The organism is Duncaniella freteri, from assembly GCF_004766125.1.
In the GTDB taxonomy this organism is placed as follows: Bacteria; Bacteroidota; Bacteroidia; order Bacteroidales; family Muribaculaceae; genus Duncaniella; species Duncaniella freteri.
This window is the reverse complement of sequence record NZ_SJSA01000001.1, coordinates 399462-457132: the sequence shown is the minus strand read 5'-3', so window position 1 is coordinate 457132 and position 57671 is coordinate 399462. Positions and strand designations below refer to the sequence as shown.

Below are 57671 nucleotides of genomic sequence, written 5' to 3'. Positions count from 1 at the left end.
CGTATCCATAATTGAACAGGTTCTCTTCTCAACTCTTCCGTGCCCCTTTTCCTCGGTTGTGTATACCGATATTGGAGTAGTGCTACTAAAGATACTCTCCGTCAAGCCCTTGAGTATCGGCTGATTGTCTTTAAGCGCCATCAGATAGTCGCCGCCCTGGAGCATGATCTGTTCTGCGATATTACGGTGGGTCCCCATTGCGTCGACTGAAACCAATGCCCCTGTAAGCCATAAAGAGGACAATACGGACGGCAGAACCGTAAGTTCGTTGGTCTTGCCATCCACCGGCTTTTCGGCAACGCAGATTTCTGTTTCAGATACCCACGCATTGAGGATATACAGTCCGTGGCATCCGGGACTCCTGGGATTTTCACCCCGCAGTTTCTTACCGTCAATGATGACCTGATTGCCGCACAGGGATTCGATTATGTGGCCTCGGCAGCAATCAAGACTTGCCCGGAGCTGAGCGGGATTGACAGACTCTACAACACGAAGTATCGTGTCACCACACGGGACACCGTTGCCAAGCTTCAGCAATCCAGTGGCCTTGAATTCTTCCTCTCGGTCTGTAACCATATCCGATATGTCGTCACAGTCCTCACAATCACACAACACGCCGATGAGTGCCATTCGGAGCACATCCTCAAGCTCATGTTTAACCTTGCCCAAGTCGCGCGGGTCTTTTACTTTGCTGAAAATTTCTATTTGCATACCTCTAATATAACCATTTTCAGCAATATATGCAATATATGAAAGTTTATTTCACATAATCAGGTGAATTTTTGACTGAATTTGAGTTAAATCTCATGCGCCAGCCCTGAGAAAAAACAGCCTGTCGTTGTTAGTGTAAGATTTTGTATGTAACTTTGTGGGCATTTAATTTGTTATTTGTCACTAAGTTACAAAAACTTTCTGACATGACAAAGCCCCGGCTTGTGAAAGTCAGGGCTTTGTTTTATGTTTTTCAACAGGTTATAAAAAAGAGGCTGCGCCTATTTTGACACAGCCTCTTGCTTTTATAGGGATTTGCAAGAAACTAATGGGATGGGGATGTGTCATCCCAACGTAGTATTTGAAGAATCTGTCCCTGCTACAGATAGCTGTAGCAGGGACAGATCTTTATGATTGGGCATTATGACGCGGTCGTTGAGATTTTGGCTTTAGATTTCAAATGTGAGTGTGACGATGGATTTTGCCGGGAGTTTTACTTTGATGGAGCCTTTGGCGGCTTTTGCCCCGGAGAAAGGCTTGAGGGTTACTTTTTCGGGCTTATCGAAGTCATTGTAGTCGTCAATCGAGCCGGCAGTCAGGATATTTCCGGAGATGTTCTTCGCCTTGGATTCGTTGCCGAGAGCAATCGTCACTTCCATCTCTTTGTCGAGGTCGACATTTGAGAGGGATACGGTGATCTTTCCGTCCTTGCGTGAGGCTGTTGCCTGAAGCATGTCGACGGACCGTCCGTCGCGGACATCCTTGCGTACTGTGGTGACATCCAGAGGTATCGGTGTGGCACCCTGATGAGGGATGTACATTTTGAAGACATAATAGGTGGGTGTAAGCACCATTTTGTCGCCACGTGTGAGCACCATGGACTGAAGCACGTTGGCTACCTGGGCTATATTGGTCATCTTTACACGGTCGGTGTGACGCTGGAATACGTTGAGCGACAGGGCTGCGACCATCGCGTCGCGCATGGTGTTCTGCTGGTACAGGTGTCCGGGATTGGTGCCTGGTTCAACGTCCCACCATGTGCCCCATTCGTCTACAAGAAGTCCGATGCGTTTCTTTTCGTCGTATTTGTCCATGATCGCGGCGTGCTTTTCGATCACAGGCTCGATCTCAAGGCATTTTCCGAGGGTCCAGTAATAGTCCTCGGGGGTGAATACTGTAGCAGAGCCTTTGGAGCCGTTCCATCCTGTCACGGTGTAGTAGTGGAGCGATATGCCGTGCATGTGGGAGTGGGCTTTCTTCATAACTATATCGGTCCAGTTGTAGTCGTAATCACTTGCGCCGGATGCAATCTTGTAGAGCTTGTTGCCTGAAAATTCGCGGCAGTAGGTCTGATAGCGGCGATATACGTCGGAGTAATATTCGGGAGTGAAGTTGCCGCCGCAGCCCCAGCTTTCGTTTCCGACGCCGAGATATTTGAGCTTCCATGGCTTCTCGCGTCCGTTCTCTTTGCGCAGGCGTGCCATAGGGCCGTCCTCTGCGGTGATGTATTCCACCCATTGGGCAAGCTCTTCAACTGATCCGCTCCCGACGTTGCCGCTTAGGTATGGTTCGCATCCGAGGAGCTCACAGAGGTTGAAGAACTCGTTTGTGCCGAATGAATTGTCCTCGATTGTGCCTCCCCAGTTGTTGTTGACCTGTGTGGGACGATCCTTAGCCGGACCGATGCCGTCGCGCCAATGGTATTCATCGGCAAAGCATCCTCCCGGCCATCGCATCACAGGGACTTTGAGGTCGCGCAGTGCCTGGAGCACATCATTGCGGTAGCCTTGTGTGTTTGGAATGGGTGATTCCGGACCTACCCACAGACCGCCGTATATACAGGCTCCGAGATGTTCGGCGAATTGTCCGTATATTTCCGGCATTATCACTTCTTCAGGGTTGATTTGGTCCATTCTGAGCGTCACTGTGTCGGCTGACGCAACCACAGGGCAAAATAGACCTGCGGCAAGTAGCATAGATGAGATTTTTCGGTTCATATTATATATATTAATGTGTCACACAAATGTACGCAGAATCAGTGAGAATACCGCATAAATTATGGAATAAAAAGTAATCTTTCTGTTCAGTTATTTGGCATTTGTCAGATCGATATTTTATAATTGACACGTCATTTGGCTTTCAGTGTCGAATCGCTATTTTTTCATTTTATAGAACACCAAGGCTATGCCACTGCCATCTTTCAGGAGCTGCGATACGTTGTCGGGTGCTTTCGCAAAGCCCTGTTCAATCATGTATGAGTAAGTCTCATAATCGTCAACCATCCCGATGAGGCATCCGTCGTAAGTACCGACTATAGGAATGAGAGCTTTGCTAAGGTCGTCACTTGAATTCTGTAGGATGCCGTTGTATCGGGAGTTCCATAATACACTTTCACCATAACCCTTGTCGGATGTGTAGGATATATAGATATTATCTCCACAAACATACGGCACGGATGACAAATGCTGATAACCTGATATTTCATCAGGAACTACATCCCATTTCCCTTCAAGCCCATTGGTGAAAGGCAGCCGGATCAAAGTCTGCTTTGACGGGTCTTTGGGGTCTATTATAAAGAATCCGTCTATCGATGCCGTGCTGAATACTATGCCTTGATCGCATCGTGAGAATATTGTCCGCTGGCCGATTGCATCATAAATTCCATCCTTAACCTCTTGATATGAGTCATGTATTTTGAGGTCTTTGTCGACTACAAACAGTCGGCTTTCCGGCTGGTCGATTGCGAGCTTAACCCCTTTCATCGGAATATATGCAAATATAAATCCACCATCGTCGAGTGTCTCCACATCATCTGCTATCACAGGCATTTTCATGGTTCTGATATAGCTGCCGTCATTACTGTCGTAGACCATCATGCGTTGTGTGTAATTATCCACAATGTATATAGCTGCTGTATCGATAGCGATGCTTCTTATTTCGAGATATTCCTCAGGTCCGGATCCTCTGCTGTCAAGCACAAATTTCGGCACTCCTGATTTCCGGTCGTATGCGAATACCTTACTACGCCAGCAGTCACCGATGTATATGGTGCCGTTGACCACATACAGCTTGTTAACATTGACCGGTATGTTGCCGTTTATATCAGGCAATCCAAGATAGCTGATCGAGTCAACCACATCATTAGTAATGGCATCGGTCACTTTGTTGAGATTAATATACTCCTCTGTATAATTATAATCGCCATTATGATTGTGTGTACAGGATGTCATGCATGTCAGCATAATTAATGCTTTGACAATTCTATTTTTCATTATATTAGTTGTTAGCATATAATAGAGAGATTATTATAATTGAAAGAGCAAGTAAATGAATTAGAATCGAATACATGTTAAGTAAATTCATTTATATTATGTATAATTAATGTTGCATATGATATGCTCTCTCTAATTTATCTACTTGCTATAATAGAGTCAAATATTAAATACTTGTTGGTTGAATTAAATTTATAAATATCGATAAATAAAAAGTTCTATAACCTTGCAGATTATTAGTAAATCAGAGGTAACCATATCGTTAACTACTATTCCTCGGTTTATGCGCGACTTCATGGTAAGTTTTGTCAGAATACTTGGAGTCTGAAAGGATTTAGCCGGAAATCGTGCCAATGAACTTGAAAATGTGTCAAGAAGTGGTATTGTTTCGAAGTTTTCTGACTTCAAAGTTGTTGCTGTGATGGTTACAAAGGTGTGTTCTGCATAAACTCAATGCTTGTCAAAGTTTGTCAAAACGACAGAGCCAAACGCTGTATCATGGGAAGAGACAATGCCGATGCTTGGAGACAAAGGATGTCTAAATGCCATAGTTTAGAAAAATCTATATGAGATCGCAAACATAACTCTTGAGATTCTATATGGATTGAATCAGAAGAACTAGCGTTCTCCAACATGGGACTACAAGAAATTCTGCAAACGCATCGAAACTATATTTTTTCTCAGATCAGCGACAATCTTATGATGACACGAAACAATGAAAAACAGTTCTAAGGTCTTTTTACTAGTATGGCAGGTAAAATTGCAGCTTGGCTTTCATGCAATATGTCAATTTCGTTAATCATCGTCCAATTGGGCAGATAAATATTCATGAATTTAATTCAACCAACATGTATTAAATATATATAATTACTTGATTATCCGTGCTCAGGACATCTTCTTTCATTACATCCAGATCCTCCGCCTTGGCACATGACCACTTGAAATCCACATTCTTTAGATATGCCAAAAATATATTCTCCAATTTTAGCGTTACAATCAAAAAGCATTGGCTTGCCATCTGAATATTCCCATGAAAATCCTGGAGACACATTTTCTCCATCAGCAAGAGCCTCTATATTAATTAAGGCAAGATCGCTAAGTGATTCAATATTATTGATTTGGGAGTGATATCCCATAATTCCGCTTGTTGTAGCTAATGCTAATAATGCGGGAATGAAGATTTTTTTCATACGATTTTTATTTTGTGATGATTTAAACTGTTTTTCCGTATGTATCATTTCAACGGAAGCCTTATGTTAAGACGAGATAATAGATTATGAGTATTACATATTTTATAGGATTATTTAAGATTACTTTATTACGTTTCCTGTGATTTCAAGTTTTGTCGGATTTGTGAATTGATCGTAAAAAACGTGAACAGTGCGGTTAAACCGTCCTGTTATAGAGTCTTCTTTGAACGAGACATATATGGTAGCACTGTCTCCAGGAACAATCAAAGTATTTTCAACTTCCGCAACCGTGCAATCGCAGGATGATATCATTTTGCGTATGTTTACTGTGTCACCACTCACATTCTTTAACACAAAGTTATGATTTGCAGTCTCTCCGAGATGTATATCTCCGATATCAAGTGACCTTACGTTGACCATAATACCGATGGAGCCTGCTTGAGTAACTATTTTCCCTCCAGATATGATATCTCTATAAAGATTGGCTATTCTATTGTTGTATACCGGATTCCCGACGGCAATCACGTGATGAGAGGAGTCGAGGAGAAACGTCTGAAGCATCAGTTCGGAAGGGAATGCGTTGTGCTTGTTTATTATGTCGGTACTATCAATGTATGAAGGATATTCATAGCCGTCAATTTTAAGTTGATATCTGATGCCACGAGAATCGGAGGTGTGTATCACCATGAGCGCGACTACATCGGATTCAGTTATAGAATCCAACGAGCCGAGAAATTCATTCCATAGATGTAGTTTCATCTTACATCTCGTACATCCAAGGCTGTCGATGTATGTAAGTATTGTGAACTCTGAATCAGACATACTGATAGTGTCGCCTGTTAAGGCATCAATGATATGTGTAGGCAGATGTAAATGTCGACCAAACCACTGTCCGACATGCTCCATTACTCTTGCTTTATCATTTTGAGCACATGATGTGACAATGATAGTAAGTATTAGAATAGATAAATATATTAGATGTTTCATATATTGAGTATTAATTAAGATTTACCACCATATTTGCTTTCCATTACGGTACTCGAATATGCGTTCCTGGTTACCTTCTGTATGATTTTTCAGGAAGAGCAGAGAACCTCTTGGTACATCGTATAACAGTGAATCACTTTTCGCCGTGTATGATCCAACACTTGCCCATCCCTCATTATTGCAATAGAACAGTTCATATCTGTTGCCAGGTTGTATATAGTTTTTGCGATTTCGAGGGGTGAATATTATTGACGAAATGATGCATGGCTCATCAAATTCAAGTCCTATCCAAGCATCTTTCTCTACAGTATGAAATGATGTGTAGGGATCTCCGTCAAATGCGTTCACTAGTGTCAGTTCATTTATATTGCATATAGGTTTCCCTTTTATGGGAAGATCTTTATCATTAATGAATGTCAGTTCCGAAATGTCAGATGAGCCGCTTTTGATTCCTCTGTATCGGGCATATCGATATTTGCTCGAATGTGTGATATGTGCTAGGTTATAAAGTCTATCAGGAAATTTATTTATAATGTGCAGTGTGTCACTTAAATGGAAATCAGCATTATTACTACCCTCGAAAATGCCTCCAATCATATTTTGTCCAAATGGCTCGGTACGAAGATTAAATTTATGAAGAAGGCATACCTGTTCTTTATCTGAAGAGGACGTTTCATACCAATGTAATTCGCCAGTCCTGCGATCGACAAGAAATGGTGGTGCAATGAAATTCAATCGGTCGCCTGAAGACGTGGCTATACGAAATACCACATCTCCCTCAACATCTTTGATTCTGACAGTACTATCTTTTGCTGCAAATTCAATCACATCAACAGGTATCCACTTGTCGGAACTCGACATGCATAGATACAAAGGCTCGTCATTGACGGGTAATCTATATAAACGATCTGCATGAATATTAAAACTTAAACATTTGGGATTGGCATATAAAGCAGTAACATCCTGTATGGTAGGATAGCGAAATGCAGGATGTATATTTCTACTGTTAGTCATGGCATGCATTTTCCTGCTCAATCCTCTGTTGAGAGCGTAACATTCTCTCCATACTTTCCCTTTGGGATCCAATATGTGTTAGGTGCTTTGTATTCACTTTCGGCATAGCCTATTGAGCCATACCATGACTGACCATCGTTATCAATGATATAATTCCAGTAATGAGGCACATTGTTATCGCCACGTACCGGCATCATGTCGCATCCGCAAGGTATGGCAAGCGAACGAAGCACCCATGTAAGGATATCTGTAAATTCCTTGCAGTCTCCGATCTTCCAATCCACATTCTTGATGCCAACATTAACACCTTGAGGTATTGCGTGAGTGAATATAATGCGCTGGTGTTGAAGATATCGCAATATAACTGTTGCGGCTGCACGAATATCAGTGGAGTCTGGGCTTTTTCTGATGCTGTCGAGTATTGGATTGTATTGTTCGTACAGTTGTCTTGCCCATGGCATAAGTGGTTCGTCCCGCAGACGGTAAGGAAGAATATGATTACAGAACATGTCAAAATCAATTTTATCACCCCAAGGTTGAGATGCCCACGCATCAAACATAGCATCAATATGGTCAATAAGGAATGATGAGGAGATCTCGCAGATATCGTTCTGGACTATCTTCAACTGAGCATTGAATTGCCCATCAGCTTCTCTTATGGAGTCACATAATATCCATGGGTCTGTATGAGAGGATGATATTGCCTTGTAATAGGTGTACAGACGTATTGTATCCTCATATGCTATGCCTCGTTGGTAGGGCATGTGCTCTATGAGGAATACCGCGGCTTGATATTTTAACGAATCAGTCCTATAATGATTAAGTACAGTCTCAAGTTCGTGACGGTTATTTCCAGCCATGTCAAGAGCACGCTCAAGTTCTGAGCTTCCATGGCATCCATTTAGGATGGTCAAATAGATTGTTGCTATTGTTATGCTGACGATGTGTTTTATTGGTGTGTTTGTCATCGGTGTTTTATAGCAATAATTATTAGAAGAATGATTAAGAAAATTGTGTGTCCTTAAGTTGATTTATCAAGTGCAAATATATGAAATTTATTAATTATTAGGAAACAATTTTTTATAATTATATGTTATTAATGTAAATAATGTATGTTTTTATTGAATTATGAAATCCTTAGTATCGTTCGTTCCGATGTTGGAGTTGTTGGCTATCGGCTCATTGCTGGTGGCTTGTAGTAATAGTGAAGCACGGTTTGCCAAGGAGATTCCCGGTGTGTGGCAAGGGACTCCCGAGGCGATCTCGGACAATTCTGCCATTTCGGCATCCATAATTGACACTTATGAGTTTTCACCTGCATCAATGACAGCCAATGAGACTCTCACCGGGGCTGTCACTGTGTCAGGGATGGTCAATGTCTCTACCCAGGTGGTGGACAGTGCTTTTGCGGAGCCGATTCAGCTTTCGGCGGCTGCGCATACCACTATCTCGGGCACCTGGACGGTGGTGGATGATGATGAGATGGCACTGAGCATGGATGTGGCATCGCTTGTTGTGGATGTTGATCCCAAGGCTGTTGCTGCCAACGGCAGTCCTATGGTGATGGGGAATCCCGCCACTGATGCTCTGAACCCTGAAGTTAGGGCTCGTATTGCCGAGGGTATAAAGCAGGCTCTCTCCGTTAGGTATGCATCGCTTCGACATATGGATGACGTGAAGATAAAGGGTGCTTTGCTGAAATATGAGGTGGGCGAAGAGGATTTTGTGCTCACCAGGCAGAGTGAATAACTGTAGGGAAGTGGTGTTTTATCGGAAAATATCATTAACTTTGTCCTGAAATACAATCATTCATCAGGATGAATAGAAAAGGTAAACTGTACTTCCGTTACGGCACCATGGGTTCAGCCAAGACAGCGTTGCTGCTCACCACGGCTTACAATTTTGAGGAGAGGGGCATGCGTTACGTGTGCCTCAAACCTATTGTCGACACTCGTGAGAAAACCAATGTGATACATTCGCGCATCGGCATTCAGCGTGAATGCCGATGGATATATCACGAAAGTGATCTCTATGAGATGGCTCAGCAGATGTTTGAGGAGACAATGGCTGTGATAGATTGGTTTCTGGTTGATGAGGCACAGTTCCTGACCGCATCTCAAGTGGACCAGTTGGCGCGCATAGTGGATGATTTCGGCAGCAATGTGATATGCTACGGACTCCGCACCGATTTCCGCAGCTGCCTGTTTGAAGGTTCCCGCCGGCTTTTCGAGATTGCCGACACTATCGATGAGATCAAGTCGACATGCACTTGCGGACGCAAGACCATCATCAATGCCAGGATGGATAGCAATGGAGACTTTGTGGAGGAGGGTCAGCAGGTTGAGATCGGCGGGGATGACCGCTATATAGCGGTGTGCCGCAAGTGCTGGCGCAACAAGCGGATCGAGCAGAGCTATAGGTCGGTGCTTCCGTTCCGTGAGCTTGAATAAACTATTTGCCTCCGGGGAGGTCTTATATAAAAAGACATGTGATTATGAAACATCAGTTGATCCGTGTGATATTAGGCTGTCTGCTCTCGCTGCCTGTCCTGAGAGCCGGAGGCGAACCGGTGGTGTCGCTCGTTGACGAGACCCTCACATATGATGTGATATACAAGTGGGGCTTTATTAACAAGGTGGCAGGTTATGCAACGATGAGTCTGCGTAATGACGGTGACCTGTACAGGGCATCGGTGTATGCCCAGAATGCGCCTTGGGCCAACAGTATATACATGCTACGTGACACCCTTTACACGACAATGACCAAGAGCGGTCTTTATCCTGTGAAGTATGTGTATATAGCCCATGAGCAGGGGAAGTACAAGAAAGATATTCTCAACTTCAAGCGTCAGGGCAACATCTTTACAGCCGAGGCTGTGCGTTACAAGCGTGCGACGGCTGACGCGCCCATGACTTCGAGCACAATAAGCCTTGAGGCGCAGGGGATGACCGTGGATATGTTGAGTTCGTTTTTCTATCTCAGGACTCTTGATTTCGATAATATGAAGATCGGTCAGAATACGACAGTAAACATTTTCTCCGGGTCGAAGAAGGAGTTGCTTACCATAACTTATCTCGGCAAGCAGAAGGTGGCACTTAACGGATCGAACCTTCAGACGTTTCACATTAATTTCACTTTCACGCGTCGCGGAAAGCAGTCGTCCGACCCGATAGACGGATGGATCACAGCCGACTCGCGCCGTATACCTGTCAAGGTGGAGGGGCAGTTGCCGGTAGGTAAGGTGAGGGCTCTGTACACCGGACCGAATCCTTAAGGATGAAGTAAAGGAATATGAAGAAAGTTTTTAAGATAATATCTACAGGGGATGTCCACGGAATGTTGTTCCCCTATGATTTCACCACTCTGTCACCCGCGCCCGGCTCATTGGCGCGGGTGTCGGCTTATGTTGAGTCGCAACGCGCTGTAATGGGGGAGGATAGTGTGCTGCTTCTTGACAATGGCGATATATTGCAGGGGCAGCCTGCCGTGTATCTCTATAATTTTATAGAGACTGGGACAGCTCATCCTGTGGCGAGGGTGATGAAGCGTATGAGATATGATGCGATGACAATAGGGAATCATGATATAGAGACCGGCCATCCGGTCTATGACCGTTTCCGTGCCGACCTTGCGCCCATCCCTCTTCTCGGTGCAAATGTCACTGATATATCCACCGGGGAGCCTTATTTCAAGCCTTATACAGTTGTGGAGCGTAATGGTGTGCGTTTTGCTGTGCTCGGGCTTCTTACATCTGCTATTCCGGCATGGCTGCCTGAAAAGTTGTGGGAAGGGCTTGATGTCGAGCCTATGGTGGAGAGTGCCCGCAGATGGATGAGGCATATACGGGAGAGGGAGAGTCCGGATGTCGTCATAGGGCTGTTCCATTCCGGTTATCATAGCACTCATCCCACCTGGAAATGGATGGAGAACGCATCGGATATTGTGGCCCGCGAGGTGGATGGCTTTGATCTGATAATCATGGGACATGACCATTCCAGAGCTGTAATCAGGGAGGAGAACGGCACTCTGCTCATCAATCCTGGAGCTTATGCGACACATGTAGCAGAGACTGTTGTTACGGTGGAACAGGATGATTATGGCAGGGTGGTGGACTGTAATGTGGACGGCAGGGTGGTCTCTGTCGCCGATCATGAACCCGATGAGGGTTTTCTTGAAGAATTTGCTCCGGAACGGAAGCTGACGCAGGAGTTTGTGGAGAAGGTGATAGGTGAGGCTACAGGTGATTTCGGTGTAAGGGATGCTTATTTCGGTCCGTCGGCATTCATGGAGCTTATCCATACGCTTCAGCTTGAGATATCTGGGGCTGACATATCGCTTGCAGCACCGTTGTCGTTTGATGCTGTGATAAGAAAAGGCACATTGCGCATGAGCGATATGTTTGCCCTCTATAAATATGAGAATCAGCTTTGCACGCTTGCCATGACCGGGGAGGAAGTGAAGAATCATCTTGAGATGAGCTATAATCTATGGACAGCCGTGATGGGGTCGCCTTGTGACCCTTTACTGAAATTCGCTTCGGGCAATCCTGTGAAGGGTGATTATTCACGTCTGATAAACCCTTCATATAATTTTGATTCGGCATTCGGTGTGAATTATACGGTTGACGTCACTTGTCCCAAGGGTCAAAAAATATGTATATCCTCCATGGCAGACGGCACTCCGTTTGACTTGAAGCGCACTTACCGCGTGGCGGTCAATGCATACAGGGCCAATGGCGGAGGGGAGCTGATAACGCGTGGTGCAGGGATCTCGCATGATGAACTTAAGAGCCGCGTGCTTGATGCCACTGAGCTTGATCTGAGATACTATCTCATGAAGGCAATAGAGCGAAAGGGGATGATATCTCCTGTTGTGACACGGAACTGGCGATTTGTTCCGGAAGAGATTGTCGATGCCGCCATTCCCCGGGACCGTCACAGGCTGTTTGCATGAGAGGCGGTGTTGACGTTTTTTAAGATCACTGAGCCGTGAAGTTGCCCATCAGGTGGGTTAAATTTGTGCCGTAACCTTAAAATACTTATCCTATGGCAACTCCATTTGTCATCTCGTCACGAGTGATTGACACGGTAAACTCTCTTCCGCCAGAGGACCGCATATCCATAAGCAATGCCTTAAGTGCGGAATTCATTCTCGGCAACGATCCTTCGGAGTCCCTGACCCCGATGCAGAACATGCTTTATGCGATGATACGTTTCTATGTGGTACATGACACGGAGCGAAGCGTTGATTCCATGGCGTCGGGCGGATCGCCTGGGGTTTCAATCGAGCCAGGCAGGTGTGCCCTCGGTTGAGAATCCGGAGTATGCGCATACGGCATAACGGTATCCCTTTTCGGTACCGACTTCATATCGAGGTTCGTAGGTCACTCCTATTAGGAAGGCCCCATCTATGCCGTCGCCATTTTCGTCCATGGCTTCCAGGATTGAAACCTCGTCGGGCACTGCGTATACGGTGTAGCGTCTGACACCGTTTATGGGGTGCCATGAGAGGGAGCCATGTCTCAGTTTCAGATTGCGTGGCGGCTCTGTTGTCTCTTCGGCGGACTTGATTGCCGGAGTGAGTGACGGGTATGCGAACAGTTCGCCGGACAGAGTGTGTGACACTTTCGGAAGAAATTTCGCGCTGTATATCATTATGCCCTGATTGCCGTCGATATTTGACCGGCGGTTGCAGTCGATCTGCCGTTCGAGGTCGCGCCTGTGCTCGGCAAGGCTTCCGGTGTTGATGCGCTCAAGGGTCACGCTTGTGTAAAGATGTGAGCCATACATGTTGGCCGTGGAGTACCACCATTTGGCAAGCGGTATGTAAGGGGCGGTGTCGTGGGTTGTTGGCCAGTAGATCTGAGGCGACACGAAGTCGACTGTGCCCTGATACATCATGCCCAACGGGTCGGAGTATATCTCTTTGTATTGCCAGTCGGAGGCTTTGACGTTTACACATTCGGCACCCCATTTTGCTGCGGATGTCTCGTCTTTTCCTGCAACTCCGGCAGGGGATATGCCAAATCGCACATAAGGCTTGGTGTCGCTTATCATGCTTTTAACGTCGGCTATTGCCTTGTGGATGTTTGCTCTGCGCCAGTCACCGAATGTCATCCATGGAGATTCGTTCCGGTATAGGTGATAGTCAGGGGCATCGGAGGTTTCAGGTATGCGGTTAGGGTAGAAATAGTCGTCGAAAATGAGTCCGTCGATGTCATATCCTTCTACAATCTCACGGCATATATCGACTATGTGTTGTCGGGCTTCCTCAAGGCCAGGATTGAACACCGTGTATTTCCCATGGCTCAGGAGCCAGCCATTGTCTTTCCATTTTTTGTCCTGCGGGGAACTGTAGTCGGTACCGGATGACCATCTGAACGGGTTGACCCAGGCGTAGCATTCAAGTCCTCGTCGGTGGCATTCGGCAGTGACCCATTCCAGCGGGTCCCATCCGGGATCGGTGCCGCGTTTGCCGCTGACAAAAGAGCTCCATGGCTCTAATTCGGAGCGGAACATGACGTCTGCCATCCCTCTTACCTGGAAACAGACTGTGGTGAGATTCATCTGCTTGCATCGGTCGAGAATGTCGCTGAGCTGCTGCTGTTGCTGGTGTCGGATATTCTCGGAGACCCCTTGTTTTGATGGCCAGTCTATGCCCCATACTGTGGCTATCCACACGCCTCGCATCTCTCTCTTCGGGGATGCGGCGACGGATGCCGCCATTGACATAAACAACAGGGATAGAACTATATTTTTCAGGCTGAATAGCGGTGCGATTGATTTCATGTCGGTATAATTAGCGCAAAATTAACACAATTTTCAACAATTATCACTCTCGGGCTTGGACTTTTTCGTAAAAATGACTAATTTTGCAAGTTGAAACGCTAACGCTCTCGTAGCCTACCTTGATAAATATGTACAAATACCTCTTAGTGCTGCTCGCAACCGTCGCCCTGGCTTCCTGTGGCGAGTATCAGCGTGTACTCAAAAGCAATGATGCTGACTATCGCTTGGATTTCGCGAAACGAGCATTTGAAGAGAAACGATATACTCAGGCGGCGACAGCCCTTGAGAATGTGCCGCAGGTGTTCAAAGGCTCTGAAAAGGCTGAGGACGCTCTGTATCTTCTTGCTCTGTCGAATTATGAGAACAAGGATTATGAGACCGCCGGCACATACTTCAAGCAGTATTATCAGCGTTACCCGAAAGGGAAGCACACCGAGCTTTCAAGGTTCTATGCCGGATACGGTTATTACCTCGATTCTCCCGACTCCCAGCTTGACCAGTCGGGGACTATAAAGGCCATTCAGGAGTTGCAGGGGTTCCTTGACTATTTCCCAAGGAGCGACAAGGTGTCTATCGCGCAGAATGCTATATTCGAGCTTCAGGACAAGCTCACCCTTAAGCAGCTTGAGAATGCCCAGCTTTATTACAATCTCGGGACTTATCTCGGCAATAACTATGAGAGTGCTGTGATAGTGGCGCGCAATGCCATAAAGGATTATCCCTATTCCAAGTATAAGGAGGATCTGGAGCTGCTTATATTGAAAGCCAGATATCAGGAGGCTCGTGAGAGTGTTGATGAAAAGAAGGCCGAACGCTATTCGGTGGTCATTGACGAGTACTATTCATTCATCAATAACTATCCTGACACCCCCAACCGTGAGGAGGCTGACAATATATTCAAGATAGCCAGCCGATATGTAAAGGAGTGATGCCGGTCTATAGCCGACTGCTCGCCGCATGTTCTCACTCATTAACATTCAAGAAGAAAACAATCGTATATACCAAACAATGGACTACAAAAAGACCAACGCCCCTCTCAACACTCAGACCCGCGACCTCATCACAATGAGCGAGGACACCGGCAACGTATACGAAACCGTCTGCATCATCGCAAAACGAGCTAATCAGATCGCTTCGGAGATGAAGCATGACCTTGAGAAGAAGCTTCAGGAATTTGCCTCCCTCAATGATAACCTTGAGGAGGTTTCCGAGAACCGCGAGCAGATTGAGATCTCTCGTTTCTATGAGCGGTTGCCAAAGCCTACCCTTATAGCCACTCAGGAGTATCTTGAGCATAAGGTCCATTTCCGCAATCCTTCCAAGGATATAGATCAGGATTGACCGGAGGTCGGGTCCCCGCTTTGTGGCTTCACGAAAAAAGTGAATGCAAATGTTGCATAGTTCGGGATTAATTACTAAATTTGCACGCTCTTTTGAGCATAATATCAATATTCATCCACTTTAAACATCTGTATCAATGCACTTGAATTCTGATGAAAAAGTAGAAATCTTTGAGAAGTACGGTAAGGGCAAGACTGACACTGGCTCACCCGAAGCACAGATTGCATTATTCTCTGTCCGTATTGCTCATTTGACCGAACACCTTCGGGCAAATCACAAAGATTATACGACTGCACGAGCTCTTAAGGCTTTGGTAGGTAAGCGTCGTCGTCTTCTCGACTATCTGATCCGCAAGGATATCAACCGCTACCGTGCCATAATCGCACAGAAGGAGCTCGGTATCAGAAAGTAATTTCATCCTGGGTTTATCCAGGGGTATTACTTGAAGATTACCACACATGCCACCGAAACTCAGTTTCGGTGGCATGTGACGTTTATGGGTATGCCGATTTCTGTTGAGGCTGCTGATGGGCTTAGCTTTGAGTATATAAAGCAACTCGGGCTGCTGAATTTATATCCAGCAGCCCGAAGCAATAAGTTTATCAAGCTGTAATTATAAGAATTACTTGCCTGCTATAGAGCTTGATACTGTGAGGCGGAGACGACCTTTGGCACGACGACGCGCAAGTACCTTGCGTCCATCGGGTGTAGCCATGCGGGCACGGAATCCGTGCTTGTTAACTCTCTTTCTGTTAGAAGGTTGAAATGTTCTTTTCATTGCCGTATATGGTTTATTTTTTGTTATTCCACATTTTGAGGTGCAAATTTAAACAAAAAATCCCATAAAGGCAAGTGTATTTCATGTTTCTTAACAAATTTCCTGTTTTATGTCGGCGCACCATTCCTTGATTCTGACCTCGGTATCCTCGGGATGGTTCACATTGTCGATGCACAGCCCGACGGTCATGCCCTTTATGTCGCTTTCAGAATTGTTGTATGTGTAGCCGTCGTTGTTGAATGGAGCGAAGAATTCTGCGTGGGTGTCATGGAGGCGATGGTATATCTCGCCTACTGAATTGCAGAATGTGTCGCTCATGGAATCGTCACCGCATCCGAATATTGCGACCATCTTGCCGCTGAGATCGATGACTTGCAGCCCGTCAAGGAATGTGTCCATGTCGTCCTGAAGGTCACCTGCGTCCCATGTGCTTGCCCCGAGTATAAGCACGTCATATCCGGCGGTTGCGGAGGGTGGTGTCGATGCGGTGTTGTGTACATCGGATTGCTCCACTCCGAGACATTTTGCTATCATGTGTGCCACATTTTCGGTGGTGCCGGTGGTTGAACCGTAGAAAATTCCTATCTTTTTCATGTCAAATGATGTATGTGTCGTACCATACAAACATCTATGTGTGTCATGATGTTCAGAGTAGGGATATTTCATAGTTATGGGCTGTCCCTTTTAGGAAAATAATATTCTCCAAAAGTTTGAATTTGCAAATCTAAATTACTAATTTTGTTTTTCAAAACACCACAGACTAAAATATGCCTACATCCTATTCGCCCATAGATGAATCGTCCTACTCCGATAGTGGCTCATTTGATCCGGAAGAGATGCTTAATGCGCATGTTTCCGGAGATGTGAACATTGCGCCACAGCAGCCTGTAGCATCAGTCGCACAGGAGCGGCCTTCCCCATCGCCAAATACCGGACAGCCGGTGTCGGCAGCCTCTGCATCCCCGATTGACAATAGTGCCGGGGTAGGTGACGGACGGTCGACACATGTATCTGCGATGAATCATGTGGCGTCATCTTCGTCGTTTATGGCTATTCTGGATAAGATACATAGCCTAAGGCTATTTAAGTTTCTTGGTATAATCCTGTTCTTCTTTGCTGCGTATGCATTTGTGGTGAGTTGCTCCTATTTTTTCACCATAGGATCGGACCAGAGTGCGGTGCTCAATGGTGAGGCAGCTCTTGAAATGTATGAGAACGCAGGACGTAAATTTGGCGCAATGCTTGCTCATACGCTTGTGTATGAGTGGCTTGGCATTGGCGCGTTCATCCTGATATTTTATATCGGGGCCTGCGGACTGTCAATGATAGGTATCTATCGTCCAGGATTTTGGGGGATGACTATGAGGTGTCTGCTATTTACGGTTACATTGTCTGTGATTCTCGGTCTTGTAAACTGTGAGGTGGCTACGCCTGTTTATCTCGGCGGTATGCATGGTCAGGTGCTCAATCAGCGTCTTATAGCATATTCAGGGATATGGGGAGCTTTGGCTGTGAGTCTCATACTTGGTTCGATGGTGGCATTGCTCTACCTGAATGAGCTGAAGCGGGCAGCATCTGTGGCTTCAGCCGGAATAGAGGGCTATCGTAGGCGACAGGCAGAGCGAAAAGCGAGGCGTGAGGCTCGAAAAGCAGAGGCAGAACGAGCAAAAGCTATTGAAATGGAGCGTCTTGCTCAGGAGCGGGCCGAAAAAGAACGCATCGAGCAGGAGCGCATAGCTCAGGAACGAGCTGAGAAAGAAAGATTTGCCCAGGAACGGCTTGAGAAATTGAAAGCTGAAAACGAGAAGGCTGACAAGGTGCCTGTAGCAGCTGTTGCTTCGGCTAAACCAGCAATGACTGCGGGGAATGAACAGGTAGCATCTGATGAGAATACGGTTGATAAAAACGTATCAGACATTATTGTGGGGTCAGCGGTACAAGAGCCTGCTGCAAAGCCTGCCGCTGTGTCAGCGGACATCAATGAGATGCCGCCACTCTTTTCCACTCCGGCTGTTGCAGTTGTTGATAAAAAAGAAGAGATTGTACCGGAAGCCGATTACGATTCTGATGATGAGATATGTGAGAGCTCAGAGGAGGAAGAGGTGTCAGAGCCTCTTGCCCCGCTTTTCCATGACTCGCCGGCTGTTGCTGTTGTCGCTGATCGAGATCCGGCAGCCATTGATCCGCGTGACAGACCGTTGTATGATCCTCGTGCCGACTTGTCGCGATTTGAATTCCCGACCCTTGATCTCCTCAACAATGTGGAATCCCGCCAGAGCGTTGATGCCGAGGAGATGGAGGAGAACAACGCCCGCATCACCAAGACACTTAGCGACTATGGCATTGCCATTTCCAATATAAAAGCTACGGTAGGACCTACTGTAACCCTATATGAGATAATTCCTGCCGAGGGTGTCAGGATTGCCAAGATCAAGAATCTTGAGGATGATATCGCGCTCAGTCTTGCAGCTTTGGGTATACGTATCATAGCACCTATCCCCGGCAAGGGCACTATCGGTATCGAGGTTCCTAACAAGGACCCGCAGACGGTGTCGATGCGTTCGGTGTTTGAGAGCGACAAGTTCCGAAACAGCACAATGGAGCTGCCTATGGCAATAGGCCGTACAGTCTCCAATGACGTGTATATGGCAGACCTTACCAAGATGCCTCACTTACTTGTGGCAGGAGCTACCGGTATGGGTAAATCAGTTGGGCTTAACGCTATAATCACATCTCTTCTGTATAAGAAACATCCTTCGGAACTCAAGTTTGTGATGGTCGACCCTAAGAAGGTGGAGTTCAGCCTGTATGCTAAACTTGAACGCCATTACCTCGCCAAGCTTCCCGATGAGGAGGACGCCATCATCACCGACCCACAGAAAGTGGTGGCTACGCTTAATTCGCTGTGTATAGAGATGGAGAACCGTTATGCTCTCCTTAAGGATGCGCAGATGAGGAATGTAAAGGAGTATAATGACCGTTTCGTGCATCATGCTCTCAATCCGGAGCGAGGTCACCGTTACCTGCCGTATATAGTGGTGATAGTCGATGAGTTCGCTGACCTTATAATCACCGCAGGAAAAGAGGTGGAGACTCCGATTGCACGTATAGCCCAGATGGCACGTGCGGTGGGTATCCATATGATTCTTGCTACCCAACGACCGTCCACCAACGTGATAACAGGTGTCATCAAAGCTAACTTCCCGGGACGTATAGCCTTCCGAGTGTTCCAGATGGTGGACTCCCGTACAATCATAGACCGTCCGGGTGCGAATCAGCTTATAGGACGAGGAGACCTGCTGTTCAGCAATAACGGTAAGATCGACCGTGTGCAGTGTGCATTCATCGATACTCCAGAGGTTACGGCTGTGTGTGACTTCATAGACCGTCAGGTGGGCTATGCCAGCGCGTACGAGCTTCCTGAATACACTCCTGAGAGCAGTGACAGCGGATCGGTGGCTTCACTTGGGGACCGTGACCCTCTATTTGACGAGTGTGCCCGACTGGTTGTGTCGACTGACACGGCATCAACGTCATCGTTGCAGCGTCGCTACTCCATAGGCTATAACCGTGCAGGTAAAATCATGGACCAGATGGAAGCCGCAGGTATAGTGGGGCCATCTCAGGGTGGAAAGCCGCGCCAGGTGCTGGTAGATCCCATGACCCTTGAACGTATACTTGAAAATAAAGCGTCATGAGAAGATTGTTTTCAATAGTATCATTGCTAATGGTTGCATTGTGTGTCGGTGCAGCCTCATCCGGTGGAGCTCTGTTGCAGCGTTGTGCCGCCAAGATCAAGAGTGCGCCGAGCCTTAGCGTGACTTATACTGTATCGGCTGACGGTAATACTGCCGAAGGGCTTTTGGTGCTCCAGGGGGAGATGTTCACTATATCGACACCTGGAATGGTGTCGTGGTATGACGGCAAGTCGCAATGGACGTATTCCGACCAGATAGGGGAGGTGAATGTGATCAGTCCGACAGCAGAAGAAGTACAGCAGATAAATCCGTTTGCAATTGTGAAATCGTTCTCATCCTCATATTCATCCGAGCAGGTGAAGTCATCGTCGGCCGGCGTGACAACGCTACGCCTCACAGCAAATAACCGGAAGAGCGATATCTCATCGGCTGATGTCACAATCAATGACAAGACGCTTTATCCGACACGCATTGTCCTTACGATGTCCAACCGTCAGAAAGTGACAATCAATATAAAGAATGTGAAAGCGGGAGGCAAGCTGCCGGTGAGCAATTTCCGGTTTGATGCCAAGCGTTATCCCAATGTCCAGGTGATCGATCTGAGATAGAACATATAAGTAAGTCAACCAATTTAATATCATAAAATTCACCCTAAATTTCAAATCATCAATTACGCTGTAATATGTCAGAAATCAAGACTCGCTGCCTCATTGTAGGTTCAGGCCCTGCCGGCTACACAGCCGCCATCTACACATCACGTGCCAACATCTCTCCTCTCGTAATCGAGGGCATACAGCCCGGCGGACAGCTCACACAGACCACAGAGGTCGAGAATTTCCCCGGTTATCCCCAGGGAGTCCAGGGTCCGCAACTCATGGAGGATCTGCGCAACCAGGCTCTCCGGTTCGGAGCGGACATACGTCCGGGACTTGTCGTTGAGGCTGACCTCAGCAAGCGTCCGTTCGTAGCCAAGCTTGACAACGGTGACACTGTGATAGCTGAAACAATGATTATCGCGACAGGTGCATCGGCCAAGTATCTCGGTCTGACCGACGAGAAGAAGTACAACGGTCTGGGCGTATCGGCCTGCGCCACATGTGACGGTTTCTTCTACCGCAAGCGCAAGGTGGCTGTGGTAGGCGGAGGTGACACAGCCTGTGAAGAAGCTATTTATCTGAGCAATCTCGCATCGGAGGTCTATCTGATTGTGCGCAAGCCTTATCTGCGTGCCTCCAAGGTGATGGCTGAACGTGTCATGAACAAGGAGAATATAAAGGTGCTTTTCAATACCAACACCGTGGGTCTCTATGGTGAAGAGTATGTGGAGGGAGCACACCTTGTAGAGCATGTGGGAACTGAGCAGGAGCGTCGTTATGATCTTCCCATCGACGGTTTCTTCCTTGCCATAGGTCACAAGCCCAATACTGATGTGTTCCGTCCCATGGTGGAATGTGACGAGCAGGGTTATGTCAAAGTCAAGGGCAATGGCACGGCAACCAATGTAGAGGGTGTGTTCGCTGCCGGCGATGTTGCCGATCCGGTATACCGTCAGGCTATTGCCGCAGCGGGATCGGGCTGCAAGGCTGCTCTTGATGTGGAGCGTTTCCTCTCAGAACACGCTCAATGATTGATTTTCGAGCACTCGAACCAATAGATGTCGACACTCTGTACCGTTGGGAGAATGATCCTGCGGTGTGGGGTGTCGGCTCTACTATGGCTCCTTATTCGCGAAAGCAGTTGTGGGATTATGTGGATTCCTATGACGGAGATATTTTCACAGCCAGGCAACTCAGGCTTATGATAACAATACCCTCAGGGAAAGATGGCGAGGTGAAGGAGACCGTAGGGACTGTTGACCTCTATGATTTCGACCCTGTGAACTCAAGGTGTGCGGTGGGGATATTGATAGCTCCTGAGTATCGCCGCAGGGGGTATGCATATGACGCATTGATCCGTGTTGCGGATTATTGTCATAAAAGGCTTTCACTCCATCAGCTTTATTGTGTGGTAGGTGCCGAAAATGAGCCGAGCAGATCATTGTTTGAGAAGGCGGGATACAAGGTGTCCGGACGCCTGCGCTCATGGCTCCGCTCCGGTGGTGCATATTCGGATGCGTTTATTTATCAGATGATGCTACCTTTTGATCGAGTCGGCAAACAGGGTGCGGTTGAGCAGTGAGCGTCCCAAAGTGATTTCGTCGGTGTGTTCTATCTCATTTCCCACGGATACCCCTCGGGCAAGCTGTGTGATCCTGACATCGGTATATGGCGCAAGGCGTCGGTATATGTAATAGTTGGTTGTCTCCCCTTCCATAGTCGCGCTTAAGGCAAGGATCACTTCCTTGACTTCGCCTGCCGCCACACGTTCCACAAGTGAATTGATCTCAAGCACGTCAGGGCCTATGCCGTCCATTGGGGATATCACACCTCCGAGCACATGGTAGACACCGGTGTATTGTCCGGTGTTCTCGAAGCTCATCACGTCTTTGACATTCTCTACGACACACACACAGCTGCGGTCGCGGCGGGAGTCTGCGCATATCGGGCATACATCGGTCTCGGATATGTTGTGGCACACTCCGCAATATCTCACACCTTTGCGCATGTTTATTATTGCCTGCCCGAGAGCTGTGCCCGCAGACTCGTCGGCGCGCAATATATGCAGGGCGAGGCGCAGGGCGGTCTTGCGTCCGATACCAGGGAGTCGGGAGAGCTCAGTCACAGCTTCTTCCAATAATCTTGAGGCAAATTCCTGTTGCATAATTACAAAATTACGCATTTTCTGCCTAACAAACATCTCCGAGCATAGAAAAGATTTGCGATAATTGATAATTATACCTAATTTTGCACTCTGAATTGGAAACCATATCCATGAAATTTCAGTAACCAACAGAAATGGAAATAATTCGCACTGTCGCTGAATTACAAGCCAAGCTCGGTGAAGCACGTTCACGTGGCACCATAGGTCTTGTACCCACAATGGGTGCTCTCCATGCCGGACACCTCTCGCTCATCGAAAGAGCTCGTGAAGAGAACGATACCGTAGTGGTCAGCGTCTTTGTCAACCCAACACAGTTCAATAATCCTACCGACCTCGCAACCTATCCGCGCACCGAGGAGGCCGATGCCGCTCTTATGGAGGGTGCAGGTGTGGATTATGCTTTCATGCCTTCGGTTGAGGAGGTGTATCCCGAGCCGGACAACAGACAGTTTGACCTCGGTCCTGTAGCTGAAGTGATGGAGGGTGCTATGCGTCCCGGCCACTTCAACGGTGTGGCACAGGTGGTAAGCAAGCTGTTCCGCTTCACGGAGCCTACACGCGCATATTTTGGAGAAAAGGACTTCCAGCAGATAGCGGTGATACGCCGTATGGTCGAGCTTGAAGGATTCGAGGGGCTTGAGATAGTGGATTGCCCTATAAAGCGAGAGACAGACGGACTGGCGTTGAGCTCGCGTAACGTGCGTCTTTCGGCGGAGCAGCGTTCGGTGGCACCTGTGATAGCTCAAGTGCTCCGTTCAAGTCTTATCAAGGCAAGAGAAATGTCACTTGCCGACACCAAGAAATGGGTGACAGACACAATAAACGTGTTTCCGTTTATGAATGTGGAATATTATGAGATAGTCGACGCTCTCACTATGCAGCCTATAGCCGAGTGGAGCGAATCGGAGCAACCGGTGGGATGCATCACAGTGTTCTGTGGCGATGTGCGGCTTATTGACAATATTAAATACGTGCGATAATGACACTCGAAATTCTCAAGTCCAAGATACACCGCGTATCTGTCACCGAGGCCCGTCTCGACTACATCGGCAGTATCACCATAGACCGTGACCTGATGGATGCCGCCGGCATATTCCCAGGTGAGCGTGTATACATAGTCGACAACAACAATGGTGAGCGTTTCGATACTTACGCCATCGAAGGTCCAAGAGGATCGGGTGTGATATGCCTGAACGGAGCGGCTGCCCGCAAGGTGCAGGTTGGCGATGTGGTAATAATAATGAGTTATGCGCAAATGACTCCTGAAGAGGCCGCCACATTCACTCCTAAGGTGATATTTCCCGACACTTTGACCAACCGTCTTGTCGAGCTGTAGTCTCCTCGTTGCTTGAACCCCCTGAAAGAGAACCCCTCCTATACCATAATATATGTTTGAAAATCTAAGCGAAAGGCTCGAAAGGAGCTTCAAGATACTGAAAGGTGAAGGTAAGATCACCGAAATCAATGTAGCCGAAACCCTTAAGGATGTGCGTCGTGCCCTGTTGGAAGCCGACGTTAACTTCAAGGTTGCCAAGCAGTTTACCGATGAGGTGAAGAGCAAGGCCATGGGGCAGAATGTAATCAATGCCATCAAGCCTGGTGAACTCATGGTGAAGATTGTACATGACGAGCTTGCCAGGCTTATGGGTGGCGAGACAGCTCAGGTCAATCTCTCCGGCAATCCGACGGTGATACTTATGTCGGGATTGCAGGGTTCGGGCAAGACTACTTTTTCGGGTAAGCTTGCCAGGAAGCTCAAGTCGGAGCAAGGCAAGCGTCCTTTGCTTGTGGCATGTGACGTGTACCGTCCGGCAGCGATTGACCAGCTGAAAGTACTTGCAGAGCAGATCAATGTCCCTGTCTATACTGAGGACGGCAATAAGAATCCGGTAGAGATTGCCGAGAATGCCATACGTCATGCCAAGGCCAATCATCTTGACCTTGTGATCATCGATACCGCAGGCCGCCTTGCTGTCGATGAGCAGATGATGCAGGAGATTGCTGCGATAAAGAAGGCCGTGAAGCCGCAGGAGACACTTTTCGTGGTGGACTCAATGACTGGTCAGGATGCTGTGAACACAGCCAAGGAGTTCAATGACCGTCTTGATTTTGATGGAGTGGTGCTCACGAAGCTTGACGGTGACACCCGTGGCGGTGCCGCGCTGTCGATACGTACAGTGGTGACCAAGCCTATTAAGTTTGTGGGTACAGGGGAGAAGCTTGATGCGCTTGACCTTTTCCATCCATCACGTATGGCTGACCGTATCCTCGGCATGGGTGACATCGTATCGCTCGTGGAGAAGGCACAGAACGCTTATGACGAGAAACAGGCCCGCGAACTTCAGCGTAAGATAGCCAAGAATCAGTTCAATTTCAATGATTTCCTCCAGCAGATACAGCAGATACAGAAGATGGGCAACCTCAAGGAGCTCGCTTCAATGATCCCCGGTGTGGGTAAGGCTATCAAGGATGTAGATATTGACGACAATGCTTTCAAGGGTATTGAGGCCATAATCCGTTCGATGACCGAGCAGGAGCGTCAGCATCCAGAGATAATAAACGGTTCACGCCGCAAGCGTATCGCGAAGGGCTCCGGAACAGATATACAGGAGGTGAACCGTCTCATCAAGCAGTTTGAGGAGGCACGCAAAATGATGAAGGCTGTCACCGGCATCAAGAATCCTATGGCACTTATGCGTGGCATGAAGGGAATGCGCCGGTAATGTACCGAAAAATAGAATCACAATTCAATACTTTCAACTCTATACCTGAGAAATATGACTCTTATCGACGGAAAGAAAGTGGCCGATGACATCAAACGCGAGATAGCGGCCGAAGTTGACAACATGGTTGCCGCAGGAATGCGTCGCCCTCATCTTGCCGCCATTCTTGTAGGACATGACGGCGGTTCGGAAACTTATGTGGCAAACAAGGTCAAGGCTTGCGAAATGTGCGGGTTCAAGTCCACTCTTATCCGTTATGAGGAGGATGTGACCGAGCAGGAGCTGCTTGACACGATAGCACGTTTCAATGCCGATCCGGATGTGGATGGGTTCATAGTGCAGCTGCCTCTCCCGCGACATATCTCTGAGCAGCGTATCATCGAGGCGATAGATTACCGAAAGGATGTAGATGGTTTCCATCCTGTCAATGTGGGGCGTATGTCAATAGGACTTCCCTGCTTTGTGTCAGCCACACCCGCAGGAATCATTGAACTTCTACGCCGCTATAATGTGCCTACACGCGGTGCCAATTGTGTGGTGCTTGGCAGAAGTAATATAGTGGGTAAGCCTGTCGCCAGCCTGATGATGCAGAAAGCTGATCCGGGAAATGCCACGGTGACTGTGCTTCACAGCGCATCACGTGATATCAAAGAGAAGTGTGCTGAAGCTGACATAATAATAGCGGCCCTCGGAAGTCCGGGATTTGTGACTGAGGATATGGTAAAACCAGGCGCGACAATTATTGATGTGGGTACCACACGAGTGCCTGACGCTTCGCGGAAGAGCGGTTTCCGTCTTAGCGGGGATGTAGATTTCGATAATGTGGCTCCTAAGTGTGCTTTTATAACTCCGGTGCCTGGAGGTGTTGGTCCTATGACAATCTGTTCGCTGATGAAGAATACTCTTCTTGCTGCCAAGAAAGAGATCTATTCGTAATCGCGAAATAATATAGAAAGACAGAAGAACAGGAGAATTTTTTTGAGAGAACAAAACTATGGTTCTTTGATCAAAAAAGTTCTCCTGATCTTTTTTAGACCATAGAGCCATAGGGATAAGACAGTAGAACAGGAGAACATTTTGTGGAGAGAACGAGATGTTGGAAAACTATAGTTCTTTGGTCTAAAGAGTCATACTGTTCCTGAGGACTTAAATTAAGAAGTTGATAGATGTTTGCGATATTGATAGCACTGTGCGCGCTACTGTTGCCTGGCGGCGACAGTGCCGAACTGGTTTTTGCGGGGGATGCTATGCAGCATCAGCGGCAGATTGATGCTGCCCGACAGCCTGACGGCTCGCTTGACTATTCAGGATATTTCACGGCATTGCAGCCTTATATAAGTTCAGCCGACTATGCTGTTGTAAATATTGAAGCACCGCTTGGTGGCGCACCTTATTCGGGGTATCCTATGTTCTGTGCCCACGACAATTATGTCACGGCATTGACTGATGCCGGTTTTGACCTCATGCTTTCGGCAAACAATCATATACTTGACCGCAGAGACAAGGGAGTGTTGCGAACAATTTCGGCATTTGAATCAAAGGGGGTGTCCTGGATAGGGGTGTACCGTGATGCCGCCCACCGTGAGCAGCATCTTCCTTTCATTCGGGATATCAATGGATTCAAGATAGCATTCCTGAATTATACTTATGGTACTAACGGAATCGAGAAGCGTACTCCGATAGTGATTGACTATATCAACAGGGATACGATCGCCAGCGATGTAAGCAGGGCTCGTGAGAACGGTGCCGATCTTATAGCTGTGTGCATACATTGGGGTGATGAGTACAAACTGTTGCCAAATTCCACCCAACGGTCGCTTGCACGTTATCTTGAGACACTAGGTGTGGATATGATTATAGGTGGCCATCCTCATGTGATACAGCCTATGGAGCTACGCAAAAGTGAAATCAATAACAGATCTGTGCTTACGGTATATTCGCTTGGGAACTTTATTTCGGCTATGCGCACAACCGATACGCGCGGCGGAGCTATGGTAAGAGTCACGCTCGGACGTGATGCCGATGGGAATGCCATGGTGACAGGTGCGTCATACAGGATGGTGTTTGTGCAACCTCCTGTCAAAAAAGGTGATAATTTCCGATTGTTGCCGGCAGAATCGGAGGATGTCCATCCGTCAATGGAGCTTCGCAGGAAGGGATTTATACGTAATGCCCGCACAATATTCGACCGTCATAATATAAACGTGCCGATGGATACGACTGCTATTGTTTCACAGGATGCTGTGTCGTGCCCTTCCGATACCTTAAAGGGCATCTGACACTGATATTTTTGATATATACAAAAAAATAGCGAAGGACAACCTCGCGGCCCCCCTTCGCAGCTTACACATAGTACTTAACGTCAGTGGATTTTCTTGTTATATTGTATATTCTTTTATTATTATAATCTTGCATATGCAAAGGTATAATAATTATTTCAAATAACCTAATGTCAATATTTTTTTATTTTGTTGGAATTCCGTATTGTATTGATTGTGTGCTTTCAAATGTTAATTTTTAAGTCGAAATAATCGGGTTTTATTTAATAAATGGATGAAAAATGCAGGGTAATATTTATAGGTTTTTATTAATACAAAATATGTTAAAAATGAGCAGCTGTTTAAATTTTGTTTTTAGAGGAATATCTCGCTATATTTGCATAGTATAAATCCTTTACATCAACGTTGGAAACACATGAATCTGAAAATTTTAATCGCAGCCCTTTCATTGTGCATCGCTCCTGGTATCAGTGCGGATGTGGTATCTCCTAATAGAAAAATCTCACTATCCGTATCTGAAGACTCTTTGCTTTCAGTTGCTGTAATTAATGGTAAAGATAGGGTACTGATGAGGATTGATTGCGGGAAGATAACACAAGAGGTGCCAGGGAGCATCAGCAACCATACTGTAGACTATTATATGATATGCGGTAAACGCCGGCATTGCCATAATGAATTTTCGGAAGTCAAGTATCTGCTTGAGAATTCGGATACTCTGAGTGTGAGAGTCTATGACGATGGTATTGCCTGGTCAGGGTGCAGGGGTTGTGAAGTGGATCTTTCAGGAGCTTCCCATAGCTGGCTACAGGACTGGAGTGATTGTTATGAAGGGTTTTATAATAAGGACAGAGTGGTGAAGCCAGGAAGCCGTTACGGTTATCCTGCATTGTTTGAATACGGTGACCGAGATGTGTTTCTTCTTTTGTCAGAATCAGCGGTAGGAGCTGATAATGCCGCTGCGAGCCTGTATGATTCCGGCAGACAGGGGGTATATGAGATCAAACCTGACGGTGAAGAGTATCCTGGATGGCAGACTGCTGTCATTGGTTCATTGAGCGATGTGGTGGAGTCGACATTGATTAATGATAATTCACCGGTGAACAGGTTGGAGGATGTTGGCTGGATCAAGCCTGGAGTGGCATCCTGGATATATTGGGCGTACAATCATGGCTCCAATGATTTTGATATCATACGTAGATATGTTGATATGGCTTGTGAGCTGTCTCTTCCTTATGTGCTTATAGATGCCGAGTGGGATGAGATGAAGAATGGTTATTCAATACTGGATGCCGTATCGTATGCCTTGAGGAAAGGTGTAAAGCCTATGATATGGTACAATTCATCCGTAGGTTGGATAAATGGTGCCCCTGGACCTAAGTTTAGGCTGAACGATCCGGAGAATAGGGAGAAGGAGTTTGCCTGGTGTGAGGAAAACGGTATAGCCGGTGTGAAGATTGATTTCTTTTCAGGGGACACCAATCTGAACATAAAGTATATGCTGGATCTTCTCGAATGTGCTGCCAGGCATCGTCTGCTCGTGAATTTCCATGGTGTAACGATTCCTCGCGGATGGCAGAGGACCTATCCAAATCTTGTGAGCATGGAGGCTGTGTATGGTGCCGAGTGGTATAATAATGTCCCGACTTTTACCGACAAGGCTGCACGTCATAATGCCACGCTCCCTTTCACCCGAAATGTGATAGGCTCTATGGATTACACACCATGTGCCTTTACTGATTCACAGCATCCACACATCACTACTGATGCTCATGAACTTGCTTTGACGGTGCTTTTTGAGTCAGGCATACAGCATCTTGCCGACCGCCCTGAGAGCTTCCTTGCACAGCCGGATGTGATAAGAGGATTCCTGTCGGAACTGCCTGCTGCGTGGGACGACACTCTGCTGCTTGGCGGATATCCGGGGGACTATGTGGTCATGGCAAGAAAGAACGGTAATGAATGGTACATTTGCGGTATCAACGGTAATGATACTCCGCGGAAGATAACGATTGACACTGACCGTGTGCCGGAGGTTAAGAATGGCAGAGAAATGACGTTGATTACCGATGGTCCAGGCATGGACAAGTCATGGAGGATAAGTGAAATCGAAAAGGTGCCGTCAAGTATAATAATGAAGCCGAGAGGCGGATTCATTATTAGGGTGAAGTGACGGCAGGGGGCATGCCGGGCGAATAATGTCGGGTAATACCGGTGTGTGTCACTTGTGTGAGGCGCGGATGTTACATATATGAATGAAATGAGTACATGCATGGATACAGGCATGTACAAATATGCATTTTATTGTTACGGTTTCGGAATCCGTATAAGGATAAAAACTTGTAAATTTGTGATAACCATCATGTCACTTAAATCAAGTTTATGAAATCAAGATTAATTACAGCCGTAATGATGCTGTCAGGCATAGGTTGCCTGCATGCTGTCAACCCGATAATCCAGACTAACTTCACTCCTGATCCTGCGCCCTATGTGCATGGCGATACTGTGTATCTGTTCGTGGATCATGACGAGAATGATGCCCAGTATTTTTTGATGGAGGATTGGCAGTTGTATTCAACTGACGATATGGTCAACTGGACCTACAGAGGTACCCCTATATCCACAGGCACATTCTCCTGGGCTACACAGGGGGATAAGGCCTGGGCGTCGCAGGCCATTGAGCGCGATGGCAAATGGTATTGGTATATATGTGCTCAGGATGCCGAATCCGGGCTGGATGCTATAGGGGTGGCTGTGGCTGATGCGCCTGAAGGTCCTTACAGGGATGCGCTTGGATGTCCTCTCACCAAGCCTGGATTCGGGTTCATTGACCCATCGGTGTTCATAGATGATGACGGACAGGCTTATCTGTTCTGGGGCAACAACGGATTGTGGATGGCTAAGCTCAACAGGGATATGATATCTTTTGACGGTGAAATAAGGTACATAGATGAGCTTGACGATGAGAAGGCGTTCGGTCCTAAAGTGATGAAACGCGACTATGCGCTGAACAAGCGGATGCTGAAGAGTAATTTTGAAGAGGCTCCCTGGGTAAGCAAAAGAAACGGTATATACTATCTTGTGTATGCCGCAGGTGGTGTGCCTGAGTTTATGGCGTATTCGACTGCCGAGAATATCAATGGTCCGTGGACGTATCGAGGGCGTATCATGAATGAGGCTGAAAACAGTTTTACAATACATGGAGGGCTCATAGAGATCGGAGGAAGAAACTTCATGTTCTATCATAACGGCAAGTTGCCCAACGGTGGAGGTTTCCGCAGGTCATCGTGTGTTGAGGAGTTCTCATATGGTGATGACGGTTCCATACCGTTTATGCCGTTCACTAATGAAGGTGTGAAGACACCGTTGAAAAATCTGAATCCTTATGTAAGGGTGGAGGCCGAGACTATGGCCGACAGTTATGGTGTAAGGACTGACCGTAATAAGGGGACCGAACGTCATTATCTGAAATCGGTTGATAACGGAGACTGGATAATGTTGAGGTCAGTAGATTTTGGAAAAGGTGGTGCCGGCAGGAGGTTTGTAGCGAATGTATCGGCTCTTCGTCCGGGCTCATCGATTGAAGTGCGTATAGACGCTCTTGGCAATAAGCCTGTGTCACAGCTTGAGGTAAAGCCTACCGGAAGTTTCGACAAATGGCAGGAACAGTCAACGGAAATCGGTGATGTTGAAGGTGTGCATGATGTATATCTGCTGTTCCGTGGCGATGATGAGTCAGAGGTGCTAAGGTGTGACTACTGGATATTGAAGTAATCTCATAAAAAGAAGGCTTTCATGTACAGATGTAAAGGCATTGTCGCAGGGATATTGTCAGTATTTATGGCTGTAGTATCTGTGGGCGACAGTTTCGCCCGTTCACAAGGATCATTACTGGAGGTCTGTTTCGGAGATGTTGCCGAGCCGGAGAAGGCTGGTGTGAAGCCTTTTGATCCTGCGGGGTGTGATGTTCTGATCGATGAGGGTGATTCTCCTGTCGTAAAGAAAGTGGCAGGAATGTTTGCTGCAGACGTGTCACGTGTCACCGGTGTAGAGACCGGAGTTGTGTATGCTCCCGGGAGAAATTCAAAGGCTGTGATAATAGGCACCATAGGACAGAGCTGTTACATTGATGCTCTTGTGAGGAAAGGGGTGCTTGATGTGAGTCCCATAACAGGCGAATGGGAGCGTTACAGGATAATAAACATTGAAAATCCGTTGCCAGGAATCTCAGATGCTCTCGTCATAGCCGGAAGCGACCGCCGCGGAGCAGCCTATGGGTCGTTTTCAGTGAGTGAGTCTATGGGGGTATCTCCATGGGAATGGTGGGCCGATGTGCCTGTGAAGAGAAGAGATAACGTGAGGATATATGCTGATTATCTTTCTGAGGCTCCATCAGTGAAATACCGCGGAATATTCATAAACGATGAGGACTGGGGGCTGCTGCCATGGGCTGCAGGCAACTATGAAAAAGTGCTTGGCGACATCGGTCCGCGCACATATGAGCGTGTGTGTGAGCTGTTGCTGAGGCTTAAGGGTAATATGCTTGCTCCTGCTATGCATGCGTGTACCGGGGCGTTTTATTCTCATCCTGAGAGTAAAGCGGTGGTTGACAGTTGCGGCATAATCATAACCACTTCCCATTGCGAACCTATGCTGTTCAATAATGCAGCAAAGTCAGAGTGGGATACAGGACGTGACGGAGAGTGGAATTATGTAACCAATAAGGCGGTCATATACTCAAAAATGGATGCGCGCGTCAAGGAATCAGCTTCATATGAGAATATTTACACCATGGCTATGCGTGGAGTGCATGACGAGGGTATGCGCGGAGATCTTTCTATGGAGAGGCGTATCGAGGTGCTTGGAGAAGTGATAAAGGACCAGAGAGGCATACTTGAAAAACGTCTGGGGCGCAGTGCGAGTGAGGTGCCACAGATATTTGTGCCTTATAAGGAGACCCTGGATGTCTATGAGGCAGGTCTTGATATACCTGACGACATAACTCTTGTATGGCCTGACGATAATTACGGTTATTGGAAGCATCTTAATGATTCTGTGGAACGCAGTCGCAGAGGAGGGTCGGGAGTGTATTACCATACATCGTATCTCGGCACGCCTCATGATTACTTATGGCTATGCACGACACCTCCTGTGCTTATGTATGAAGAGCTGAAGAAGGCTTACGATTATGGAGCGGACAGATATTGGCTTCTGAATGTCGGCGACATAAAACCGATGGAGATGGCTATACAGACATTCTTTGAGATGGCATGGGATGTTGAAGCCTTTGACATACGTAGTGTCAACGCTCATCAGCCGTCAATGCTTGCAGGGATTTTCGGAGATGAACTGTTGCCGCGTTTCCAAAGATTGCTTGACGAGTATTACCGGCTTGCGTGGAGCCGTAAGCCGGAATACATGGGGTGGGAATATGAGTGGGATACTCCTCATCTTGAACAGCTCGGACCCACCGATTTCTCTTTTGACAATTATAATGATGCCAGAGGGCGACTTGATGACTATAGGAATATGTCCGATGAGATATCCATGATAATGAGTGAGCTTCCTGACAGTCTCAAGGCTCCGCTATTCGAGATGATAGGGTATCCTGTCATGGCGGCGTATCAGATGAACCGTAAGTTCCTTATGGCTCAACTTAATGCTGAATATCGTGACAAGGGTGATTACGCACGTGCCAATTGGGCCGGAGAACAGTCCCGGATGGCTTACGACAGCATAAACGCTCTTAACAACAGGTATAATTCTTTGCTTGGCGGAAAATGGTCCGGCATGATGTCGGTGCCTCCAGGCTTTGTCGCAAAATATCAGAATATGCCTGATATAGTCATTACGGACAATGTGGCATCTGTTAAGGCTGATATTGAGCCGGAGTCAGAGCAACGGTCAATGGAAGGATGCTGCGTGGTTGACATCGCATCGCCCGTATATAAATCCGAACGGATCAATGTCATTGACGGTCTCGGATTTGACTGGAGTGTTGTGCAGCTTGGGGAAGACAGTCCAGGAGCGGATCCCAGCGGGGCTGTGGCAGTGTATGAGTTGCCGGAGATATCGTGTGACACCATAGAAGTAACGGTGTATGCATTACCGTTGTTTCCGTTGAATGACGGATGCGATACTCGGTATGGGGTATCGGTCGACAGCGAAGATATGATCACAGTATCGTATCATCCTGTGGAATGGTCGTCGGAATGGAAGGCGAATGTGTTGCGCAATAGCACTGTGAATAAATTCCGGTTCAAAATAGATCCTCGGAAAAAGACTCACACCCTGAAGCTTCATGCCATAGATGCCGGTCAGATGATACAGCGAGTGGTGGTGGACTGGGGCGGTCTGCGCGATTCGTATGTGGGACCGTCGGTCAATTTATAGTTTTTACGCATGTCGCATACTGCATGAAATGAATCTTTTTCTTATGCGTATGTATCATGAAGGATGGTTCAATAGCGGAAAACGTATATTATTGTTGCAGATATATGGCAATTATGTATAGTCCTATTGCGACTGACGTTTTCAAGAATTATCTTTGTGGTGTAAATATTTCATGCAAAGATAATAGGCGGATGCCTATAATATTTTATTACTGTCCGCTAAACTTTTTTAGTAGCGGTTGAAAATTAGGGCTGGCACCTATTGCAGGAGTCAGCCCTAAATGGTTATTTTGATGTCGCCAAACTATCTTAAATAACCATGAGTAAAAGTAGTAATTTCTTCGGACAGCCGACATATGGTCAGCTGATAAAATCACTTGATCGTGAAAAAATAGTTGAAATCAGCCGAAAACACGGCGGAGAGAAGTATGTCAAGAGCTTTGACGGCTATACGCATTTGCTTACGATGCTATATGCTGTCATACAGCGCTTCGATTCATTGCGTGAGATAGAGACTTCTATGACAGCCGAGGTACGCAAACTCCATCATGTAGGCATTGACACTGTGCCCAGGCGGAGCACCTTGTCGGATGCAAATGCCAGACGTTCAGAGAAGTTCTTTGAAGATGTATACCGCGACTTGTATGCAGCCAATAAAGACATTCTTTCCTCGGACAGCCGACGCAATGGCACGGAAGAGTGGATAAGACGGCTTAGAATCATCGATTCCACTACAATCACGTTGTTCTCCAATGCTATTTTCAAGGGTGTTGGCCGTCATCCGAAGACGGGAAAGAAGAAAGGCGGCATCAAGGTACACTCGGTCATACATGCCAACGAGGGCGTTCACTGCGACGTACAGTTCACTTCGGCAGCGACCAATGACTCCTTCATGCTTGCACCGAGCCATTACAGCCACAACGAGATAGTAGCACTTGACCGTGCATATATCAACTATGCCAAATTCGAGGAACTGACGGATCGAGGGGTGGTATATGTAACCAAAATGAAGAAAAACCTCAGTTATGAAATACTTGTGGACTGTATGCACCAGAATCCGCAGGGACTGATGGAGTACCGTGAACAGGTCGTAGTGTTCCGTAAAGACGGCATCAACCACATTGCAAGAATAATCACATACGTTGACATTAAGAAAGGCAAGAAGCCAAAACTTATATCGCTTCTCACCAATGACTTCGACATGCCTCTGGAGACAATCGTGGCCATCTACCGTCGCCGATGGCAGATTGAGTCGCTTTTCAAGCAGATAAAGCAGAACTTCCCTTTGCGATACTTCTATGGCGAAAGTGCCAATGCCATAAAAATACAGATTTGGGTAACGCTCATAGCTAATCTGTTGCTCTCGGTCTTACAAAGCACCTTGCAAAGGCGTTGGAGCTTTTCTGGACTGGCTACAATCGTCAGAATTGTACTGATGTATTATCTGAATCTCGAAAAGTTCCTAAATCAGCCCGACGCTGACTTGAAAATCATGCTCGCAGAGGCCTCGGAATCCCCTCCTGAAGATCCCGAAAACTGCTGAGGGGGCTTGTCAAATACAAAAAGTAAGCCCAACTTCTGCTGTTCAAGAAGTTGGACTCACCCTTTTATGGTTTAGCGGACAGTAAAAATAATATTTAAGATGATAAGAAGAAAGATTGTTTTTGGTAAAATTTAGATTTCCGGTCATAGGCGTGCTATCGTTAAGTTACCTATGGCCGGAATCTTTTTTCTGTTAAGAATGTGGGGGTGGGAGTATGATCATTCCGCGTTGTGCGAGCGGTATTCGGATGGGGTCACTCCAGTAAATTTTTTGAATGCTGTTGAAAAATGAGGCTGGGATGTGAAGCCGAGTTTGTAAGCCACTTGAGTTATGTCTACATCGGGCTTTTTGAGAATTTCACAAGCTTTTCGCAGACGCACGTTGCGTATGAAGTCACTTGGGGTCATTCCTATAAGCTCTTTCATCTTTCGATGGAGATGTGCCCTGGATATGCCGACTTCGATGCCAAGTTCCTCAACGTTTAGCTGAGGGTCGTCTATACGGCTGTTTATGGCTTTCATGATTTTATCCATGAGGATCTCGTCATTGCCTTTGATGTCGGATATCACCATTTTTTTGTCAGTGTCCTGGGCTCCGGAGAATTTTCCTTTTAACCTCAGACGATTGTCGATAAGATTGTTGATCATGGCGTCAAGTTCGGTCACGTCGAAAGGCTTGCCGATGTAACCGTCGGCACCTCTGTCCCATCCAGCCATCCTGTCGGCAATGTCGATGCGCGAACTTAGGAGTATCACCGGCATATGGGTGGTCTCTGAGTTGGATTTAATGGCTTTAAGCAGCTCAAGGCCGTCTATTTCGGGCATAACCACATCGCTTACCACAATGTCGACCTTATGGCTTAGAAGAATCTTTTTGGCTTCAACGCCATTGGAGGCTTCAAATACTTTGTCGTTGCGTGAGAAATGCATGCACATGTATCTGCGCAGTTCCGTGTCATCGTCGACTATGAGTATGCGGCGTCCGATGTGTCTTTTGCGCGACTTGCTTATCGGGTCATCGGTCTTGTCGGTGGATATCGTGTCCTCGTTGAGTTGTCGCGGAGTCACAGTCACCGGATGTACGGAAAGTGGTGATGTGTCGTCAATGGCTATCTCTTCGGGTTGCAGATGAGCTTTGCCTAAAGGAAGTTGCACAGTGAATACACTGCCTTTTATGCCGTCGTTTCTGTTGGCAGCGGTGAGTGTGCCGTGGTGGAGGGTTACGAGTTGGCGTGCGAGATCAAGCCCGACACCGAAGCCTGACGCCGATCCGGAGCCTTGTCCCTGATAGAAACGGTCGAAGATTCGAGAGATGTTTTTCTGATCAAGTCCGATGCCGGTGTCGATTACCGAAATATTTGCGCAATTGCCTAATACAGCGTCGGTTCCTGTGCTTAGTCGGACTACGATTCTGCCTCCATCGGGGGTGTATTTTATGGCATTGGTTATGAGATTGACCAGAACTTTATCAAAGTTTGTGCGGTCAACCCACAGATCGGGAATCTCATAAGGGGCGTCAAGGCTGATTTCGATTGATTTTTTCTCAGCCACAGGACGGAATAGTTCTACCAGTTCCAATGCGAATCCTTTAAGTTCAGTCTTCTGCATGGACAGGCGTTTCTTGCCTTTGTCAATTTTTCGCAGTTCGAGCAGCTGGTTGGCAAGGCTTAGGATTCTGTCGGCGTTGCGTTGCATCGTTTTCAGCATGGCTGTGGTCTCCTGGTCGTGATTCTTACGTAGGAGGGTCTGCAAAGGGTTGATGATGCATGTCACAGGAGAACGTATCTCATGTGATATATTCATGAAGAACCTTACTTTCGCTTCATTGATTTTCTCATTGTTCTGTTTCTGTATGAGTATGTAAATGAGAGCGAGAATGCTCATGACTACAAGTAGATAAAATATTTTGGCTATCGTGGTCAGGTACCATGGAGGTGAGACGTAGATGGTCAGTTCGGAGGTGTCGGAGTATACGTCATTGTCAACAGCCCGGATCAGAAGGGTATGGGTACCGGGGTCGAGGTCGGGGATCACTATGGAACTGTTTCCTGAACGAGTTGTTATCCATGAGCCATCAGAGTCATTGTCTATCATCCATTCATAAATGAGATTTGACGGGTCACGGAAATCCATTGGTGACAGGCGCAACACGAGGTTGTTGTCCTTGTGTGAGATGTTTATGCGGTGGCATCTTGACAGAGAGTCGGTTATGATTGTCTGCCTGCCGTTGGTCATATGTGACTCTGTGATTTTTCTTCCATTTATATAGACTCCGGTTACAGCTATTGGAGCAGTGAATTTTACAGGAGTGATGCTTGATGGGTTGAACTGTGTGTATCCGAGATTACCGATCAGGAACATGCGGTCCGTCTCCTTATTGTAGGCTGAGTGCATCACTGTTATTTCAGAGAGTCCGTAGCCTCCTTGAAGCGATGTCAGTCTGCCTGTCGATGGATCGAAGTATGTGATACCATGATATGTGCCGATCCAGGCTCTTCCCTTGGAGTCTATCTCTATGGTGCGCACATGATTGTCAACCAGACCGTCAATTGAGGTCATGGATTTAAGGACCTTATCGTTGTCGGGATTGTATATGAGAAGTCCGTTGCTGGTTCCGATGAGGATGTTTCCATCATGCATTTCTCCGAATGCGTTGCACGAACCTTTTATGTAGGGTGTCTGGTTGATTATCTTGAACGTGTCCGCCTGGATATCATAACAGGCAAGTCCGCTGAACAGTCCTACCCATAGTCGTGACTGTGAGTCGATGTAGGTCGAAGCGATCCAATTGTTGTGAAGCCTGTCCTCTCCCTGGTTCTTTGTGGTGAACAGGGTTTCCTCTCCGGTCACGAGATCGTATTTTAAAACGCCGTCGCCTCTCATTCCGAGGAACAGTGTCTGGAAATCACCCCCCCGATTGTTGTGTAATATCTTATACATGAGCGGTTTATGTCGAGTAGGCGTTTGTGGGTACAGGTGGCTGGATTTATTTGCCATAGTGCGTCGTTAGATGTAACGGCGTATAGCATACCGTCGCCGCCTATGCCCATCGAACGGATTTCGTGATCGGATGGCAGACGCAGATGATGGAGTATCTCATGATTGTGTGACATGTGCACAGCTTCGCCTCTCTCGAATGCCAGCCATAGTCCGTCCTTATCGGCTGCGGTTGCCGAGATGCCGCCGTGGAAGTCCTTTAGCATTGGCGACAGCGGATAGTATTTGAATGGCATAGGTGTGGAAGGAGCGAGCAGCACTCCGTGATAATTGCAGCCGATCCATAAGTTTCCGTCAGGAGCCATGTATACGGTGCCGATATTGCTTTTGTTTATATTGAGTCCTGGGTTATAGAGATTGAGTATCGGTTGTATTGAGCTTCCACCTGTTTCCATCGCCCACAGCCCATTTCCGTTGGTTGCTATGTAGACTGTGCCGTCCTTGCCGATGCAGATATTGTTTATTGGTGTTTCACCGAGTGATGATATGTCGATCGGGGTGGTGTCCATTGTGGATGGGTTGATGCGCCATATGCCATGGGTGGTGAATGCAAGAATTGACTCATCGGTCTCTTTACGTAGCCCTATGAAGAAGTCGTGGCTTATGCTGTAACGCTTCATGTTGCCGTTAGCCCATATTCTGAAGAGGTCTCCGTTATGGTTGCCTGTAATAAGACCTCCGTCGAGGGTTGATATGAGCGAGTTCATCTCGGAGTGTTCCTGAGAATACCCCAGTTTCACCCCTTCAGGTTTTCCTGATGATTTGTCGACAACAAATAATCCCACTCCCGAGACCATGAATACGATGGTGCCGTCGGCCTGCTCTGTAAGGTCGATGATATAGCCGTTGAGTCCGTCGGCGGGGATTGGCACAAGGGTGAATGTCTCGGTTTTCGGGTCGAAGCTATATAATCCATCAGCGGTGCCGACCCATATGTTGCCATGAGAGTCGCACATCACCTTATTGACAGTGTTGCTGCTTATGGAGCCAGTAACATCGTCGTCGTGCCTGAACACTTCTATGTTGGAGCCATCGAACCGAACGAGACCGGATGAGGATGCTATCCACAGATATCCGCTATGGTCAAGGCAGAAATCGTAATATTGAGTCGAGACTATGTTGAGATCATTGAATAGCCGTAAAGCCCTGACATCGTTAGTGGTATTGTATGCGTATACATTGAACGATATTAGAAGGTTAATCAGGAGTAGTAAATATCGCATATATTGTGTAATGTAGATTTAAGATTAGTGATTCAAAATTATAATTTTTTGTGAAATATATTGCAATGATACATATGGAAAATGAGACGATGATACGAATATTAACGAATTTGAGATATTTTTACATAACGCAAGTCGGTTATTAACATTCTTGTGACCTGTGAGATAATGGCGTGGATTGATATGGTATATCTTTGTAGATGTTAATGGAAATAATTATAACCAATCAGAATATGGGATTTTTAACATTAAGAAACAGCCTGCTTGTGGCCGCTGCTATGTCGGCTTTTGTCTCGCAGGCTCTTGATCATCCCGGTATCACCAGTCCGGAATTGTCGGCAGGAAGGTTTACTCTTGTCGAGGCATCCATACCGGTAAGTGTGTGTGTCGATCCGTCGGATAACAGTGCTGTACAGATCGCAGCGAAGAATCTCTGTGAGGATTTCGGGCTTGTTACCGGCAATGATGCTGCTATGGTCAGTGTTCCCGAGGGTAGGCGACTGGTGATAGCAGGGACTGTAGGAACTCCTTTGGTCGACAGGCTCATAAAGGATGGCAAAATCAGCAGCAGTGAACTGAAAGGGAAGAATGAGAAATATGTCATGACCGTAGTGGCTGCGCCTTTTGCCGGTGTGGAAGAGGCATTGGTGATAGCCGGAAGCGACCGTCGCGGTACTGTGTATGGAATATATGAACTGTCGGAGCAGATAGGTGTGTCACCATGGTATGACTGGGCTGATGTGCCTGTTAGCCATCACGATAATCTCTCTATGGAGAAGGGCACATACACAGCAGGGGAGCCGGCTGTGAAATATCGTGGAATATTCCTCAATGACGAGGCTCCCTGCCTGACCGGATGGGTTAAGAATACTTATGGGACAGGATATGGCGACCATAGGTTCTATGAGCGAGTGTTTGAGCTCATACTGCGTCTGCGCGGCAATTTCATGTGGCCTGCCATGTGGGGATGGGCTTTTTATGCCGATGATGCGGAGAATGGTCCTACTGCCGACCGCATGGGTGTCATCATCGGGACATCTCACCATGAGCCTATGGGGCGCAACCATCAGGAGTGGGCGCGCAATCGTAAGAATTATGGGGCATGGAATTATGCCACAAACAAGAAAGTACTTGACAAATTCTTTGCTGAGGGCGTGGCGCGGGCAAAGGGCACCGAGGATGTCATAACTATAGGTATGCGTGGTGACGGTGACGAGGCAATGAGTGCCGAGGCAGATGTCAAGCTGCTTGAAAAGGTTATTGACAATCAGCGTCGTATCATAAAGAAGGAATCGGGACGTCCGGCGAAGGAGACTCCGCAAGTGTGGGCTCTTTATAAAGAAGTGCTTGATTATTATGATGCCGGCCTCAGGGTGCCTGACGATGTGACACTTCTGTTATGTGATGACAACTGGGGTAATGTGCGCCGTCTTCCTAATGAAAAGGAGCGTAAACATCCAGGCGGTTGGGGCATGTACTACCATGTCGACTACGTGGGAGCTCCGCGTAACAGCAAACTCCTGAATTGCACTCCTATCCAGAACATGTGGGAACAGATGCAGCTTACATATGATTATGGTGTGGACCGTCTGTGGATACTGAATGTGGGTGACCTCAAGCCTATGGAATATCCTATCACACTGTTTCTTGACATGGCATGGAACCCGCACCGCTATGATGCTTCCTCATTGCTTGAGCATACGGAGAAGTTCTGTGCCCAGCAGTTTGGCGAGGAGAATGCAGCCGAGGCGGCTCGCATACTCAATCTTCTGTGCAAATACAACGGCAGAGTGACCCCTGAAATGCTTGACAGCAGGACGTACTCTATTGAGAATGGAGAGTGGCGCAAAGTGGCTGACCAATATGCCCGCCTTGAGGCAGAGGCTCTTCGCCAATATATGTCAATTGCTCCTGAGAGTCGTGACGCATATCAGCAGATAATCCTGTTCCCGCTCCAGCTTATGGGCAATCTCTATGACATGTACTACGCACAGGCAATGAACAACAAGCTGTATAAGAATGGCGACCCTGAAGCCAATCTGTGGGCCGACCGCGTGGAAGCCTGCTTCAAGAGAGATGCAGAGCTTATGAATTATTATAACAAGGTCATGTCAGGTGGTAAATGGGACGGCATGATGACACAGAAGCATATAGGCTACAAGTCGTGGAATGATGCATTTGAGGCTGACACTCTTCCTGAGATACATAGAGTGGAGGTGTCTGAAGGGAACGGTGGCGGATATACGTTCTCTCCGTCAGACGGATATGTTTCCATCGAGGCACAGCATTATTATAAGGCTGTAAATCCGAAGAGCGATGCGCGATGGACTGTGATGCCTCACATGGGCAGGACTTTGAGCGGCTTGTCGGTGATGCCTTACACCGAGCCTGTTGATGGTGCGAAACTTGAATATTCGATGATGCTGCCTGAGGGTGTCAAGGAGGTGAAAGTCCTTGTGGTGCTTAAGTCGACTCTTGCGTTTGCCAATCTTGAAGGCCACCGCTATTCCATAGGATTCAAAGGAGAAGAGCCAAAGGAGGTCAACTACAACGGAGATCTTAATGAGGCTCCGAAGAACATATACAGTGTGTTCTATCCTACAGTGGCACGCCGTGTGGTGGAGAAGAGTGTGAGATTGCAGGTGCCGTCGCATAAGGCTGGTGAACCTGTTGTGCTTGAACTCTCCCCGCTTGATCCCGGGGTGGTGTTTGAGAAGATAGTCGTTGATTTCGGCGGTTATAAGACATCGTATCTGCATGGGGAGGAGTCCCCTCGCCGTGTGGCTGAATAATGAAAATATTTCTAATACATTACATAGATTAAAGAATGAAAAGACAGTTGTTAACGTTCGTGTTTACGAGTGCCATGTCGCTCGTCGCGTTAGCCGGGAATTGGGTCGGCTCCTGGGCAACAGCCCCGGAGTTTACCGGAGAGGGGGATATGCCTAAGAGCGTGTCGCTTTCAGGAAATTCTCTCAGGCAGGTTATCCATGTGTCCCTCGGGTCGGATGAACTGAGGCTGAAGCTCTCCAACGAGTTCAGCAATGAGCCGGTAGAGATAAAATCAGTGTATATCGCAGATCCCAAGGATGGTGACGGAATAGTGCCATCAACAGTGCGTTACCTGAAGTTTGACGGCAAGAGCGGGGTGACTATTGATCCCAAGGGTGCGGTGTACAGCGATCCGTTGAAGTATGATCTTAAGCCGCTCCAATTGTTGTCGGTCACTATCAATTATGGTGAGAAAACACCTAAGAATGCTACCTCACATAGAGGCTCACGCACCACTTCATATATAATGAAAGGTGAATCGAAGCCCAAAAAGAATTTCGAGGTGGCTGAGAAAGTTGAACATTGGTACAACATAAGTGCTCTTGAGGTCAAGGCTGACAACAAGGATTGTATAGCCGTAATAGGAAACTCTATAACTGATGGGCGTGGAACCACCACTGACAAGCAGAACCGCTGGACGGATGTGTGTGCTGAGCTGTTAGGGGCGAAGTGGGCATTCTGAATCTTGGCATTGGCGGCAATTGCGTGGTGTCGGGAGGTTTGAGCGAACCGGCCGTGAAGCGTTTCGACCGTGACGTGATGGGACAGAGCGGTCTGACCGGAGTGGTGATTTATGAGGGAATAAACGATATAGGTTGCAGCAGAAATTCCGAAAAGACTGTGGGAGAGCTTATCGCAGCCTATGAGTCGTTTATATCTAAGGCAAAAGCCAAAGGGCTTAAGGTGTACGGCGGCACTATCACACAGCTTGGCAATACGGATTACTGGTCTGAGTTCCATGAGGCAGCACGCAGGACAGTGAACGATTGGATTCGTACAAGCGGAAAGTTCGATGGGGTTATCGACTTTGATGCCGTGATAGCTGATCCCTCCAACCCTTTGAGAATGAATCCTAAATACCAGTTTGACTGGCTTCATCCCAATCCTGCCGGCTACAAGGCGATGGGCGAGGCGGCAGCCAGAGTGCTTTATCCTGAAAGATTCCCGGCGGCTGACGAAAATGCCGAGCTTCAGGGCTCTGTAGCGTCAACCAATATCCCTGAGGCTGTATACCCCCGCGTGCTTTCTGACGGCAGGGCAATGTTCAGGATACATGCTCCCGAGGCAAGGGATGTCAAGATAGATATATGTGGCCGCAAGTACGACATGAATAAGGACGGCAAAGGCTACTGGACAGTGACAACTGATCCTCTGGTAGTTGGATTCCATTATTATTTTGCCCTTGTGGACGGTGTGAGTGTGATTGATCCATCAAGCGAAGCATTCTTCGGTTGCGGACGTATGGCAGGAGGCATTGAGATACCTGAAAGCACAGCTGACGCCGCCTATTACACATACAATCCTGATGTTGCTCACGGACAGGTGAGGGAATGTTTCTACAATTCCGGCATAGAGAAAGCTCCGCGCCGGTGTTATGTGTACACTCCGGCAGAGTATGAGACATCTCCAGGCAAGCGTTATCCGGTGCTCTACCTCCAGCATGGCATGGGTGAGGATGAGCGCGGATGGCATCAGCAGGGAATGGTAGCCAATATCCTTGACAATCAGATAGCTTCCGGAAAGTGCCGTCCGATGATTGTGGTGATGGACTACGGAAACTGCGGATATATCCACGGCACACGCCGTGGCGAGAGCCGTGACCAATTCGGAGCGAGCTTCACACCTATAATGCTCAATGAGATAATACCTTTCATTGATTCCACATTCCGCACTCTCAGTGATCGTGACAACCGTGCGATGGCAGGACTTTCGTGGGGCGGTCACCAGACACTTGTCACCACTCTCAGAAATCTTGACAGATTCGCCCACATAGGCACATTCAGCGGAGCATTGTTCCTCGATCCGTCGAAGATCACTGAGGTGTATGACGGAGTGTTTGCCGATGCATCTTCATTCAATTCAAAGGTCAGGACATTCTTTATGGGCAAAGGCTCGGAAGAGAATTTCGCAAGTGACAAGATAAGCGCGGCTCTTACAGGTGCAGGCATAAACAACGTGTATTATGAGTCGGCAGGGACGCACCATGAGTGGCTCACATGGCGCAGGTGTCTTAATGAGTTCCTTCCGCTTTTATTCAGATAATATAATGTAAATTAAACATATATAATGAACAGAATTGTAACTACAGCCTTGTCTGCCGTGATGTGTGTGGCGGCAAGTGCTTCGCCGACCGATAATCTGACCGTGAGCAGCCCTGATGGCTTGACAGTGGTTACGGTGTCGGTGGTTGACGGTGTGCCCACTTATTCGGTGGCACACAAGGGTGAGAAATTCATCATGGATTCCCCGCTCGGAGTGAATACTAATATAGGAGATTTCACCGGATCGATGTCTCTTATGGAGGCAAGTGCCGACCGCAAAGTCTCGGACAGTTATTCTTTGCCGAACATAAAGAAAAGCCATGTGGAATACAGGGCGAATAGCCGTGACTACACATTCGGGCGTGAAGGAAAGAAGATTTACGATGTGATATTTGAGGTCAGTGATAACAATGTGGCGTTCCGCTACAAGCTTTATCCTCAGGGTGAGAGGCTGTGTTGCCTGGTGCTGAATGAGACCACAGGTTTTGTTATGCCCCACGGCACCACCACTTTCCTGTGTCCGCAGTCGAAACCTATGGGCGGATTTGCGCGCACTTCTCCAAGCTATGAGACTGGTTACACGATGGATGATGCCACCGGCAAAAACGGTTGGGGCGAGGGGTATACGTTCCCTTGCCTTTTCAGGAACGGCGACAAGGGATGGACCCTCATATCAGAGACTGGTATAGCCGGTGATTACTGTGCTTCACGCCTGCTGGGCGGAGATGGTGGCAGATATACCGTAGGATATCCCCAGAGCGGTGAGATGAATGGCTTTGGATCGTCATGCGCATCCATTCCACTCCCAGGCTATACCCCCTGGCGTACTATCACGGTAGGGGAGACCCTTGCTCCTGTGGTGGAGACAACAGTGCCGTTTGACGTTGTCAGACCCCTGTATGCTCCTTCCAAGGATTATACTTACGGCAAGGGGATGTGGAGCTGGATCATAGGTATGGACAGCAGCTGTAATTTCGATGAGCAGAAGCGTTATGTGGACTTTGCATCGGAAATGGGTTATACATCATTGCTCGTTGACGCCCTCTGGGATACCCAGATAGGCTATGACCGCATGGAGGAGCTTGCAGCTTACGGTCATTCCAAGGGGGTGGACCTTGTGCTGTGGTACAACTCTAACGGCTCATGGAACGATGCGCCCCAGGGACCTCGCGGCATTATGAACGACATTGTGAAGCGTCGCAAAGATATGGCATGGATGCAGAAGAACGGGATACGAGGCATAAAAGTGGATTTCTTCGGCGGTGACAAGCAGGAGACCATGCGTCTGTATCACGATATTCTTGCCGATGCCAATGACTACGGTCTTCTTGTAGTGTTCCATGGCTGTACACTTCCGAGAGGATGGGAGCGCATGTATCCCAATTATGCCGCCAGTGAGGCAGTGCTTGCAAGCGAGAATCTGCATTTCTCGCAGGGGGCATGTGACAATGAGGCGTTCAATGCCACAATACATCCGTTTGTGCGCAACGCTGTGGGTAGCATGGACTTCGGCGGTAGCGCGCTTAACAAGCATTACAATGCCGCCAACGCGCCAAAGGGATCGAAGCGTGTCACATCTGATGTGTTCGCGCTTGCCACGGCAGTGATGTTTCAGAGCGCGTTGCAGCATTTCGCTCTCGCACCCAACAATATAGCAGACGCCCCCGACTGGGCTATAGATTTTATGAAGGCAGTGCCGACCACATGGGACGACACACGCTACATTGACGGCTATCCAGGCAGGTATGCGGTCATCGCCCGACGTCATGGAAGTGACTGGTATATAGTGGGAGTGAATGCTTCCTCGTCGCCAGTGACGCTCAACATGTCACCCGATATGATAGCTCCGGGCGAAAGAGTCAGGCTGTATAGCGATGACAAGAACCTAGTGGGTTCGGTAAGTGAGGTCAAGGCGGACAAGAAGGGAAGGATCAAGGTGACAATGCCGACAGGCGGAGGATTTGTCATCATGAAGAGATCCAATCCCGATTTCCATGTGTATCTATGCCTCGGACAGTCAAACATGGAGGGCAATGCAAGGTACGAAAGCTGTGATACAGCCGGTATAAGCCCGCGCTTCCATATGATGGCGGCTGTGGATATGCCCGGCAAGGGAAGGCTGAAAGGGAGATGGTACACTGCACAGCCTCCGCTGGCACGTGGCAACACCGGGCTGACACCTGCCGACTATTTCGGCAGGGAGCTTGTGAAGTCTCTTCCTGAGAAGGTGGAAGTAGGTGTCATAAATGTGGCTGTGGGCGGATGCCGCATCGAGCTTTTTGACCCGATCAACTGCGCCGACCACATAAAAGGGCAGCCTGACTGGCTGAAGTCGACTGTCAGGAATTATGACAACAATCCTTATCAGCGTCTGATCGACATGGCGCGTGCCGCACAGGCCGACGGTGTCATCAAAGGGATTCTTCTTCATCAGGGAGAGTCCAATACCGGCGATGCGGAATGGCCTGTCAAGGTGAAGAATCTTTATGAGAGAATTCTCGCCGATCTTGACCTTCGTGCCGAGGATGTGCCTCTGCTTGCCGGAGAGATGCTGTCAGCCGAGAAAGGGGGCAAGTGTGCATCCATGAGCAAAATCATCAACACATTGCCCGAAGTGATACCTACTGCCCATGTGGTGTCGGCGGATGGATGTGACGGTGCGCCTGACGGGCTGCATTTCACAGCCGAGGGGTATCGCCTGCTCGGAAAGCGTTACGCCCAGGCGATGTTGCCTCTGCTTAAGAAGTAGATTTTTTGCATCATCGGCGTCCCGGCGTCCGGGAAATATGTAACTATAAAATGTGATGGTGTGTCATAATTATGATACATTATCACAAAAATGCTAATAAGTTGATATTCAGTAGTCGTGAGATAAATATGTACGGATATGAGACATTTTGTCCTGTCCAGGTAACATGGGATTACGCTTATGAGATACACATTTATTAAATAATGTGAATGATAATCTACCTTTGCGTAGAATCTTTTTTGCGAAGAATGCCATAGAACACAAGCATAAATAACCGTAAGGAACTGATACCAACTAAAACCAAAACTATAACCGATGAATCACACTTCATTCAGTGTCATAGCAGCGTGCACATTGTTTGCGGCATCAAGTTGCGGGACGTCACGTCAGGCCGACGTGGCACCTCAGGCAGATGCTGCAATCTTTGAGTCGTTCTCCTATAAGGGCAACGACGATTTCTATGCACACAATCCTCTCCCCGATGAGAGTTCATTCTATAATCCTATACTTCCGGGATGGTATTCCGACCCTACGATATGCACCAATGGCGAGGGGGACTACTTCCTGGCGACTTCTACTTTCACTTATGTTCCGGGTGTTCCGGTGTTCCACAGCCGCGATCTGGTCAACTGGACTAAGATAGGGCATGTGCTCACCCGCGAGTCGCAGCTCAAGAACTTCCGTCACCAGCATGTGAGCGGAGGTATCTTTGCTCCGGATATAAAGTATAATCCTGCCAACAAGACATATTATATGATCACCACCAATGTGGGTGCAGGAAACTTTTTTGTGAAGACCCAGGACCCGTTTGGCGAATGGAGCGAACCGGTGTATCTTCCGGAGGTGCAGGGTATCGATCCGTCATTCTTCTTTGACAATGACGGTCGCGCATATATCGTGAACAATGATGATGCGCCCGATTATAAACCCGAGTATCCGGGACACCGCACAGTGAGAATCGTAGAGTTCGATACAGAGACTGAGAAATGTATCGGCGAGCGCAAGATAATCGTCAACAAAGGTTGCCGTCCAGAGGAGAAACCGATATGGTGTGAAGGACCACATATATATAATGTGGACGGCACCTATTATCTGATGACAGCAGAGGGTGGCACCAGCGGATGGCACAGCGAGGTGATATATCGCGGCAAGTCGCCTATGGGACCGTTCGAGCCTTGGGAGGGCAACCCCATCCTCACCCAGCGTGACCTTGACAACAACCGCCCAGATCCTGTGACCTGTGCCGGACATGCCGACCTTGTAAAGACTGCCGAGGGGGACTGGTGGGCAGTGTTTCTCGCATGCCGTCCTATAGATGGCGACTATGAGAATCTCGGCAGAGAGACATTCATGCTCCCGGTGAAATGGACTGAGGACGGATGGCCTTACATCACAAAGCATGGCGAGACCATCCCTATGATCGTGTCGCGTCCGGGTGTGACCCGTACCGATTCGGTTACATTCGGCAATTTTGAATGGACCGACAATTTTATGTCTCCGTCGCTTGATATGGAGTGGCACACACTTCGTGGCGATGCAGCCGGGCTGTACTCTCTCTCGGCCCCTGTCAACCATCTTACCCTAAAGTGTTCCGAGATCCCGACCACCGAGAAGGATGTGGCAGCTTTCGTGGGCCGTCGTGTTCAGCACCACAACTATGAATGTACCACTCATATGGTGTTTGAGCCTGCCGATACATGTCAGCATGCCGGTCTCGTGGTGATGAAGGATGAGACACACCAGTATCAGTTTGCCAAGTCACGCAATGATGACGGCAATATTATGGTGCTAAGGAAGATTGACGAGAACGGATCCACCGATATCGCAAGCATGCCCTTGGATGCCGATGTCACAGGAGTGGATCTGCGTCTGGTGTCAAAGGGCAAGAGCTATGACTTTATGTTCTCCACCGACCGTGGCGACACATGGGAGACACTCATGTCGGGTGTGGACGCGCGCCACACATCCACAGCCGCTGCCGGAGGCTTCACAGGCACACTCGTAGGACTCTACGCATCAAAGACAAGAATCTAATTAACATAATTAATACCAATTTATTACCCCCAATTATTATCTGATCAAATACCTTATTAATAAACCTTAATTTTAATTTCCGGCATCCTATGGTTGCCGATGTATCACTAAAATCACAAAGTCTTATTATTTAGAAAAGTAACAATGAAGAATGTAGCTAATTTACATCATTCCCTTGTCATGTTGCTGTTAGTATTGCTGTTTGGCACAGCTACAGCAATGGCCGACACAGTGAAGGGTACTGTAGTGGACGATACGGGCGAGCCGCTTATCGGCGCGACTGTCCAGCTCAAGGGTACCCCGGGAGTGGCTACCGCCACCGATATTGACGGTAACTACACAATCAAGCTTCCCGATACTCAGAAGAACGTGCTTGTGTTCTCTTATATCGGCATGGACCCCAAGGAGGTCCAGGTGAACGGCCAGACCACAATCAACGTCACCCTGTTAACCAACACCACTCAGCTCGACGAGGTAGTCGTGGTGGGCTACGGTCAGCAGAAAAAAGCCTCTATAGTCGGTGCCATCACACAGGCATCGGGCGAGGTGCTTGAACGTGCCGGTGGTGTGTCGAGTGTAGGTGCCGCCCTTACAGGTAACCTTCCCGGCGTTATCACCACCGCTTCGTCAGGTATGCCGGGCGAGGAGGACCCCGAGATCATCATCCGTTCCCAAAGCTCATGGAACAACAGTGCTCCCCTTATCCTCGTGGACGGTATCGAGCGCGAGATGAGCTCGGTTGACATATCCTCCGTGGCAAACATTTCAGTACTTAAGGACGCATCAGCCACAGCAGTGTATGGTGTGAAGGGTGCGAACGGTGTGATCCTTATCACCACCAAGCGTGGTGAGGAGGGTAATGCCAAGGTTCATGCGAGAGCCAACATGACAGCGAAAGTAGCCTCGAAGCTACCGAAGAAATATGACTCCTACGATTCATACATGATCCGCAACCGCGCCATCCAGCGCGAGCTCATGGTGCCCGGCAATGATGCATGGGCCGACATGCTGCCTATGAGCATGATAGAGAAGTACCGCAATCCTCTTAATGCCGAGGAGTGGGACCGTTACCCAAATGTCGACTGGGAGGACTATCTGTTCAAGGATGCCGCATTCTCTTACAATGCCAGTGTCGACGTGACAGGCGGTACCAAGCTTGTAAAATACTATGCAGCAGTCGACTTCCTGCATGAAGGTGACCTTTTCAAGACATTCGAGAATAACCGCGGATACAAGACCGGTTTCGGATTCAACCGTGTGAATGTGCGCTCTAATCTTGACTTCTCCCTCACCCCCACAACCAAACTTACAGTTAACCTCTTCGGATCAAACGGTCGCAAGCAGGCTCCTTACCAGCGTAACTCATGGGATCCTACCGATTCAGGTTACTGGAACGCAGCCTATAAGACCTCCCCGGCAGCCATGCGCCCCATCTATAGCAACGGCGTGTGGGGCTACTATGCTCCTCGTGAGGCTGACGTGCCTAACTCGGCTTTCAATATCGCAACCAACGGTGTGGAGAAGCGCACCACCACCAAGATCAATTCTGACTTCGTTCTTGGTCAGGACCTTGACTTCATCACCAAGGGTCTGCATGTGCAGGGCCGTCTGTCGCTCGACTACACATTTGTTGAGGGACGCCGCGGTATAAACGACCTCGACAATAATGCCCAGAAGATGTGGGTAGATCCTCTTACCGGTGCAGTCAAGTACAAATATGAGACTGACGAGGGTACTCAGCTCGATTATAACGACGGTATATACTGGTCGACAAGCAAGGGCGAGGTGTTCCTTGACAAGACCTTCCGTAAGGTATACTATGCATTCCAGCTCGATTATGCACGCCAGTTCGGCAAGCATGAGGTTACAGCCATGGGTGCTTTCAACCGCGAGAACTATGCTACCGGCAATGAGTTCCACCACTATCGTGAGGACTGGGTGTTCCGTACCACCTACAATTTTGATTCCCGCTACTTCTTCGAGTTCAACGGTGCCTACAACGGATCTGAGAAATTCGGTTCCAACAACCGTTTCGACTTCTTCCCCTCATTCTCTCTTGGATGGCGTCTTAGCGAGGAGCCTTTCATGCGTAATCTCACATGGATCGACCAGATCAAGTTCCGCGGATCGTGGGGTAAGGTAGGTGACGACAGTGCCGGCGGGCGTTGGCTTTACAGCGATCAGTATGTTTCCGGAGGCAATGTCATGATGGGTAGCATAAATCCAGCCAACACTCCTTACACATTCTATCGTATCAGCGTGCTCGGTAACTCTGACATCACATGGGAGAAGGTCGAGAAGCGTAACTTAGGTCTTGACTATGGATTCCTCAATGGTCTTGTTGCCGGTTCTGTCGATATATTCGCCGACAAGCGTACTGATATATTTATTGACGGAGGCAGACGTTCCATACCATCCTATTTCGGAGCCAACGCACCCGCAGCCAACCTTGGTAGGGTCAACAGTAAGGGTTATGAGCTTGAACTTCGACTCAACTATCCCATCAACAGGGATCTCAGGGTATGGCTCAATGCATCGATGACACATGCAACGAATGAGGTCAAGTTCCAGGACGACGCACCTCTGCTCCCCGCTTACCAGAAGAAAGCCGGACATGCCATAAATCAGCGTACCGACTATATTGATGCGGGCACTATCCGCAACTGGGACGATCTCTATGGAGCTCCGATGTGGTCATCCAACGCCAACAACCGTCTGCCCGGCGACTACAGTATCATCGACTTCAATGCCGACGGTATCATCGACCAGTACGACAAGGCTCCTTACGGATACAGCTCCGTGCCTCAGAACACCTACAATGCTACTCTCGGATTTGAGTGGAAAGGATTCAGCGCGTTCGTTCAGTTCTATGGCGTGAACAATGTGACACGTGAGGTGTACTTCCCAACACTTGAGAACTCAAATGTGGTGGCTTATGAAGAGGGTGCATACTGGACCCCTACAGTCGACGGTCTCCCCATGCCAAGATGGACCACCAGAGCTGATGTCGCAGCGCGTGGCACACGTTACACATACGACGGCTCGTATGTGCGTCTGAAGAATGCCGAGGTTTCTTACCGCATTCCGGCAAAGTTCACCAAGAAGATCGGTGTGAGCAATTGCCGTGTATACCTAAATGGTGATAACCTCCTGCTTTGGACCAAGATGCCTGACGACCGTGAGGCAAATCTTGGAGGCTTCGACTCAACCAACGGTGCATATCCTACCGTACGTCGTTTCAACCTCGGTATTGACATAACTCTCTAATAAATCAATCATGAAAAAATATATATCAGGACTCTCCAGACTTCTGCTTCTTGCCGGTGTGATGGTGACTGCATCTTGCACAGACTATCTCGACAAAGCACCCGGAAGTGATATTGATGAGAATGAGCCATATAAGAATTTCCGTAATTTTCAGGGTTTTGTAGAGGAACTTTATGGTGGTATACCCTCTATTACGTCTACAGATTCTCATAATGCGTGGAATCATGGCGAAGATGAATATTGGGAACCGTCCGATACACGTCCAGTGTCTTATCATGTCGATCAGGGTAACTATCGCGTAATGGTCGAAGATGGCACATATATATATGGATTCCCGCGTAACGGAAACGGCAACCCGGAATCAGATAAAAAGGCCGACAAGGGTAATATATGGCGTCTGTCGTGGAAGTGTATCCGTAAAGCGAATATCGGTCTTGCCAATATGGAGAAGCTTCAGAGCGCTACTCAGGAGGAGCGCGAACTCATACAGGGACAGTTGCTCTTCTTCCGCGGATGGTTCCACTTCATGCTCATGCAGTACTGGGGAGGTTTACCCTATATCGACCATGTGCTCCCTTCAGGTGAGACCCCTATGCTCCCGCGTCTGAATTACCGTGAGACAGCTGAGCTTGCTGCTGCTGATATGGAGGCTGCCGCTAAGCTTCTTCCTGTCGATTGGGACAAGACTACAGCCGGACGTCCTACACTTGGCAATAATAATATGCGTGCCAATAAGATCATGGCTCTCGCTTTTGCCGGTAAGTGCCTCCTTTGGGCAGGAAGTCCTCTTATGAACTATGAATCATCAGGTGATGCATCTTATAATACCGAGCTATGCAAGCGTGCTGCCGATCTTCTCGGAGAGGCACTCGCCATCACTGAATCAACAGGCAGATATGAGCTTGCCGATTTCTCTCAGTGGAACGACCTGTTCTATTATGCTGACAAAGGTACTCGTGTTCCCGGTCTTAAGGAAACTATCTTTCAGGAGAATCTTGTTGAGCTTCTTGGTCGTTTTGATTGGAACCAACGTAATGATTATTTTTCACAGATCGTTATCTCTTCAGGTGTGAAGGTACAGCCGACAGCTAACTATGCTCTTTATTATGGCATGGCAAATGGAGAACCGATAGCTTCATGGACTGAGGCTGATGCTGTGTCAGGTTATGATCCTAACTACCCATGGAAAGGGCGAGATCCACGTTTCTATAAGGATTTTGTTATAGATGGCATGCAGGTAGTACGCGATGAGAAGGGCATTGTAGAAGAAGAAATAAAGTATGCAAGCCTCTATTCCGACGGTAAGTGGCGTATAGCCAACGGCATGAAATCTAATCTTACAGGCTTGGTGGAGACAAAATTTATTCCTCAGACAGCTAAAAATGTAAGTTGGGTTCAGGAATGGTCTATGTCGGTTGTGCTTAGTCTTATGCGTCTGTCCGACCTTTATCTCCTTTATTCCGAAGCCACTGCTTGCGGTTATGGAAGCCCGACAGCCAAGGCAGCTACATTCGGGATGACCGCGGTCGAGGCTGTCAATAAGGTGCGTGCCCGTGCAGGTGTAGGTGAGGTTGCCTCACGTTTCACAGGCAGCACCGATGCTTTCCTTCCCGAACTGTATCGCGAACGTGCTGTGGAGCTTGCCTTCGAGGGTCACCGTTTCATTGACCTCCGTCGCTGGATGCTCCTCACAAAGCGTCCCTACACCCTTAAGACCAAGCTTGAATTCGACCGTACCAAGGAATTCAGCTTCCGCAATCCGTCAGAGGCACGTGTGGCTAATCTGCGTGAGGAAGTGCTGTTCGAGCGCAAGCTTGACGACCGCCACTATTGGCTCCCATTGCCTACTGCAGACGTGAATATTTATCCTGAATTCGGTCAGAACCCGGGATGGTAACACCTTAAAAATCTGAAATCACAATGAATATAGTACCAAAATATATAGGTTGTATGGCTTTTGCGCTGGCTATGGGAGCCGGTGTGACAGCACATGCGCAGAGCGACAGCATTGTCAATGTCGCTTTCGGCACTAAGCCTCAGGAGGATGTGATCACAGCAACCTCTTCGGTCAATGTCGCCGACCTCATGAAGAAAAGCTATGCCACATCGAGCCTTGACGGCACACTTGAGTCACTCATAGGCGGATACCGCGGTGGCAGCAGCGTGTGGGGACAGGACGCCCTTATCCTTGTGGACGGCATGCCCCGCGAGGCAAGTGATGTCCTCGCAACGGAAGTAGAGAGCATAAGCATCCTCAAGGATGCCGCCGCAGTGGCTCTCTACGGCAGCCGCGGAGCAAAAGGTGTGATCCTCATCACCACCAAGCGTGGCTCGAACGAAAGCATGAAGATCGATTTCCGTGCCAATATGGGTTTTGATGTCCCGAAGAGCTATCCCAACTATCTCGATGCGGCTTCCTACATGACCCTCTACAATGAGGCTTGCCGCAATGACGGTATGAGCGAGCGTTACTCTCAGAGCGACATCTACAACTCATCGATAAGCTCCAATCCTTATCAGTATCCCAACCAGAAGTACTACAACGGCAACTATCTGCGTAAGTTCTCAAATGCTTACTCAGCCTACGGCGAGGTGCGTGGCGGCAATGAGCGCACCCACTATTATCTTAACCTCGGGCTCAATTACCACGACGGTCTTATCAAGATAGGTGACCACGACAAGGACAACGACCTGCGCCTTAATGTACGCGGAAATGTCGACATGACCATCACAAACTGGCTCAAGGCTTACACCAATGCTGCGATGCTCGTGCAGGACAACTACACCTCGCGCGGTGACTTCTGGGGAATGGCTTCAGGCACATGGCCCAACCGCTTCGGTGTGCTCCTCCCGGTGGATCTCGTGGACCCAAATAATGCCGAGCTTCAGGACATGATAGCATCCGCTACTCTCATCGACGGTCGTTATCTCCTCGGCGGTACATCAAGCAATGCCACCAATGCCATTGCCGATGCATATGAGGCTGGATATATCAAGACCAAGACAAGGGCATTCATGTTTGACCTCGGTCTGGACTTCGACCTCAGCTCGGTGCTCGCCGGACTTTCGTTCAAGACAGTGTTCGGTGTGGACTACCGCGCCATCTACTCGGAGGGATTTAAGGAGGACTATGCTATCTATGAGCCTACATGGGCAAACGTTAACGGCAAGCCTATGATAGTGAACCTCGTAAAGCATGGCAATGACACCAATTCGACCAACGAGTATGTAGGTCAGGCTACATATCTTCAGAACATGATGTTCCGCGCACAGTTTGACTACAACCGTGTGTTCGGTGATCTGCATCAGGTTGATGCTACGCTGATGGGATGGGGCTATCAGACCCAGAACTCGGCTGACGCCAATCATGATTCAAGCCCGATTCATGCCACCTCTAATGTCAATGCAGGTGCGCAGGTATCCTACAACTACGATCACCGCTATTATGCTACAGTGACAGGCGCGCTTGTTCACTCAGCAAAGCTCGCACCCGGGCATCGCAACGCCTTCTCTCCTGCTGTGTCGCTCGGATGGCGCATGGGTCAGGAGAAGTTCATTCAGGAGAATGCTCCCTGGATAAACGAGTTCAAGCTCACAGCATCGGCTGCCAAGCTCCATCAGGACATCGATATCACCGACTACTATCTCTATAAGGGATACTATGGCTTCAAGGGTGATACAGGCGGCTGGTGGCAGTGGCATGACGGCACAGCCGGTGGCAACACCACTCTTCCCAAGCGAGCTGACAATTATGACCTCACTTTCATAACCCGTGAGGAGTTCCGTGTGGGTGTCGACGCTTCCATATTCGACAATATGCTCAGCCTGAATGCCAACTACTTCATTCAGGACACCAAGGGTGGTCTCACACAGGGTGCCAACTCTATCTTCCCCAACTTCATGAACAAGTGGGATGCTTCGTTCCTCCCTTGGCTTAACTACAATAACGACCGTCGTCATGGTATTGACTTCTCGTTAAATGCAGTCAAGAATGTAGGAGATTGGGAGCTTGGTCTCGGATTCTCAGGTCTTTATTACACCGATAAGGCGACACAGCGTGACGAAATGCCGGCTGAGCCATATCTCGCATCTGTAGGACAGCCCCTCAGCGTGGCTATGGGATATATCTGTGAAGGTTTCTACCAGACTCAGGAAGAGATTGACAACCGTGGCGTGCGTCAGACTTTCGGTGGCACACTCCGCCCCGGTGATCTCCGCTATAAGGATGTCAATGGTGACGGTGTGGTAGACAGCAATGACCGTGTAGTACTTGGCAGATACACTCCGACCTTCTCCTATGGTCTCAACCTTTCCGCACGCTGGAAGAATTTTACTCTCTTCGCTTACGGTACAGGTCAGGCAGGTGGCATAGCGTTCAATAACAATTCTTACTATTGCAACGGCGGAGAGAGCAAGTACTCGGAGATGGCATGGGGACGTTGGACTCCCGAGACTGCCGCTACAGCGACAGCTCCACGTCTGACAACAGGCACAACAGCCAACAACACCCAAGTATCCACTTTCTGGAAATACAGCACCAACCGTTTCGACATACGTCGCGTGCAGCTGACCTACGACTTCCCCACCTCGCTATTCAATGGCAACAAGGTGCTCTCCGGGGCAAGCGTATATCTCCAGGGTGAAAACCTTGCCACAATCTCGCCCAATCGTAAGATCATGGAACTTAGCACCGCTGCTCCGCAGACAAGGTTCTACAATGTCGGTTGCAAGCTTTCATTCTGATAATACCTAATAATGATACTCAAGATGAAAAAATTATATATATCTATGATTCTCTCGCTCGGTGCTGCAATGGGCTTCACTTCATGTGACGAC

At 48.1% G+C, this 57671-nt stretch carries 43 protein-coding genes and 1 pseudogene (2 of these 44 cut by a window edge); 31 read left to right on the top strand and 13 right to left on the bottom strand.

What is annotated here, in order from left to right:
- The 7 genes from EZ315_RS01985 to EZ315_RS01955 form a co-directional block, all read right to left on the bottom strand.
- Positions 1–711 carry the 5' portion of an ISAs1 family transposase gene (locus tag EZ315_RS01985; RefSeq protein ID WP_135470157.1) on the bottom strand. 390 nt of this gene lie to the left of the window's left edge, so only the first 711 of its 1101 coding nucleotides appear in the window; its start codon is at positions 709–711; its stop codon lies beyond the left edge, outside the window.
- Between the two features lie 449 nt (positions 712–1160).
- On the bottom strand, positions 1161–2708 hold the full coding sequence (locus tag EZ315_RS01980; protein WP_135470155.1) for an alpha-N-arabinofuranosidase: 1548 nt from the start codon (positions 2706–2708) through the stop codon (positions 1161–1163).
- Positions 2709–2864: 156 nt separating this feature from the next.
- Complete coding sequence (locus EZ315_RS01975; RefSeq protein ID WP_170957434.1) at positions 2865–3983, bottom strand: 6-bladed beta-propeller; 1119 nt, start codon at positions 3981–3983, stop codon at positions 2865–2867.
- A gap of 875 nt (positions 3984–4858) precedes the next feature.
- Complete coding sequence (locus EZ315_RS01970) at positions 4859–5173, bottom strand: NVEALA domain-containing protein (protein ID WP_170957433.1); 315 nt, start codon at positions 5171–5173, stop codon at positions 4859–4861.
- 120 nt (positions 5174–5293) lie between these two features.
- Positions 5294–5995, bottom strand: a complete 702-nt coding sequence (locus EZ315_RS01965; RefSeq protein ID WP_170957432.1) for a DUF1573 domain-containing protein — start codon at positions 5993–5995, stop codon at positions 5294–5296.
- Positions 5996–6181: 186 nt separating this feature from the next.
- Complete coding sequence (locus EZ315_RS01960) at positions 6182–7174, bottom strand: hypothetical protein (protein WP_135470147.1); 993 nt, start codon at positions 7172–7174, stop codon at positions 6182–6184.
- A gap of 17 nt (positions 7175–7191) precedes the next feature.
- The gene (locus tag EZ315_RS01955) at positions 7192–8142 is read right to left on the bottom strand and encodes a hypothetical protein (RefSeq protein ID WP_135470145.1); all 951 of its coding nucleotides are present in this window, start codon (positions 8140–8142) and stop codon (positions 7192–7194) included.
- 160 nt (positions 8143–8302) lie between these two features.
- On the opposite strand from EZ315_RS01955, the gene EZ315_RS01950 reads away from it, so the two are divergent.
- From EZ315_RS01950 to EZ315_RS01930, 5 genes are all read left to right on the top strand, one after another.
- On the top strand, positions 8303–8923 hold the full coding sequence (locus tag EZ315_RS01950) for a hypothetical protein (protein WP_135470143.1): 621 nt from the start codon (positions 8303–8305) through the stop codon (positions 8921–8923).
- A gap of 68 nt (positions 8924–8991) precedes the next feature.
- Positions 8992–9624 carry a thymidine kinase gene (locus tag EZ315_RS01945; RefSeq protein WP_135470141.1) on the top strand — a complete coding sequence of 211 codons (633 nt, stop codon included), beginning with the start codon at positions 8992–8994 and terminating at the stop codon, positions 9622–9624.
- A 44-nt stretch (positions 9625–9668) separates the two neighbouring features.
- The gene (locus EZ315_RS01940) at positions 9669–10448 is read left to right on the top strand and encodes a DUF3108 domain-containing protein (protein WP_135470139.1); all 780 of its coding nucleotides are present in this window, start codon (positions 9669–9671) and stop codon (positions 10446–10448) included.
- Between the two features lie 17 nt (positions 10449–10465).
- Positions 10466–12127, top strand: coding sequence for a bifunctional metallophosphatase/5'-nucleotidase (locus tag EZ315_RS01935; RefSeq protein WP_135470137.1), 1662 nt, complete (start codon positions 10466–10468; stop codon positions 12125–12127).
- Positions 12128–12219: 92 nt separating this feature from the next.
- Entirely contained in the window at positions 12220–12486 is a 267-nt protein-coding gene (locus EZ315_RS01930; RefSeq protein WP_135470135.1) for a hypothetical protein, read from the top strand.
- Here the strand turns inward: EZ315_RS01930 and EZ315_RS01925 are convergent.
- A complete protein-coding gene (locus EZ315_RS01925; protein WP_135470133.1) occupies positions 12454–13962 on the bottom strand; it encodes a glycoside hydrolase family 10 protein in 1509 nt (502 codons plus the stop codon). The genes EZ315_RS01930 and EZ315_RS01925 overlap by 33 nt on opposite strands.
- Positions 13963–14090: 128 nt before the next feature.
- Here EZ315_RS01925 and EZ315_RS01920 point away from each other — a divergent pair, with 128 nt between their 5' ends.
- The 3 genes from EZ315_RS01920 (at position 14091) to rpsO (ending at position 15715) form a co-directional block, all read left to right on the top strand.
- Positions 14091–14891 carry an outer membrane protein assembly factor BamD gene (locus EZ315_RS01920; protein WP_135470131.1) on the top strand — a complete coding sequence of 267 codons (801 nt, stop codon included), beginning with the start codon at positions 14091–14093 and terminating at the stop codon, positions 14889–14891.
- A gap of 79 nt (positions 14892–14970) precedes the next feature.
- Positions 14971–15303, top strand: a complete 333-nt coding sequence (locus EZ315_RS01915; RefSeq protein WP_135470130.1) for a DNA-directed RNA polymerase subunit omega — start codon at positions 14971–14973, stop codon at positions 15301–15303.
- Positions 15304–15439: 136 nt separating this feature from the next.
- A complete protein-coding gene (gene rpsO, locus EZ315_RS01910; RefSeq protein WP_135470128.1) occupies positions 15440–15715 on the top strand; it encodes a 30S ribosomal protein S15 in 276 nt (91 codons plus the stop codon).
- A 210-nt stretch (positions 15716–15925) separates the two neighbouring features.
- On the opposite strand, the gene rpmH is transcribed toward rpsO, so the two are convergent.
- Both rpmH and EZ315_RS01900 read right to left on the bottom strand, forming a co-directional pair.
- Complete coding sequence (gene rpmH / locus EZ315_RS01905; RefSeq protein WP_135470126.1) at positions 15926–16081, bottom strand: 50S ribosomal protein L34; 156 nt, start codon at positions 16079–16081, stop codon at positions 15926–15928.
- A gap of 90 nt (positions 16082–16171) precedes the next feature.
- A complete protein-coding gene (locus EZ315_RS01900) occupies positions 16172–16675 on the bottom strand; it encodes a flavodoxin (RefSeq protein WP_135470125.1) in 504 nt (167 codons plus the stop codon).
- A gap of 173 nt (positions 16676–16848) precedes the next feature.
- Between EZ315_RS01900 and EZ315_RS01895 the strand changes: the two genes are divergently transcribed.
- From EZ315_RS01895 to EZ315_RS01880, 4 genes are all read left to right on the top strand, one after another.
- Positions 16849–19779 carry an FtsK/SpoIIIE family DNA translocase gene (locus EZ315_RS01895; RefSeq protein ID WP_242452475.1) on the top strand — a complete coding sequence of 977 codons (2931 nt, stop codon included), beginning with the start codon at positions 16849–16851 and terminating at the stop codon, positions 19777–19779.
- Complete coding sequence (locus EZ315_RS01890) at positions 19776–20387, top strand: LolA family protein (RefSeq protein ID WP_135470123.1); 612 nt, start codon at positions 19776–19778, stop codon at positions 20385–20387. The genes EZ315_RS01895 and EZ315_RS01890 overlap by 4 nt, the downstream gene beginning before the upstream one ends.
- Before the next feature lie 74 nt (positions 20388–20461).
- Positions 20462–21406: a thioredoxin-disulfide reductase gene (trxB, locus tag EZ315_RS01885; protein WP_135470121.1), complete on the top strand. Its 945-nt coding sequence runs from the start codon at positions 20462–20464 to the stop codon at positions 21404–21406.
- Complete coding sequence (locus EZ315_RS01880; RefSeq protein ID WP_135470119.1) at positions 21403–21957, top strand: GNAT family N-acetyltransferase; 555 nt, start codon at positions 21403–21405, stop codon at positions 21955–21957. The genes trxB and EZ315_RS01880 overlap by 4 nt, the downstream gene beginning before the upstream one ends.
- On the opposite strand, the gene recR is transcribed toward EZ315_RS01880, so the two are convergent.
- Positions 21913–22539 carry a recombination mediator RecR gene (gene recR, locus EZ315_RS01875; RefSeq protein ID WP_135470118.1) on the bottom strand — a complete coding sequence of 209 codons (627 nt, stop codon included), beginning with the start codon at positions 22537–22539 and terminating at the stop codon, positions 21913–21915. The two genes, EZ315_RS01880 and recR, sit on opposite strands and share 45 nt — an antisense overlap.
- Positions 22540–22673: 134 nt before the next feature.
- On the opposite strand from recR, the gene panC reads away from it, so the two are divergent.
- The 9 genes from panC (at position 22674) to EZ315_RS01830 (ending at position 35473) form a co-directional block, all read left to right on the top strand.
- Positions 22674–23519 carry a pantoate--beta-alanine ligase gene (gene panC / locus EZ315_RS01870; protein WP_135470116.1) on the top strand — a complete coding sequence of 282 codons (846 nt, stop codon included), beginning with the start codon at positions 22674–22676 and terminating at the stop codon, positions 23517–23519.
- A complete protein-coding gene (panD, locus tag EZ315_RS01865) occupies positions 23519–23875 on the top strand; it encodes an aspartate 1-decarboxylase (protein ID WP_135470114.1) in 357 nt (118 codons plus the stop codon). The genes panC and panD overlap by 1 nt, the downstream gene beginning before the upstream one ends.
- Positions 23876–23927: 52 nt before the next feature.
- Positions 23928–25262, top strand: coding sequence for a signal recognition particle protein (gene ffh / locus EZ315_RS01860; RefSeq protein ID WP_135470112.1), 1335 nt, complete (start codon positions 23928–23930; stop codon positions 25260–25262).
- Positions 25263–25316: 54 nt separating this feature from the next.
- Positions 25317–26198, top strand: coding sequence for a bifunctional methylenetetrahydrofolate dehydrogenase/methenyltetrahydrofolate cyclohydrolase FolD (gene folD / locus EZ315_RS01855; RefSeq protein WP_135470111.1), 882 nt, complete (start codon positions 25317–25319; stop codon positions 26196–26198).
- 230 nt (positions 26199–26428) lie between these two features.
- The gene (locus EZ315_RS01850) at positions 26429–27541 is read left to right on the top strand and encodes a CapA family protein (protein WP_135470109.1); all 1113 of its coding nucleotides are present in this window, start codon (positions 26429–26431) and stop codon (positions 27539–27541) included.
- A 415-nt stretch (positions 27542–27956) separates the two neighbouring features.
- Positions 27957–29711, top strand: a complete 1755-nt coding sequence (locus EZ315_RS01845) for a glycoside hydrolase family 97 protein (protein WP_135470107.1) — start codon at positions 27957–27959, stop codon at positions 29709–29711.
- 209 nt (positions 29712–29920) lie between these two features.
- Positions 29921–31312, top strand: a complete 1392-nt coding sequence (locus EZ315_RS01840) for a glycoside hydrolase family 43 protein (protein ID WP_135470105.1) — start codon at positions 29921–29923, stop codon at positions 31310–31312.
- Between the two features lie 21 nt (positions 31313–31333).
- Positions 31334–33931: a glycosyl hydrolase 115 family protein gene (locus EZ315_RS01835; protein WP_135470103.1), complete on the top strand. Its 2598-nt coding sequence runs from the start codon at positions 31334–31336 to the stop codon at positions 33929–33931.
- A gap of 318 nt (positions 33932–34249) precedes the next feature.
- Entirely contained in the window at positions 34250–35473 is a 1224-nt protein-coding gene (locus tag EZ315_RS01830; protein ID WP_124076696.1) for an IS4 family transposase, read from the top strand.
- 218 nt (positions 35474–35691) lie between these two features.
- Here EZ315_RS01830 and EZ315_RS01825 read toward each other — a convergent pair whose 3' ends face one another.
- Both EZ315_RS01825 and EZ315_RS01820 read right to left on the bottom strand, forming a co-directional pair.
- Complete coding sequence (locus EZ315_RS01825; RefSeq protein ID WP_170957431.1) at positions 35692–38412, bottom strand: hybrid sensor histidine kinase/response regulator transcription factor; 2721 nt, start codon at positions 38410–38412, stop codon at positions 35692–35694.
- Positions 38352–39692, bottom strand: a complete 1341-nt coding sequence (locus tag EZ315_RS01820) for a ligand-binding sensor domain-containing protein (RefSeq protein ID WP_135470100.1) — start codon at positions 39690–39692, stop codon at positions 38352–38354. The genes EZ315_RS01825 and EZ315_RS01820 overlap by 61 nt, the downstream gene beginning before the upstream one ends.
- A gap of 278 nt (positions 39693–39970) precedes the next feature.
- Here EZ315_RS01820 and EZ315_RS01815 point away from each other — a divergent pair, with 278 nt between their 5' ends.
- The 10 genes and pseudogenes from EZ315_RS01815 to EZ315_RS01780 form a co-directional block, all read left to right on the top strand.
- Positions 39971–42484, top strand: coding sequence for a glycosyl hydrolase 115 family protein (locus tag EZ315_RS01815; protein ID WP_242452561.1), 2514 nt, complete (start codon positions 39971–39973; stop codon positions 42482–42484).
- A gap of 35 nt (positions 42485–42519) precedes the next feature.
- Positions 42520–43206 carry a hypothetical protein gene (locus EZ315_RS16600; RefSeq protein ID WP_170957408.1) on the top strand — a complete coding sequence of 229 codons (687 nt, stop codon included), beginning with the start codon at positions 42520–42522 and terminating at the stop codon, positions 43204–43206.
- Entirely contained in the window at positions 43194–44786 is a 1593-nt protein-coding gene (locus EZ315_RS16285; RefSeq protein WP_242452474.1) for an alpha/beta hydrolase-fold protein, read from the top strand. Before EZ315_RS16600 ends, EZ315_RS16285 begins: the two co-directional genes overlap by 13 nt.
- 60 nt (positions 44787–44846) lie before the next feature.
- Positions 44847–46760 (top strand): annotated as a pseudogene (locus EZ315_RS01805) (glycoside hydrolase family 97 protein); the annotation flags it as partial.
- Positions 46755–47534 (top strand): sialate O-acetylesterase, encoded by a 780-nt coding sequence (locus tag EZ315_RS16595; RefSeq protein WP_175577979.1) that lies wholly within the window; start codon positions 46755–46757, stop codon positions 47532–47534. The pseudogene EZ315_RS01805 and the gene EZ315_RS16595, both read left to right, overlap by 6 nt.
- 315 nt (positions 47535–47849) lie before the next feature.
- The gene (locus EZ315_RS01800) at positions 47850–49568 is read left to right on the top strand and encodes a glycoside hydrolase family 43 protein (protein WP_135470094.1); all 1719 of its coding nucleotides are present in this window, start codon (positions 47850–47852) and stop codon (positions 49566–49568) included.
- 144 nt (positions 49569–49712) lie between these two features.
- On the top strand, positions 49713–52835 hold the full coding sequence (locus EZ315_RS01795) for a SusC/RagA family TonB-linked outer membrane protein (RefSeq protein ID WP_135470093.1): 3123 nt from the start codon (positions 49713–49715) through the stop codon (positions 52833–52835).
- A gap of 10 nt (positions 52836–52845) precedes the next feature.
- Positions 52846–54732, top strand: a complete 1887-nt coding sequence (locus EZ315_RS01790) for a RagB/SusD family nutrient uptake outer membrane protein (RefSeq protein ID WP_135470091.1) — start codon at positions 52846–52848, stop codon at positions 54730–54732.
- 23 nt (positions 54733–54755) lie between these two features.
- The gene (locus EZ315_RS01785) at positions 54756–57578 is read left to right on the top strand and encodes a SusC/RagA family TonB-linked outer membrane protein (protein ID WP_135470089.1); all 2823 of its coding nucleotides are present in this window, start codon (positions 54756–54758) and stop codon (positions 57576–57578) included.
- A 24-nt stretch (positions 57579–57602) separates the two neighbouring features.
- Positions 57603–57671, top strand: the beginning of a protein-coding gene (locus EZ315_RS01780) for a RagB/SusD family nutrient uptake outer membrane protein (protein WP_135470088.1). Its footprint extends 1701 nt past the window's final position; 69 of the gene's 1770 nt are visible here — the first part of the coding sequence; the start codon lies at positions 57603–57605; the stop codon falls past the right edge of the window.

What these genes read in the sequence shown, in the direction of transcription:
- EZ315_RS01980 (WP_135470155.1), bottom strand. Translation starts at nt 2,708, where the DNA reads ATGAACCGAAAAATCTCATCTATGCTACTTGCCGCAGGTCTATTTTGC.
- EZ315_RS01975 (WP_170957434.1), bottom strand. Translation starts at nt 3,983, where the DNA reads ATGAAAAATAGAATTGTCAAAGCATTAATTATGCTGACATGCATGACA.
- EZ315_RS01970 (WP_170957433.1), bottom strand. Translation starts at nt 5,173, where the DNA reads ATGAAAAAAATCTTCATTCCCGCATTATTAGCATTAGCTACAACAAGC.
- EZ315_RS01965 (WP_170957432.1), bottom strand. Translation starts at nt 5,995, where the DNA reads ATGTCTGATTCAGAGTTCACAATACTTACATACATCGACAGCCTTGGA.
- EZ315_RS01960 (WP_135470147.1), bottom strand. Translation starts at nt 7,174, where the DNA reads ATGACTAACAGTAGAAATATACATCCTGCATTTCGCTATCCTACCATA.
- EZ315_RS01955 (WP_135470145.1), bottom strand. Translation starts at nt 8,142, where the DNA reads ATGACAAACACACCAATAAAACACATCGTCAGCATAACAATAGCAACA.
- EZ315_RS01950 (WP_135470143.1), top strand. Translation starts at nt 8,303, where the DNA reads ATGAAATCCTTAGTATCGTTCGTTCCGATGTTGGAGTTGTTGGCTATC.
- EZ315_RS01945 (WP_135470141.1), top strand. Translation starts at nt 8,992, where the DNA reads ATGAATAGAAAAGGTAAACTGTACTTCCGTTACGGCACCATGGGTTCA.
- EZ315_RS01940 (WP_135470139.1), top strand. Translation starts at nt 9,669, where the DNA reads ATGAAACATCAGTTGATCCGTGTGATATTAGGCTGTCTGCTCTCGCTG.
- EZ315_RS01935 (WP_135470137.1), top strand. Translation starts at nt 10,466, where the DNA reads ATGAAGAAAGTTTTTAAGATAATATCTACAGGGGATGTCCACGGAATG.
- EZ315_RS01930 (WP_135470135.1), top strand. Translation starts at nt 12,220, where the DNA reads ATGGCAACTCCATTTGTCATCTCGTCACGAGTGATTGACACGGTAAAC.
- EZ315_RS01925 (WP_135470133.1), bottom strand. Translation starts at nt 13,962, where the DNA reads ATGAAATCAATCGCACCGCTATTCAGCCTGAAAAATATAGTTCTATCC.
- EZ315_RS01920 (WP_135470131.1), top strand. Translation starts at nt 14,091, where the DNA reads ATGTACAAATACCTCTTAGTGCTGCTCGCAACCGTCGCCCTGGCTTCC.
- EZ315_RS01915 (WP_135470130.1), top strand. Translation starts at nt 14,971, where the DNA reads ATGGACTACAAAAAGACCAACGCCCCTCTCAACACTCAGACCCGCGAC.
- rpsO (WP_135470128.1), top strand. Translation starts at nt 15,440, where the DNA reads ATGCACTTGAATTCTGATGAAAAAGTAGAAATCTTTGAGAAGTACGGT.
- rpmH (WP_135470126.1), bottom strand. Translation starts at nt 16,081, where the DNA reads ATGAAAAGAACATTTCAACCTTCTAACAGAAAGAGAGTTAACAAGCAC.
- EZ315_RS01900 (WP_135470125.1), bottom strand. Translation starts at nt 16,675, where the DNA reads ATGAAAAAGATAGGAATTTTCTACGGTTCAACCACCGGCACCACCGAA.
- EZ315_RS01895 (WP_242452475.1), top strand. Translation starts at nt 16,849, where the DNA reads ATGCCTACATCCTATTCGCCCATAGATGAATCGTCCTACTCCGATAGT.
- EZ315_RS01890 (WP_135470123.1), top strand. Translation starts at nt 19,776, where the DNA reads ATGAGAAGATTGTTTTCAATAGTATCATTGCTAATGGTTGCATTGTGT.
- trxB (WP_135470121.1), top strand. Translation starts at nt 20,462, where the DNA reads ATGTCAGAAATCAAGACTCGCTGCCTCATTGTAGGTTCAGGCCCTGCC.
- EZ315_RS01880 (WP_135470119.1), top strand. Translation starts at nt 21,403, where the DNA reads ATGATTGATTTTCGAGCACTCGAACCAATAGATGTCGACACTCTGTAC.
- recR (WP_135470118.1), bottom strand. Translation starts at nt 22,539, where the DNA reads ATGCAACAGGAATTTGCCTCAAGATTATTGGAAGAAGCTGTGACTGAG.
- panC (WP_135470116.1), top strand. Translation starts at nt 22,674, where the DNA reads ATGGAAATAATTCGCACTGTCGCTGAATTACAAGCCAAGCTCGGTGAA.
- panD (WP_135470114.1), top strand. Translation starts at nt 23,519, where the DNA reads ATGACACTCGAAATTCTCAAGTCCAAGATACACCGCGTATCTGTCACC.
- ffh (WP_135470112.1), top strand. Translation starts at nt 23,928, where the DNA reads ATGTTTGAAAATCTAAGCGAAAGGCTCGAAAGGAGCTTCAAGATACTG.
- folD (WP_135470111.1), top strand. Translation starts at nt 25,317, where the DNA reads ATGACTCTTATCGACGGAAAGAAAGTGGCCGATGACATCAAACGCGAG.
- EZ315_RS01850 (WP_135470109.1), top strand. Translation starts at nt 26,429, where the DNA reads ATGTTTGCGATATTGATAGCACTGTGCGCGCTACTGTTGCCTGGCGGC.
- EZ315_RS01845 (WP_135470107.1), top strand. Translation starts at nt 27,957, where the DNA reads ATGAATCTGAAAATTTTAATCGCAGCCCTTTCATTGTGCATCGCTCCT.
- EZ315_RS01840 (WP_135470105.1), top strand. Translation starts at nt 29,921, where the DNA reads ATGAAATCAAGATTAATTACAGCCGTAATGATGCTGTCAGGCATAGGT.
- EZ315_RS01835 (WP_135470103.1), top strand. Translation starts at nt 31,334, where the DNA reads ATGTACAGATGTAAAGGCATTGTCGCAGGGATATTGTCAGTATTTATG.
- EZ315_RS01830 (WP_124076696.1), top strand. Translation starts at nt 34,250, where the DNA reads ATGAGTAAAAGTAGTAATTTCTTCGGACAGCCGACATATGGTCAGCTG.
- EZ315_RS01825 (WP_170957431.1), bottom strand. Translation starts at nt 38,412, where the DNA reads ATGTATAAGATATTACACAACAATCGGGGGGGTGATTTCCAGACACTG.
- EZ315_RS01820 (WP_135470100.1), bottom strand. Translation starts at nt 39,692, where the DNA reads ATGCGATATTTACTACTCCTGATTAACCTTCTAATATCGTTCAATGTA.
- EZ315_RS01815 (WP_242452561.1), top strand. Translation starts at nt 39,971, where the DNA reads ATGTCGGCTTTTGTCTCGCAGGCTCTTGATCATCCCGGTATCACCAGT.
- EZ315_RS16600 (WP_170957408.1), top strand. Translation starts at nt 42,520, where the DNA reads ATGAAAAGACAGTTGTTAACGTTCGTGTTTACGAGTGCCATGTCGCTC.
- EZ315_RS16595 (WP_175577979.1), top strand. Translation starts at nt 46,755, where the DNA reads ATGAAGAGATCCAATCCCGATTTCCATGTGTATCTATGCCTCGGACAG.
- EZ315_RS01800 (WP_135470094.1), top strand. Translation starts at nt 47,850, where the DNA reads ATGAATCACACTTCATTCAGTGTCATAGCAGCGTGCACATTGTTTGCG.
- EZ315_RS01795 (WP_135470093.1), top strand. Translation starts at nt 49,713, where the DNA reads ATGAAGAATGTAGCTAATTTACATCATTCCCTTGTCATGTTGCTGTTA.
- EZ315_RS01790 (WP_135470091.1), top strand. Translation starts at nt 52,846, where the DNA reads ATGAAAAAATATATATCAGGACTCTCCAGACTTCTGCTTCTTGCCGGT.
- EZ315_RS01785 (WP_135470089.1), top strand. Translation starts at nt 54,756, where the DNA reads ATGAATATAGTACCAAAATATATAGGTTGTATGGCTTTTGCGCTGGCT.